This is a genomic window from Pedobacter sp. N23S346 (assembly GCF_048515415.1).
Lineage (GTDB): Bacteria > Bacteroidota > Bacteroidia > Sphingobacteriales > Sphingobacteriaceae > Pedobacter.
Genome location: NZ_JBLYEE010000001.1, coordinates 1 through 57671, shown reverse-complemented (window position 1 = coordinate 57671; position 57671 = coordinate 1). Strand labels below are relative to the sequence as shown.

Genomic DNA, 57671 nt, shown 5'->3' with positions numbered 1-57671 from the left:
CAGATCGCAATACTTATTATGCCTTGAACCTGGTGGCGACCTTGCTTGCGGCGGCCACCAACATGTATTCAGTTAGCAAGATGGTGAAAATCTCTTTTAAAAATCTGGAGTTAAGGCATCATCTCAAGCCCCTTTTTATTATTTTTTCAAACAGTATTATCACTACTATTTACCTGGTTTTTGATACCATTATTCTTGGCTTTTTAACGGCTGATGTTCATGTTGGTTACTATTCCGCAGCGATGCGCATCAGTAAAATTTCTTTGGCTGTGATTGGCGTTTTATCGGCCGTATTGTTGCCCAGGCTTACGGTTGCGTTTAAAGAAGAAAACTGGGCAGAAGCCAAAACGTTATTGCACAAATCGATCAACTTTGTGGTATTCCTCAGTATCCCTATCGCTATAGGAACCTATTGTTTATCAGAAGAAATTATCAGACTATTTGCCGGAGACAAATACCTGCCAGCTGTAAGTGCTTTACAAATTCTAAGTTTCATCGTTATCTTTGTGGGTATGGCCCAGGTTTTTGCACATCAGATCCTATTGCCATTACACCAGGAAAGGAAAATTCTTTATGCTTCACTTTTTGGCGTATTGGTTAGCCTTGGTTTGAACTTTCTTTTAATCCCGGTATATAAGCAAAATGGTGCCGCCATCAGTTCCCTCGCTACTGAGTTTAGTGTTACGCTTTTGTTATTCTATTTCTCGTTTAAGCTGTTCCAGGTGAAATTTCCCTTTGTAGAAACGCTGCAAGCCTTGCTTACCTCCGCTTTATTTTTTCTGATTAAAATAATGGTTTTAAAGATCAGTACGTTGCCAATTGTGGTGGTGGTGGTGACAGTTCCCCTATCCGGTTTACTTTATCTTTCTATGCAGGTGTTTGTTTGGAAGAATAAAAATGTATTGGAGATTTTGTCTGGCTTTGGTCCTTTAAAATTCCTTCAAAAAATATAGTTATGAAAGCTTGCATCGTAATTCCTATATATGCCGATCAGATTCGTCCATTTGAACAGATTTCTATGGACCAATGTTTCCGGATATTGGGTAAGCACGACATCTGTTTCATTTTACCCAAAAGATTGGAGGCATTTATCAAAAACAACCAATATGTGCTTACCAACCAGGCACAGTATGAAACTTTTGATGACCATTTTTTTGCCGATATCCCTGCCTATAACCGTCTAATGAAATTTGATGGATTGTATAAACGTTTTCTTCCATACGAATTTATGCTTATTCATCAATTGGATGCCTTCGTTTTTAAAGACGAATTGATCGACTGGTGCAAGAAAGGTTATGATAATATTGGCGCCCCATTGTTTGAAGGATATGATCTGGCTAAAACCGATAGTAAGTTGGTAAGTTTAGGAAATGGTGGATTCTGCCTCAGAAACGTTCGGAAATGTTATGATGTAGTACGTCAGTTTAAAAAACTTCAATTCATCCGGACATTTGATGATGAAAACAGGCCGTTCTACATCAACTTCTACCGTTACGTGAAGCATCAGATGGTTTATATCTATTCAGGTTACCCCTTTCAGCCCATTATTAACGAGGATTTATTCTGGGCAGAGGTTATACCTCAGAATTTTTCTGATTTCAATATGCCTGAGATAACAGAAGCCATGAAGTTTAGCTTCGAAGTTAACCCAGAGGTACTTTTTGAAATGAATAACCACGAACTGCCCTTTGGTTGCCATGCCTGGTGGAAATACAATCTTGGCTTTTGGCAAAAATATATTAACCAATTTGGCTATGATATTAAGGTTGACTAAAGTTTATAAAAATTTGCACATTTGTAATCTATGGGAATAAAACTGCGCCTGTTACAATCCAATGATGATGAATACTTTCTTGATTGTATCGATGAGTTATACCGTACAATAGAGAAAGCGCCGTCAACTTTTGACACCCAGCGGATACTGGTTAAGCATTCCCGGTTTAAGTCTTTCCTAGTTCGGAAACTGGCCTTATGTCCATTCTTATTTAAGTTAAGGCCTCGCTTTGGGCATGAAGAAGCTATAAATTTCGTTTCGATGATTAGCGGCGATTTCAGGTTGCTGATTCCCTACGCCTTTACGACCAAGCTGAATTTTATTTATATGTATGATGTTTGGCCAAGATTTCACCCGTGGATTTTTCCACTGCTTGATTTTTTTAACGTCCGGTATGTTTTCTTTTCTTCGAAGCAGGTTTTAGAAAACTTCAATCAAAATTATAGTCACGTAAAATGTAAAGCCATCTGGCTCCCTGAGGCATTATCTGTAAAAGATTATCAATTCAAAGCTGTTGAAGAAAGAAATATTGATGTACTTGAATTTGGCAGAATGTACTATGAATACCATGATCGGATTGCTCCAATTCTGGCTGCGCAAGGCAAGCATCACATTTACCGAAAACCCGATATGACCTTGCTTTTTCCTGATAAAAAAAGCTTTACAAACGCTTTGGCATCGACAAAGGTGGTGATCTGTGTACCATCCAATATCACCAATCCTGAGCGGGCAGAATATATCTCTTCTATGACGTTGAGGTATCTTCAGGCCATGGCGGCAAAGTGTTTGATCGTGGGAAATCTGCCGTCAGATATGGAAGAGCTTTTCGGATATAATCCCATTGTTGAAATCGATATGGCAGATGCCGGAAATCAGTTGCTTGAAGTACTGGCCCATTATGAGGATTACCAATCACTGATCGAAAAAAATTATGAACACGTGATCCGCCACCATCAATGGGAAAATCGTTGGGAGATTATTAAAGATAAAATACAGGAAGCTTTATGATGGAACCCTTGGTAAGTATCATCATACCCTCTTTCAATTACGCACACCTGATTATTGAAACGCTGGAAAGCATTGTTTGCCAATGTTATAAAAGTTGGGAATGTATTGTTGTTGATGACGGCTCTACTGACCAAACTACTGCAGTTGTAAGGGCGTTTATGGCCGAGCACCCAGGCTACGACATTATTTTCCACCCTGTAAAAAATGGTGGTACTTCTGCGGCAAAGAATATTGGAATTAAATTGGCAAAAGGCAAATACCTGCAGTTTTTAGATGCCGATGATTTGCTAAGTGAAGATAAATTAAGGATCCAGGTAGCGTTGGCAGAAGCAGCTCATGCGGGTTTGGTATTTTCGAAAGCCGTCTTTTTTATAGATGATGCTTCCGGGCGCCAAGTGCTTCAAAAATATCCGGATGGTTTTCTGGCTACTGAAAGTTTGCGTGATGCTGCACTGCTGAAGCGGCTGGTGATCAACAACGTATTCACCATTAATAGTCCACTGGTAACAAAAGACCTTATTGTAGCAGCAGGCCTATTTGATCCGGAATTGAAGAATAACGAAGACTGGATGTTGTGGTTCAAAGTTGCACTACTCCATCCTCATTTTATTTTTGATGGAGATGATCGCTCTGTTGCCTGGATCCGATTACACGGAAGTAGTGCCATTAATAATAAGAAAAATATGTTTTTGGGTGAGGTTGTGGTTAGAACTAATATAGATGTGGCGCTTTCTGCATTAAATATCAGCCCTGAAAACACTTATTTAAAAAGGTTAAACCTGGATTTACTGGCCCTTCATGAGGTTAGGTCTCTTGAAATTTCGAAAGGTCTCCGTTATATTTTCAGTAGTTTTGCCAGAGACCCGTGGCATGGCGGCGTATTGTTAACGAAAGGAATGTTAAGATTGGGAATCAGGTTATATAGAAATATCAGATAAATGGTTATTAAACCCTACATATTAATCCTAATTATTGCTGCATTTCTTTTTGTAGACATTTACCTTTTGGTGAGATACGCTTCCTGGGACTGTGCGATTGAAGAACTGGTTCCTTTTGCCCTATTTTTAGTTATTGCCGAGGGATTATCTATTTTCTCCATTGTTCGTTTCGGCCAAATTATCAATCCCTTTACGATTTACAGCATTTTCGTTTACATTGCTGGTTTTTCATTTCTCATCGTTTCTGATCGACAGGTAGATTATGAGTTACAATTTGCCTTAATCATGATTTTCAGTGTGGTATTCTTCATTATCGGTGGATTAGTGGCGATGAAAACCTATTCTTTTAGCCTCCGAAACTATATTCCGCCATTGAGTAGCCGGGTAAGTTTAGCCTTTTTGTTGCTTGTATTCGTTGCTGGTATTGGGGTATTTATACTAGAGGTGGGCCAGTTGGGCTATTTGCCCGTATTGAATTTAGGTAATGCAGCCGTATACCAGGATATCAATGAAAATGAAGTTACGCCCTTGCACAACTTTATCGTATTAAATTCGGTATTGCCGGCCATGTTTTACATTCTTTTTAAAAAGAAAACACTTCGTTTCTGGCAATTTATTGCACTGAGCCTAGTCTGTGGTTTTATTATCCTTAATTTCTTTAGCAGGCAGATTATTGTGCTCTTTTTCTTCTCTATGCTTATTGCCTACAGTTATTATAAAACCATTCCGCTACTTAAATTATTTTCTATCGGTGCGGCCTGTATTGTGTTGTTCATCGTTTTAGGTCAATTGCGGGGCAGTTCATCAGATGAAGGGAACGAAATGTCTGTGAATGAATTTTTAAGAGATTATGGTGATATCACCAAGCCTACCAATATTATCGAAACTTATCTTTCCTTATATGGCGCAGTAAACTTCTCTGCCGGGAACGAAATTGTAAGTACCGCCTTGCGGGATGATTATGTGAGTTATGGCGCTTACTCGGCCAGACCAATCATTACCGTTTTGCCCATTGATAAAAATGCTATCTATCCTCCGCTATATAGTTCTTATACTAAAATCGGAACGTACGTTGTAGATCCTTTTCTCGATTTCAGGTGGTTTGGTGTAGTGGCACTGAATTTCCTTTACGGTTTCCTGTCGATGAACTCCTTTAAAAATTACATCGCTAAAAATGGTGAATACTATATTGTAGAATGGTCTTTGTTTATCTTCTGCATCTTTATGAGTTCTTTCACCAATTTTTACCACATGTTTTTTGTTGCTTTCTTTTTTATTGTTAACCGGATTGCCATAAAATAGGATGGAACAGCCTGTTTTAACCATACTCATGGCCACCTATAACGGTGCCGAATACCTGGAAAGGCAACTGAATAGTATTTTAAATCAATATTATCGCAGTTGGGAATTGGTTATTCGTGATGATCAATCTACTGACAAAACCCTGCAGATTATTCAATCCTATGTGGAAAAAGACCACCGAATTAAATTGATTACTTGCGGCACGGCACATGGATCGGCTTGCCGTAACTTCTCCGAACTTTTTGGTTGGGCATACGACCAAAATAAATCTTATATTTTATTTGCCGATCAGGATGATATCTGGTTGCCGCAGAAACTGGAGCGCTCTTTGGCCGGGATGTTGCAGCATGAAAAACGGTATCCTGCTGATTATCCCTTATTGTGTTATTCCAACCTCCGTTTTATTGATGGGCAAGATCAGCATATTGAGGCCAGATTGCCTTTACCTTCTGAATTGAAGCTGGAAGTGCTGATGAATGAAAATTATGCATGGGGTTGTACGATGATTTTAAACCGGGCCGCGATTCAAAAAATAAAACATATTCCGGTTGATGCGGTTAACCACGATTATTATGTAGCCCTTGTGGTCTCTGCCTTTGGCAAAAATATTCTAATTAATGAAGAGCTGATTCTTTACCGGCAGCATCAAAAAAATGTAAGCGGCAATGTAGATAAGATGACTTTCAGGAGTCGCTTTAACCGGTATTTTAAAGATACGGAATATATGTTGAAGCCCCTGATTGATAATTACCGTTTGGTTCAGTCGTTTTTTGACCGCTATCAGGGCGAGCTCCATGATCAGCAGAAAACAATGATCAGTGATTTTTTGCAGCAGTACCAAAAAAGCTTTCCAGCTTTGTTTCTGGCGATGTGGAAACATCATATTTTCAAAATAGGATTGGGTAAAAATGTGGTGTACTTTTACACTTTATATCTCCTTAGGAAAAAAGTGATGGCACATGTTAACGTGGGAAGTACCTCATGAAAATACATTTCGATAATATTATATACAGCCTGCAAAGGGCAGGTGGAATTTCTACCTACTGGTCTGAACTTATCTCGAGGTTACTGCGGGATCAGCATGAGGTTTCTTTTACAGAGTTGCCCCACCAGAATATTTCCCGGTTGGCTTTAGACATTCCTGAACAATATTTATCGCAAACCAGGGGTAAGCGTGTTTTGCTCAATCGCTTCAAAGTTTTGCCTTTGGCTAAAGAAAAAGATCCATTTATTTTCCACTCCAGTTATAACCGCATTACCCGAAACCCGAATGCCCGACAGGTAATTACCATTCACGATTTTGTGCATGAGCAATTTTATCGCGGCCTGCGTAGATATCTGCATCTTCATCAAAAAAACAGAGCGATCCTTGCCGCTGAAAAAATAATTGTTATTTCTGAGCATACCAAGCAAGATTTACTGCATTTTCACCCTTATTTAAAAGCGGAGCAAATCTCCGTGATTTATAATGGGGTTTCGGATGATTTTTATCCATTGGAGACCGTATCGGATACCTCTTCTAAGCCCTACCTTTTATTTATTGGTTCGAGGGCGTACTATAAAAACTTCCATTTTGCTATTGAACTTCTGTACAGGCTTAGCGATTTTGATTTTTATATTGTAGGCTCTGCGCTTACTGATCAGGAAATCCGGTTGTTGAATCAAAAAATTCCTGGTCGGTGGAAATTGTTTACCCATATAGACAACCCGCAGCTGAATCAGGTTTATAATGAAGCCTATGCTTTAATTTATCCATCTTCATATGAGGGTTTTGGCATTCCATTGCTCGAAGTAATGAAAACCGGAACTCCTTTTGTAGCTTTAAATAAATCTTCCATTCCAGAGGTTGCCGGAAATGCCGGCATTTTGGTAGATGAGCTTGATCTTGATGCTTTTGAAGAGGCGATACTGCGTATTCGGGGGAACGAAGCGTCGCTTCGGGCATTGGGGCAACAACAGGCTGGTCAATTTTCCTGGGAGAAATGTTTCCAGGAGACCTTACAGGTATATCATGAATTAGGACAATGAAGATTTCAATTATAACTGTCGTTTACAATAACCATAAAACTATTGAAACGGCTATTCAGTCTGTTTTAGGACAACGTTATCCGAACGTGGAATATATTATTATTGACGGAAAATCGACAGACGGAACTATCGATTTGATTCACCGTTATGGTCGTTCAATCAGCAAAGTGATTTCCGAACCCGATCAGGGCATTTACGATGCCATGAATAAGGGTATACAACAATGCACCGGTGAGGTGATTGGTATCTTAAATTCGGATGATGTTTATGCAGATGAAAATGTTTTAAGTGCGGTAATGAATGCCTTTGCTGAAGACCAGCATTTAGATCTGCTCTATGGTGATCTCGTTTATGTTAAAAATAACGATCTTAATCATGTGGTGCGAAAATGGACTTCTAAATCTTTTTACCCTAAATTTTTTGAAGACGGGCATGTACCGCCTCACCCTTCGTTGTTTATCAAAAGGGCCGTTTATGATCAGGTCGGTTTGTTTAACCTGGAGATGCGTTTGGCTGCCGATTATGAATTTATGCTGCGGCTGTTCAAGCTTCATGCATATAAAAGCAAATATTTAAACCGCCTATTTGTGAAAATGCGTTTGGGTGGCGCAACAAATGCGAGTATAAAAAATATCATTAATGGTAACCTGGAAATTTTAAGGGCATGGAAAATCAATCATTTGAAAGCGCCCTTTCTGCTTATGCCCAGGAGAATTGCCAAAAGATTAATTCAATTTGCGAAATGAAGATCATTTTAACAGGCGCGAATGGCTTTCTTGGGAAAGCGATTTATCATCATTTTTCGGCAGAGACCGTATTCCGGTTAAGCAGAACTGAAGGTGAACTGATTGGTAATCTGGAACATGATCTCCCTGAGCTTCCTCTTGTTGAGTTAGTAATTCATGCCGCTGGCAAAGCACACTCCGTGCCGCGAACAGCGCAGGAAAAGGAAGCTTTTAAAAATGTAAATGTAGCAGGGACCAGGCGTTTGCTCACCGCTTTGAGCAAATTAACTACTTTGCCAAAATATTTTGTTTTTATCAGCTCTATCGCCGTTTATGGGTTAGAAAAGGGGGAGCTCATAGATGAGGATCAACCTTTAGCGGCCACAGATCCCTATGGGAAAAGTAAAATTGATGCGGAGGCCTTAGTTGCCAGCTGGTGCAAGGAACATCATGTGGTTTGTAGTATTTTGCGCTTGCCGCTGCTGGCCGGTAAAAATCCACCGGGCAACCTTCAATCTATGATTAATGCCATCAAAAAAGGCTATTACTTTGATATCAATGTGGCTAATGTTCAAAAGAGTATGGTGCTGATTGATGATGTGGCTATGTTTATTGAAAAGGTTTATCAAATTGGTGGCATATTTCACCTCACCGATGGTTATCACCCTACCTTCAGGGAGATTTCAAACCTGATTTCTAAACAGCTCCATCAAAAAAATGCAGTGGTGATGCCTTATGCTTTAATGAAAGCCGTTGCATTTGTGGGCAATTTTTTAGGACCCAAATTCCCTTTAAACCGCAAAAAACTTGATAAGATGACGAATACTTTAACTTTTTCAGATCAAAAAGCAAGAACAATTGTAGGCTGGCAACCTCAGCCAGTGCTTGCAAACTTTACTATATGATTGATTTTACACTCCTAATTTTTACCATTTTTTTGTTCGGGGTTATGTTATTATACCTCCGCATTGCAGATCGAAATGGTATTATAGACCGGCCCAATGCCCGAAGTTCTCATTCCATCCATACCATCAGGGGTGGGGGAATTATTTTTCCACTGGCTATGGCTTTTGAATATGCCTTTTCTGGCTTTCATTATGGATGGTTTATATTGGGTTTGGTCCTGATCAGTGCCATCAGTTTCCTCGACGACCTTAAACCACAGGATGCTAAATTGCGGTTCAGTGTACATCTCATTGCTGTGGCCTTGCTGTTTTATCAGCTTAACCTTTTTAATTTCCCCTGGTACCTGATTGTTGTGGCTTTAATTTTTGTTATCGGGAGTATTAATGCGGTGAATTTTATGGATGGGATCAATGGAATTACCGGCGGCTATGCTTTACTTACCTTGCTTACCCTGTTGTATATTAACTTCAACGAAACACCGTTTGTTGATCAAATGACGCTGACGGTTGCGATGCTTGCGGTGCTGGTATTTAACTTTTTTAATTTCCGGAAAAATGCCAGGTGCTTTGCAGGAGATGTAGGAAGCGTAAGCATTGCCTTTATTGTGCTTTTTTTTATTTTGAAGCTTATGATTGCGACCCATGACCTAACTTATATTTTACTGCTACTGGTATATGGATGGGATGTGGTGAGCACGATCTTTTTCAGGTTGATCAGAAAAGAAAATATTAGTGAAGCGCACCGAACACATTTTTATCAATTCCTGGCCAATGAGAAAAAAATTCCCCATTTAAACGTTGCCATTGGGTATTGTGTGGTTCAATTGGGGGTGAACATTTGGTTAATTTGCTGTTCAATAAACAATTTATCTTATCTTGCGCTGATTTTAATCATAACAGGTACGTTTATTGTGGTGTTGCGGTTGATCATTCAAGGCAAAGGCCAGTTGATCTATCGTAACCATGCAGCTAATAGTTAAGAAAACCCGGTGTTTAGCAAAGTTAATATAGTACCCCGCTGGCTAATTTTCATCATAGATTTGATGATTTGCCTTATCTCCCTCGGAGTTGCCTATTTTATTAGGTATAATTTTGACATCACCGACCTGGATGTGATCTACTTTAGCCGCAGTGCTTTGGTCACCATCGCTATCAACATTATTGTTTTTCTATCTGTAAAATCCTATAGCGGGATTATCCGTTATACCAGCGCCCAGGATACCTTTCGCATTTTGTTTGCGGTGGTACTGAGTAGCGCCGTTTTGTTTATATTAAATGTAAGTATTCTTGCCTTTACTACTAAGATGCTGATCTCTAATATTATTGTGGTGGTGTATGGTCTGGTTAGTTTTGTAATGCTCATTACCTATAGAATCCTGATCAAGTACTTTTTTACCTATGTTAAGAATCTGAACCTGGATAAAATGCGGGTGGTGATTTATGGTGCCGGTGAAGCGGGTGTAGCCACTAAAAGAACATTCGACCATGATAACCGGGTAAATAAGAATATTGTTGCTTTTGTAGATGACGATGTGCGGAAAGTTGGAAAGACCATTGATGGCGTTAAGATTTTAGATGCAAAAGAATTAAAATTATTAATCTCGAACAGGGAGATAGATGAACTTATTTTTGCCTCCTTCAGTATCCCGATCGATGTCAAAAATGAAATTGTTGATGCTTGTTTAGCTTACGATGTAGTGGTGTTAAATATCCCGCCATCGAACGTTTGGATAGATGGTAAGCTACAGTCTTCGCAAATTCAAAATTTAAATATAGAGGATTTACTCAACCGGAAAACCATTGAAATTGATGTTGAGGGCATCCGCAGTCAGATTAAAAACAAAAGGATTTTAATTACAGGAGCTGCCGGATCTATCGGCAGCGAAATTGTAAGGCAGTTGCTGAAGTTTGAACCCAGTTTGATTATCTTAAATGATCAGTCTGAAACGGCATTACATGATCTTTACCTGGAGCTGGAAGAGTCTAATCAAAATTCTAATTATCACGCCGCCGTAGGCGACGTAAGAGATATCAAAAGAATGGAGCATTTGTTTCAAACCTATAAGCCACATTTCGTTTATCATGCAGCAGCCTATAAACATGTGCCTTTGATGGAAGATAATCCTTGCGAAGCCATTAAAACCAATGTAATGGGCACCAAAATTGTGGCCGACCTGTCTGTAAAATATGGGGTGCGCAAGTTCGTGATGATCTCTACCGATAAGGCGGTTAACCCCACCAACATTATGGGTGCCTCCAAAAGAATTGCAGAGATTTACGTGCAATCTTTAAACAACACATTAATTAATCAAAATCATATTTTCAGTAACGGATTAAGTTATATTAACGAACTGAATGTTCATCCAATCACCAAATTTATAACCACCAGATTTGGCAATGTACTGGGCTCAAACGGCTCCGTTATTCCCAGGTTTAAACATCAGATTGAAAAGGGAGGTCCGGTTACGGTTACCCATCCGGAAATTACCCGTTATTTTATGACCATACCAGAGGCCTGCCGTTTGGTTTTGGAGGCTGGAAATATGGGTGTTGGGGGTGAGATTTTCATCTTCGATATGGGTAAATCTGTTAAAATTGTGGAGTTGGCGAAAAAAATGATCCGGTTAGCCGGACTTATACCCAACCAGGACATTAAGATTCAGTACACTGGTCTTCGGCCGGGGGAAAAATTGTTTGAAGAACTGTTGAATGATAATGAAAATACCATGCCGACTCACCACCATAAAATTATGATTGGGAAGGTGAGGGAATATATATTTAATGATGTAGAACAACACATCTACAAATTAATCAACTGTGCCAAATTGAACGATAACAGACAAGTAGTGGTGATGATGAAACAATTGGTGCAGGAATACAAAAGCAATAATTCCATTTACGAAGAACTAGACCATACGGATGAAAAAAACTAATGCGCCACTTATAATTTTATTGTTTGCTATCCTTACCTTATTCGCCTTGAATAATGTTGCACTTGCACAAACACCAAACCAAAATATTCCCTATTCTTATCAATTCTATCAGAAGTTAAATCCTTCTGTTTATGATATCAATTCTAGTTTCCACAGTTCCATCAGGGGGTTTTATGCTGATGACAGTGTTTTGGTTGGCCAATATCAATCCTTAATGAAACTTGGTGTAGATAGCCTGAATAAAAGGAGCTGGATCAGAAGAAAGCTTACGGATGAACATCTGGTGAATTTTAATGGCGATGATTACAATGTTTATATTGATTTCCTGCCCGATTTTCAAATTGGAAGGGAGTTTAAAGAAAGTAAAACTACCTGGTTAAATACAAGGGGTTTCCAGATTGGTGGCGATATTGGAAAGCAATTTTCTTTCTATGCCAGTGCTTATGAAAATCAGGGTGTTTTCGCCAATTACGTAACCGATTTCATCAACACGAACCAGGTTGTACCAAGTGAGATGACAGGTAAACTGGATGGAAAAACAAAAGACTGGTCGTACGCTACCGCTTTACTTTCCTTCACTGCTAATAAACATTTAAATATTGCCCTGGGTTATGATAAAAACTTTATTGGAGATGGTTACCGTTCGATGTTGCTTTCTGATGTGGCCGCCAACTACTCTTTTTTAAGGTTGAGGGCTACTTTAGGTAATGTGCAGTATCAAACGATATTTGCTTATATGCTAGACCCAGGCGCGGAAAGATTTACAGAAGACCGGAGGTTAGGTGATCGTGGAAAGTGGATGGCTGCTCATTACCTTGACTGGAACATTACTAAACGTTTCTCTGCAGGATTTTTCCAGGCGGTAACCTGGGCTGATGCTGAGAAAGAAGGGAAAAGGGGTTTCGATTTTAATTACGCACATCCATTTATTTTCCTGCGTTCTGTGGAAAGTGCTAATACCACTTCTCCGGATAAAATGCGTTTAGGCGTTAATTTAAAATATGAGATTTTGGATAAAACTACTGTTTACGGTCAGTTTATGTTTGATGAGTTTACAGCTAAAGAAATTTTTTCGAGCAATGGTTACTGGGCCAATAAACATGCTATTCAGGTTGGTTTCAGGGGCTCCGATTTATTTAAAGTCCCCCGCTTAAATTATCTGGCCGAATTTAATACCGCGAAGCCTTATACCTATGCGCACTTTGATCGGGTATCTAACTATGCCGCTATGAACCAGCCACTGGCGCATCCATTTGGTGCTAATTTCAGGGAATTTTTGGGCTTGTTGAATTATAGCTACAAACGATTTGATTTTCAAGGCCAAATGATTTATGCCAATTATGGTGCAGATCCGGCAGGCCTGAATTATGGTAAAAACATCTTTTTAAGTTATGAAACCCGTGTACAGGATTATGGGGTGAATACCGGTCAGGGAATAAAAACAAACCTATTCTTTACTGAAGCTAAGGTTTCTTACCTGATTAATCCAAAGTATAATCTTCGTGCAGAGATAGGTGGGATTATCAGAAGGGAATCTTCGGCACTTACTGCTCAAAATACAGGATTGGTTACTTTTGGTTTAAGAAGCACGTTCAGGAATTTATATAGGGATTTTTAACCCCTATCCGCCTATCGGCACCTTTCCCCTGAAGGGGTAAGGGCGTGTAATAAGGATTTTTTGAGGCGAGGTGGTTAACACCTATTTGACTGTCGGCACCTTTTCTTGAAGGAGAAAGAGTGCGTAATAATATTGATTATTTAAAATGATATTTCTTTGTCTTAGCCAGACGGGCGTCTTTCTTTTTCTTGATAAAAAGAAACAAAAATCAAGGCTTGCATCCTTTCTTGAATAGCAGCATCGAAATCCTTAGAGCGGCAATATGAGGCTTAGTCTTTGCTGCAGTCCAGCCCTCGCTGCATATTTCCTTGGTTATTGGGGATTTGAAATTTTGTGCAAGAATTTCAATGTGCTTTTCTGCGAAATCCTGCCAGGCCGGATGGCGTAATGGGTGAGGATAGTGGTGGGTTAATGTTTGTTTAGCAGGGCGGTGAGGCCCCTATTTACCTGTCGGCACCTTTTTTTGAAGGAGAAAGTGCTAATGATAACATTCACTAACTGCGGATGGGGCACCAATGGGCATAGAACTAAAAGTAACTTACCATTCGGTAAAAAAGTTGAGCATGCCTAAGAAACGGTCTAAATTTCATAAACGAAGATCAACTTGCGAAGTTTTGGTGGCCTTTTTTGGGGAGATACTTCGAAAGTTTGTGGTATTATCATCAAAACTGACGAAATTCTTCAGCGCACAGGCTTTGGAAATTTCGTAAGTTAATGAATTATAATTTTTAGACAGCTTCTAAGAGACTGTCTAAATTTCATAAATGAAGATCAACTTGTGAAGTTTTGGTGGCCTTTTTTGGGGAGATACTTCGAAAGTTTGTGGTATTATCATCAAAACTGACGAAATTCTTCAGCGCACAGGCTGTGGAAATTTCGTAAGTTGATGAATTATAATTTTTAGACAGCTTCTAAGAGACTGTCTTAATTTCATAAACGAAGATCAACTTGCGAAGTTTTGGTGGCCTTTTTTGGGGAGATACTTCGAAAGTTTGTGGTATTATCATCAAAACTGACGAAATTCTTCAGCGCACAGGCTTTGGAAATTTCGTAAGTTGATGAATTATAATTTTAGACAGCGCCTAAGTGAAGCAAATGCTGAAAAAAAATCAGCGGAGTTTGACGTTTTAGGATAAGAAACAAAACCCGGGGATGTGGGGCGGGTTTTGTTTTTTAACAGCAGGTTGCGGCCATGGCGAGTGGGGCAATGAGGCAAATTTTTCTTATCAATTCGAGATCGATGCCCGAATAATTTGCATACTCCTCGAAGGTAATGTACTGGTCTTTGCGTTTATTTAACAAAAACCGTAAATTTCTGAGCACTCTTTGTGCCTGGGCCAGGCTCTTGCCAGTTAAAATACTAACATCTTTCGGATAAATACATACTCTTTTCATGTGTTGTTGAGTTAAACCGCAACAGTATGGAGGTGCCCTACTTATCGGCATAAGCGCGAAAGTATCCTTCCTAAGCAGTAATAAAAGAATGACGACTAATGCGGCCTAATATCTATAAAAATTTTATTTTTTCCAACTCACAAATACTGTTTAAAAATGCAATTCTGTATTAAAAGTTATATAAACTGCAAAAGCTTCATTTTGAAACCCAGGGTTTTTGCTTTTGCCGCAATTTTGTAAGCAGATGTAAGACTATATATTATGGCACGTCAGGAAGGAATTATTAAATTAAATGGAAGAATCGGGGATTTGACCTTTTACAAAACAAGAGATGGTTATTTAGCAAGAGAAAAAGGTGGCATCAGTGCCAGCCGTATTGCAGGTGACCCTAAGTTTGAACGAACCAGGGAGAACATGGCTGAATTTGGCCGCGCAACCAAAGCCGGAAAGTTTATGCGGATTGCTTTTAAAACCTTGACCAGCCAGCTGGCTGATTCGAGAATTAGCAACAGGCTGATGAAGGAGATGCTGAAAGTAATCCAGGCCGACTCGGTAAATGAGCGTGGGTTAAGAATGGTTTTAGATGCAGAAACCGAATTGTTAACAGGCTTTGAGTTTAACATTAAAGCACCAATTGGTACCACCATTAATGTACCGTACGAGGCTTTAATTGACCGGGCCACCGGGGTATTAAGCATTACTTTGCCAGCTTACAGTGCCAGAGACCTGATTAATTCGCCACAGGGTTCTACCCATTTCAAATTAAGCGCTGCTTCTGCTGCAATTAATTTTGAAGAGGAGCGTTTTCAGCTTGATGTAGTGGAAAGTGAAATGATGAGTGTAAAGGACATTGCTGTGGCCGCTTCGAGATTAGATTGTCAATTGACAGCTGGTAGCACAAGCCCCTTGTTTTTACTGTTAGGGATTAGCTTCTATCAAAGGGTTAATCAAGTTGATTATCCATTGAGCAATGGGGCGTTTAACGGTTTAACGCTCGCCAGAATCCAAGGTGTTTAATGGAGTTGTTATTAAACCGAACCTATGGGGAAGGTGGTACCAATGGCAAAATCAGCTACCAGGGTAAACTGATCTGCGAGAGCATTGAATTGCCGTGGCGAAACAACAAGCGTAACATTAGCTGTATTCCGGAGGGTAGGTATTTACTGGTTAAACGGCAACATAGCCAGCATGGTTTGCAACTTGCGCTGAGTATTGTACCTAACCGCGAGGCGATCCTGATCCACCCGGCAAACTTTGCGCTGCGCGAATTGCAAGGTTGTATTGCTCCTGTAAGCAAAATTACGGGCGAAGGTCAGGGAACTTACAGCAGGATTGCACTGGAAAGGTTGCAGGGATTGGTTTATCCCGCACTGGATGCAGGAGAAAAGGTGTTTTTGGTTATCACCTCTATAAAATAACCTTACTGACGCGGGGGCGGTGCCCGCCCCGCATTAGTTTTATTTGCTGTATTGGCTCAAACGTGCAGCTGTAACTAAAATTGAAAAGTAACATTCAAAATGGTGTGATCAAGCCTTCGGGGAAAGGCTGGTTACCAATGGTTAAAAAATCTATCCAGCTCGCTGGTAGCGCTGCAACGGTATTGCTGGCCTCGCCGCTGAAGTTACCTGGTAAAATTTTTATCCTTGCGCAGTATATCGCCGTTATTGCCGGCATTGTTAAAGTAACAGGAAAAGATGAATAGTGCGGAAACGAAAATGGGCGTGTTGGGTGGTGTCTCTTTTAGTTTAATGGGGCAAATTCAAAGCACCGTGATGCAAACCATTCTGCTGGCCGCACTGGGTGCAACAGTTAGTTTTTTCATCAGCCGATTTTTACAATGGCTTATTAAGATTAAAGACCGCAAATAGTAACTGTAATTATTTAGTGAAGGAACGGGTATGCAGAGGTGCATACCCGTGTTTTTTTTAGCGCCCCACCCCAGCCCTCCCCGGAGGAGAGGGAGCGGCCCCTATCTGCCTCTCGGCACTTTTCCCCGGGAGGGAAAGGGCGTGTAATAAGGATATTTCGCAGCCAGCGACTGAAAAAAAATTAGTAGTACATAATGAAAAGGTATTGAGTTAAGTTCAGGAAGACGAGTGTTTTAACATCATGGCCATGTGATCGAAAAGGCCCCTATCTGCCTCTCGGCACCTTTCCCCGGGAGGGAAAGGGCGTGTAATAAGGATATTTCGCAGCTAGCGACTGAAAAAAATTAGTAGTAAATAATGAAAAGGTCTTGAATTGAGTTCAGGAAGACGAGTGTTTTAGCAACATGGCCATGCGATGGGAAAAGCCCCTATCCGCCTCTCGGCACCTTTCCCCTGAAGGGGTAAGGGCGTGTAATAAGAATATTTCGCAGCTAGCGACTGAAAAAATTAGTAGTAAATAATGAAAAGGACCTGAATTAGGTTCAGGAAGACGACTGTTTTAACAACATCGCCATGCGATAGGAAAGGCCCCTATCCGCCTCTCGGCACCTTTCCCCGGGAGGGAAAGGGCGTGTAATAAGGATATTTCGTAGCTAGCGACTGAAAAAAAAATAGTAGTAAATAGTGAAAAGGTCCTGAATTAAGTTCAGGAAGACGACTGTTTTAACAACATCGCCATGCGATAGGAAAGGCCCCTATCCGCCTCTCGGCACCTTTCCCCGGGAGGGAAAGGGCGTGTAATAATGATATTTCGCAGCTAGCGACTGAAAAAAAATAGTAGTAAATAGTGAAAAGGTCCTGAATTAAGTTCAGGAAGACGACTGTTTTAACAACATCGCCAGGCGACGGGAAAGGCCTCTATCTGCCAATTGGTACTTTTTCGGCTAGGTGGCTGTATAATAAGATTTTTTATGTGATCTAGAAGTTATGTTAATGAATTATTAGCATAAGCAAATTTAGCTTTTATTTGCTTTTCAGGTTTTTCTTCAAAAGCAGAATCGGATCATAAATTAATCGCATCAGGCGATATCTCTTCCCTAATTTCATGTCAATAATCTTTTGATCATCGGATTCATTAATGGCGAACCGGCGAAGCGCATATTTACTTTCGAAAGGGGTATAAATGGCCAAACCGAAGTGATAACCTGCTTTTGTTAACATTTGTTGGTGTTTAGCGGGGATTTTGCCGTAAGGGTAGGCAAAGGAATAAACTTTATGGTTCAGTAAATCTTCGAGTGTTTTTTTTGAGTTGGCGATATCCAGATATGCAGCGGCTTCGTCTACTTTATTTAATTTAATGTGTTTTTCGCCATGACTGCCTATTTCCATGCCTAAACTTAATAAATGCTTAAGCTGGCCGATGTCCATCAACTTGACGCTGGCCATGGCATATTCTTCAATGTCCCAAATATTTTGTCCATCAATGTGGTTAGATGGCATATAGAAAACCGCTTTCATCTTCCGTTTCAATAATTCCGGAATTGCAAACTCAAAAAGCTCAGCAGCGCAATCGTCGAAAGTGATTATAATTTTGTGCTGTAAATCTTTGGAAGATAATTTTAGGGTGATCATTTCTTCGAAGGTGGTGGTCTGTAATCCCTTTTCTTCGATTCTGTTCAGAAATTCTAAAAATTTATGATGACTGATAGACCATCGCTGCAAACTCGGGTGAGGCTGCTCGGCTACATGGTGCAGCATGGCAATTGGAATATTCAATTTGTTAAGCTTAAGCGTAATTTTATACTACCTCAAATAAACGCATTAAAATCAATTAAAACAGCAAATTGTTCTAAATAATTAAACCCCGGTTTTTTTGAAAACACCTGCGTTAGTTTTTTAATCCGAAACCAAACAATTTATTCCCAGGCCAGATCTAGAGATTTTAAAGGCTTGATTTATATGTTTTTGAAAAAAAGTTTATTGTATTAGCTATAAATAGATAATACAAGCAAATAAATAGCTAATGAAGCCTGTTCGAAATTAAAAAAGTTTCACTTCAGGAGAAACTTTGCATACCTTTGCAAGCATTTTAGCGTTCATACCACAAAACATATCATAAACTATGAGAATTTTCTATCTCTCCCTAATGCTGTTCTTTGTAAATGCAGTGGCTTTCGCCCAGACTTTACCAGTTGGTTTATTGGAAAATGTTGAAGACGCTTACAGAAGGCAGCAACTATTGGGCAAGGATACTTCAAACAGTTCGTATATGATCCGACCGATGTTTATGTCGGACAGAAATGACCTGGCTTTAGATCCGGATACCAATTATTCTTTAAACCATTTCAGGAAGTTATTGTATAGCAATCCTAAACTCAAGACACAAATCTACGCCTTACCAGTCTCCTGGCAACAACAATTTAATTCTCACCATCCTTATGGCATGAATGATGGTTCGATGGTACAGGCAAAGGGCTATCAGACACAAATTTCGGGAGGAATCTATGCCAAGATTGGTCCGTTAAGCATTCAATTGAGGCCAGAGTTTGTTTTTGCTGAAAATAGCCAATTCCAGCGCCTGGCAGATGCACCAAACGGGGTATTTTGGAATACGCCAATAACTTATTATTATAATAGAATTGATCTTCCAGATCGTATGGGAAACAAACAATATTCAAAGTTAAGTTTAGGCCAAAGCAGCATCCGCTTGAATGTTGGGCCTGTTTCTGCCGGATTCTCGAATGAAAATTTATGGTGGGGGCCGGGGGTTCGAAACTCTTTGTTGATGACAAACAATGCTTCTGGGTTTAGACACCTAACTTTGAATACTACCCGCCCTGTAAAAACCTATATTGGTTCCTTTGAAGCGCAAATCGTAGGTGGAAGATTGGAGCAATCAGGCTTCACTTTAAACCGTGATCCTACTGTTCCTCAAGCCATTAGAAATGAGTTGGCTCAAAAACCTTATGAATGGCGTTACTTTTCCGGCATGGTCTTGACCTATCAGCCCAAATGGGTACCAGGTTTATACCTGGGTTTTGACCGGACCTTTATTGTAAACCGATCAAAAATGGGTAAGAGTTTTGGGGACTATTTCCCTATTTTTTCTCAGGTAGAAAAAGTAGGCTATGTTACGCCAGAAGGTACTTATAGTGAAGATGCAGCTGAAAGAGATCAGTATATTTCATTCTTTACTAAATATGTATTTACGGAAAGTAAGGCAGAAATTTATTTTCAATTTGGGAGAAATGACCATTCATTCGATTTGCGTGATGCAGTGGCAGAACCAGAGCATACCCGGGCGTACGTAGTTGGGGTGAGAAAGTTAATCCCACTAAAAAGAAGTGATGAATTTATTCAGGTTGGTGTAGAACTAACGCAGTTAGAAAGAAGTGCAACTACGCAGTTAAGAGATTACCCTACCTGGTACGTTCATGGACAAGTCTTGGATGGATATACTAATCAAGGGCAGGTACTTGGCGCTGGTATTGGCCCTGGAAGTAATTTACAGACCTTAGATGTAAGTTGGGTAAAGGGATTGAAAAGAATAGGTTTTCAATTGGAACGAAAAGTTAATAATAATGATCTCTTTTATGAATTTGCATTTGCTTCACCGGATCGAAGACAATATATCAACAGGCATTGGGTTGATTTAGCCATCGGGAGTACTTTCTCTTGGAATTTTAAGCGGTTCGTTGCAAACGCACAACTTACTTATATTAAATCTTTAAATTATCAATATCAATGGCAGGACAGTAATCCTCCTGGTGATTACTGGAATTGGAATAAACAGGATGTTAATAATTTACATGCTAAGATTGGGCTTGTTTATCTATTTCAATAAGACAAATTAACTTTAAATAGTTAAGACCTAAATATGTTTAGGCTATATGAGTTAGCATTTACCCTCTTTGTTTTTACATTTAAATGATTAAGTTTGCAATTGGCACGGTATGTATTTGAGAAGTTAAGATAAGGATCAGATGCTTTGAATAATCTTAATATTGTTTACCTCAATTGCCTACCCATTAAACACCTATGAACAAATACAACTTCAACAAAAACAAGTATAGCTATATTATATTACTTGTTGCTTTTTGCTTTACCACTTCTTGTGTAAGCAATAAAAAAATCGCCTATTTTCAGGATATTCAAACCGTCAATCAAGCGCAACTCGAAAATGCGACAAAATTCACGGAACCCATCATACAGCCAGATGATATTTTAAGTATTAATGTTTTTACATTGAATCCGCAAAACGGGGTGGTTGTTAATCAAGCGGCATCCAATAATATTTTAGGTGGATCTGCAAATACCTCTGCAACGGCGCAGCAAGTTTCTGGCTTTTTAGTAGACAAGAATGGAGATGTTGAACTTTCTTTAATTGGTAAAGTTAAAGTTGCCGGATTGACGACTTATGAAGCACGAGAATTAATTCGAGAGAAGGCTGCCGTGGTTTATAAAGAACCTAATGTGCAATTGCGTTTTGCAAATTTTAAGGTAAGCGTTTTAGGTGAAGTAAATGCTCCTTCGGCCTATACATTACCGAATGAGAAAGTTACCATTCTAGATGCACTAAGTCTCGCCGGAGATTTGACGATCTATGGCCGCCGGGAGAATGTATTGATTGTAAGGGATAATAATGGAAAAAAAGAATTTGCCCGCTTAGATTTAAATTCATCAGAGATTTTTAACAGCCCTTATTATTATTTAAGACAAAATGACGTAGTTTACGTGGAGCCTAACAAACGAAAGGTGTCGGCATCTAATTCTGCACAAATTCAAACCGTAAGTGTATTGGCATCGGTGCTTTCTGTAATCATTATTGCTATCACTAGTTTCAGATAAAAATAATTTATAAATGAACTCAATTCCAGAACAAAATTTAGATTTTCGTGCAGAAGATGAAGACGGAACAATTGATATTAGGAAAATAATATTAAAACTTTTAGATAACTGGTATTTATATCTTGGCGCAGTCCTCATTTCCTTGATAATTGCTTATTTCTATTCGAAGTATACCCCTCCTATCTATCAGATCAGCTCAAAAGTATTAGTCAATAGTAGCGATAAAGGTGGATCACCTGGAGCACAAAGTTCTGCTTTAATGGATCTTGGTGGGATTATGGGTGGGAAAAGTTCTGTAGATAATGAAGTTGAAATTTTAAGGACAAGATTTTTGATGGAACAGGTAGTTCGTCAGATGGAACTTAATATTGTTTATCAGGAGCAGGTAGGTTTCAAGAAAAGGGAAATATACCAAACGCCAATCAAATTATCCATTACAAAAGCATTAGATACCATTTCTCAAACGTTGGTCACGGTAGATGTGACTGGCTCTAATACACTTAAAGTTTCCGCCAACGACTTTGAAAAGGAAATAAGGTTTAATCAAGAGTTTAGCTTGAAAGGAGTAGGCGTAGTAAAATTAATGCCAACTGGCCTTGCAAAGCTTGGAAAGGGTAAATTTTTAATTCACGTTTCCTCAATAGATGATCGTGTTGCAGAATTACAAGGTAAAATGACAGTCGGTGTAACGAACAAACAGGTGACTATAATGGATTTAGGACTTTCATATCCGCACCCTAGAAAAGGTGAAGATATTTTAAGGGCCGTAATAAATCGATATATCTCATCAAGCCTTGAAGAAAAGAATATTATCGCAGATAGTACGACTACATTTATCCAAAAAAGACTAAGCATCATTTCTGGAGAATTAGGTGATGTTGAGGATAAGCAAGAGAGGTTTAAGCAGAATAATAAATTGACTGACATGTCTGAACAAAGCAAGTTGCTTGTTCAGAGCACCTCTGAATTTAGGAATGAGTTAGCGAAGGCGGAAACTCAAATCACTGTATTAAGTGAACTGGAGGGCTATTTAAAAGATGAAAACAAAAATAAGAGGGTTTTTCCAGCTTCTCTACTTTCATCAGATATGGTATTTTCTGGTATAATGAGTCAGTATAATTCTTTACTAATAGAGAGAGATAAACGCCTGTTGAGCGATACGGAGGAAAGCCCTTTTATAAAGAACATCGATGAACAAATCTCTGGGTTAAGAGCTGGATTATTGAGTAATATACAAAGTTCGAAAAATAGTTATATTATTACCCGAGATAAGCTTCGTTCTCAACTCAATCAGGTTGAGGGGCGGGGTGAGCAAGTACCTCAAATTGAAAAAGATTATTTAAAGCTTGCCAGAAATCAGCAAATCAAACAAGAGTTGTATATATTTTTAATGCAAAAAGCTGAAGAAACTGCTATTTCCAAAACATCAAATTTAGCAATAGCAAAGACAATAGATCCTCCAAAATCTGCCATTGCTCCAATCAGCCCAAAGCAAAATACGATTTATCTGATTGCTATAGTAATAGGGCTTATTATTCCCACAGTATTTATAATATTAATTAACTTATTAAATACCACGGTTTCTACTAAAGAAGATATTACCTCTGCAACGATCACACCAATTATTGGTGAAATTAACCACAATAGTAGTACAGACAATTTAATTGTGGCACATCAGGGAAGATCAGCTATTTCTGAACAGTTTAGAGCATTGCGGACGAATCTTTCCTTTTATCTGAAAAACCCAAATCAGAAAGTCATACTACTAACATCAAGTGCATCTGGAGAGGGTAAATCATTTACTGCAATTAATTTAGGTAACATTTTAGCACTCGCTGGCAAAAAAGTCCTATTAATGGAGCTTGACTTGCGCAAGCCCGGTCTTTCAGCGAAATTGGGCGTTGCCAATATTACCGGCTTTAGTAACTACACGATAGATCCATCTGTGAAGATTCAGCATATCACTAAACCATTGGCGATTAATCCAAATATGTTCATCATTTCTTCCGGCCCTTTACCTCCAAATCCGGCAGAAACCATTATGTCTGAGCATACTGATAATCTTATTGCCCAATTGAAAGAGCAGTTTGATTATATTATCATGGATGCTCCTCCTGTTGGTATCATCACAGATGCCCAGCTTCTAGCAAAGTATGCTGATGTAACTTTGTATATCGTTAGGCAAAAAGTTACCCAAAAGAATCAACTATCTATCGTTGATCAATTATACAGGACCAACAGAATGAATAATTTGGGGATAGTTGTCAATGACATCGTTCCAAAAGATTACGGTTATGGCTATGGCTACGGATCTTATGGAGAAAATGAAACAAAGAGTACATTCATGTCTCTTCTTAAAAAATTTAAGGGATAAGATCTATGAACTACACACTAAAGGTTGCTGAGATTAGAAAGGAAACTGAAGACACTATTACCTTATGCTTCAAACAACCCGGTTTAAAGAAAATTAAATATCTTGCTGGTCAGTATCTCACGTTAATTTTTAGAATTAATGGCAGACGTTATATCCGTCCTTATTCCTTCTCATCTTGTCCCGGCGTAGATTCCTATCTGGAAGTTACTGTAAAGCGGGTTCAAAATGGATTAGTTTCTAACCATATCAATGATATGGTGAATGTTGGGGATTCCATTGAAGTGATGTCTCCAATGGGCGATTTTATTTTTGAAGCAAATGATGATCTGACTGATGTTTATTTCTGGGGCGTTGGCAGCGGCATTACGCCACTAATATCTATCATTAAGCATATTCTTAGCTCAACTTCGCGTATAAATGTTCATTTAAATTATGGGAATAAAAACCATGAAACGACTATCTTTAAAGATCAGATTGAAGCCTTAAAAACTCAGTACGCTGAGCGGTTAACCATTAGACATTTTCATACTAAACTTGTACTTGATGAGGGTAATCCCTATCTGATTCAAGGGAGAATTGATCAGGATAAAGCTTTATCTATTTTAGACGCTGAACTCGACCCAAATTGCTGTGCGCATTACATCTGCGGACCCACGGGTTTGAAAGAGTCAGTTAAAAGTGCCATCCAAACTAAATTTGGGCGCTTAATTAATGTTTATTCAGAAGACTTTGAATTGGTTAAAGATCCAAAGGACTTTATAGATATCCATACTCAGGAAATTTCCCTCAGTTTTGAAGGAAAAGTTCATCAATTAGAGATCGCTAAAGGCAAAACTATTTTAGAGGCAGCTTTAGATGCAGATATAGAGTTGCCTTATTCCTGTCAGACCGGTAATTGTAGTACCTGTAAAGGCAAAGTATTGAGTGGGACGCTTAAAATGATTGGCCTTACCAAGGAAAGAAGTGATTTAGAAGAACATGAGTATTTATTGTGTTGCTCACATCCATTAACAGAAAACGTACAAATAGAAATTCAAAATTAAACATATGAAAGTTGTAATTCTTGCTGGTGGTTTAGGTACCAGGCTTATGGAAGAAACGGAAGCCAGGCCGAAACCAATGGTCGAAATCGGTGGTAAGCCTATTTTATGGCATATTATGAAAATCTATGAGGTCTATGGCTACAATGATTTTGTATTGTGCCTGGGCTATAAAGCGCAAAGCATTAAGGAGTACTTTTTAAACTACTATCTTTATAACTCTGATGTAAGCATTGACATTGAACAAAATAAAGTTGATGTTCATTTCTCCAATTCTGAGTCCTTCAAAGTAACTTTAGTTGATACGGGTTTAACTACCAATACAGCAGGTAGGATCAAAAAAATCCAAAAATATGTGCAGGATGAAACTTTCATGCTGACCTATGGTGATGGCGTAGCGGATATTAATATCACTAATCTTGTTGACTTTCACAAAAGCCATGGTAAGTTGGCCACCTTAACCAGCATTCAAACTCCCGGGCGTTTTGGGAACATCGAAATGGATGAGGATGGTTCTGTAAATCACTTTGTAGAAAAACCTCAAGGCGATGGGATGTGGATTAATGGCGGTTTCTTCGTTTTAGAACCCGGTATTTTCAAATATCTTGAAGGAGACATGGATGAGATACAATGGGAGAATGTTCCATTGAAACAAATTGCAAACGACAGACAGTTAGCAGCCTATAAACACAGCGGCTTTTGGAAACCGATGGACGCTTTAAGGGATCGGATTGAATTGGAACAGCTTTGGTCTACTGGTCAAGCAAAATGGAAAATCTGGTAGTATGTTAGATCAACTAAAGCAAACTTATTCCGGTAAGAAAGTTTTCCTTACCGGTCATACAGGATTCAAAGGATCCTGGATGCTTAAGACCCTGAAGCTATTGGGAGCTGAAGTAAAAGGCTACGCCTTAGCGCCTCAAACCGAAAATGATTTATATCATTTAATCGATGGTGATCGGATATGTGAATCAGTTATCGCCGATTTGAGGGATCGTGAAGTACTAAAAAAATCTATCCTTGATTTTCAGCCAGACTATATTTTTCATTTAGCCGCGCAACCTCTGGTCAGGTTATCTTATGATATTCCTTCTGAGACTTTTGAAGTCAATGCCATTGGTACGGCAAACCTGTTGGATGCCGTTCGCTTGCTGGAAAAAAAGTGTTCTGTTGTATTAATTACTACAGACAAGGTTTATCACAATAACGAATGGGATTATCCATACCGAGAAAATGATCGTTTAGGCGGTTATGATCCTTATAGTGCCAGTAAAGCCTGTACGGAACTGGTTATCGATTCTTATAAAAATTCATTTTTTAATAAGGCTAAGATTAACGAACACCATAAAGGCATTGCGATTGGCAGGGCCGGGAACGTTATTGGCGGAGGCGACTGGTCTAAAGATCGTTTAATCCCGGATATTGCTAAAGCATTATCAAATGATGAAGAAATAGTTGTTAGAAACCCTAAATCTGTACGTCCGTGGCAACATGTTCTGGAGCCGGTTATCGCCTATTTGATATTGGGTATGAATTTAGAAGCTGATCCTGTTAAATTTGGAGTGGCTTATAATTTCGGGCCTTATGCGACGGATGCCTTACCAGTGAGCGAAATGTTAAAGCTTGCGATTGATTGCTGGGGGACTGGAAACTACAAAGTTGAACAGTTGCCAAACCAACCCCATGAAGCAGGCTTACTCAAATTAGACATCAGTAAAGCTATTGCTGATCTTCACTGGCAACCAAAATTGAATGCGGCTAAGGCCGTTGAAACTACCATAAGCTGGTATAAGTCATTCGTAGCTGATAAGCAAAATATAGATGCCGTCACCGCACATCAAATTTTAGCATACCTAAATGCGTAAAGTATTATTAACTGGTATTACAGGTTTTTTAGGATCGCATATTGCAGAAATATTAAACCAAAATAATATTGAGGTTATTGGACTAAAAAGAAGTACATCTAATTTATCCAGGTGTACTTCTTTTGCTGATGATATCAAATGGATAGACCTTGACAATGGCAGTGACTGGAAAGCGCAGGTAATTGCTCAGTCGCCTACTGAAATTATCCATTGTGCATGGATCGGTGTTGAAGCTAACGATCGAAATCAATGGTCTCTACAGGCAAAAAATATAGCGCTTTTGATTGACCTTCTAGAGGTTACCCAAGGACTGGATTTAAAGAAATTTATCTTTCTTGGCTCTCAGGCAGAATATGGCAATATTAGCCACAAAGTTTCAGAAGATGATTTGGTGCAGCCTATGAGTGCTTATGCAAGTGTTAAGTTAAGCTGTTTACAAATTTTAAAGACTTATTCTGAACTCAATCATATCAATTGGCTTTGGTTAAGGGTATTTTCTGTATTTGGTGAGCGGGAAAGTGACAGCTGGTTGATCCCGTCTGTTATCAACACCATGAAAACCGGAATGGAAATGGATTTCACTGGTGGTGCACAACAATACGCTTATTTATACGCAGGTGATTTTGCGAAAATTTTGTTATTGATTGTAAAATCTGAAATTAAATCCGGGATTTATAATGTTTCAGGAAATCATACGTTAACATTGAAGTCGCTGCTTAGTCAAATCAGAGATGCAATAAATCCATCTTTTCAGCTCAATTTTGGGGCTATCCCGTATCGTCAGAACCAGTCGATGCATATTGAGGGTGATATTACGAAGCTCACTAATGAAATTGGAGTGATTGATTTTACTGATTTTAACGTAGCTTTGTCCAAAACCTTAAATTATTACCTATCTAAATAAAATTTCCATGAAGGCATCTGATTTTATTGCCAGCTTTTTGAGCAAAAAAGGAATTGAAAGTGTATTTGAACTTTCGGGAGGGATGATTACTCATATCTTAGATTCTTTAAACCAAACAACCAAAATAAAAATTGTTACGATGCACCATGAGCAGGCTGCAGCATTTGCAGCAGAAGGTTATGCACGCATTACTGGTTTACCTGGAATAGCACTCGCAACAAGTGGTCCAGGGGCGACGAACTTGCTTACCGGAATTGGAAGTTGTTATTTTGATTCCACTCCTGCTGTATTCATTACCGGGCAGGTAAATACACATGAGCAAAAAGGTGATCGCGATATCCGCCAGTTGGGATTTCAGGAGACCGATATTGTTGCTATGGCTAAACCGATCACTAAAGCTTGTTATCTCGTTAATGATCCCAATGAACTGGAGGAGGTTTTTGAAAAGGCATTTGCTTTGGCACTTTCTGGAAGACCAGGGCCAGTGCTGATCGATATCCCAATGAATGTGCAAAGGGCACAGATAGAGGTGTCAGATAACTATGTGAAGAAAGATGTAGCTGCGAACATCTCTGTAAATACGCTAAACGACTTAATCGCTGACATTAAATTAGCTAAGAAACCATTAATTCTTTCCGGCCGTGGCATAAAGGCAGCATCCAGTCAAATCGCTTTTGATCATTTTGTTGAAAAAACGCAAGTGCCTGTGGTTACCACTTTATTGGGGCTTGATACGATAGCTTATCAAGATGATTTGAGGGTTGGGTTTATTGGAAGTTATGGAAACCGGTGGGCCAACATTTCCTTTGGGGAGTGCGACCTGCTTATTGTATTGGGCAGCCGGTTAGACATTAGGCAAACTGGTGCAGATACTAAGTTTATTGAGAATAGAAAAATATATCATATCGATTGTGAATCCGGAGAGATCAATAACCGGGTCTTAGGCTGTATTCCAATCATCGCTGATCTAGGTAAGTTTTTTGAGGCGTTTGAAAAAGCTGCTCAAGATTCGGTATTCGTGGCACCTCAACAATGGCTTACACGGATTAACGAATTGAGAACAGAATGGCCTGACACGAGTGAGCTTACTCCAGAAGGTATTAATCCAAATAAGTTTATGCATGCACTTTCTCAAGCAGGAAGTGAAAATAAAGTGTATTTAGCTGATGTAGGAAGCCACCAAATGTGGTCTGCTCAGTCTTTAGAACTGTCAAAGGGGCAGCACTTTATGACCTCTGGCGGGATGGGGGCTATGGGCTTTTCCTTACCTGCAGGCATAGGCGCATGCGTGGCCCTGAATAATCAACCCGTAGTGGTATTAATCGGTGATGGCTGTATGCAAATTAACATTCAGGAATTGCAGACAATTGTACGAAATAACCTTAAAGTAAAGATCGTAGTGTTGAATAATAAAACACTTGGCATGATCCGACAATTTCAGGATAGTTATTTTGAATCCAGATATCAATCTACCTATTGGGGATATAGCGCTCCGGATTTTACAAAAGTTGCCATTGCCTATGGAATTGAAGCAATCACTATTGAGCATCCTGATGAAATTCAATCTGGCGTAGATTGGCTTTGGAGCGCAGAAAATAAAGACAAACCACAGCTTTTACAAGTGATGGTTGACCCCCATACCAATACCTATCCTAAGATAGCATTTGGAAAGCCTATTACTGAAATGGAACCTTTCGCCACGCCTATAGAAATGGAAGGCACTTAATACTTATAATTAGATAAATACAGAACAATACAAAACATATGTTAAAGAATATCACTGATTCAAATCTAGAAACTGCATTGCGTGCAATTGCAAAGCAGAACACAACTCAAACCATTATTCCTGGTCAAAACTATATTCCTGTAACAGGAAAAGTTCTAGACGAGGAGGATATTATGTTAGGTGTTGATGCAACATTAGATGGATGGTTGACTGCTGGTCGTTTTGCGAGTCAATTTGAACATGAATTTGCTCAATATTTTGGGGCAACTAAAGCACTTTTAGTGAACTCAGGTTCTTCCGCAAATTTAGTTGCATTTTATGCTTTAACTTCTCCAAAGTTGGGAGACCGTGCCATTAAACCTGGCGATGAGGTGATTACTGTTGCAGCCGGATTTCCAACCACCGTTAATCCAATTGTACAATTTGGAGCCATCCCTGTTTTTATAGATGTTGATGTTGCTTCGCATAACGTTAAAGCAGATCTAATTGAGGCTGCTGTATCTCCGAAAACTAAAGCGATTATGATTGCGCACTCATTAGGCAATCCATTCGATTTGGACGAGGTAATGCGTGTTGCTAAAAAATATAATTTATGGGTAGTAGAAGATGATTGTGATTCTTTAGGCGCTACTTATAAAGGAAAGAAAACCGGAACTTTCGGTGATATTTCAACATTTTCTTTCTATCCAGCACACCATATGACTATGGGTGAAGGTGGAGCTGTAATTGTAAACAATCCCGATCTTGCAAAATCAGCCGAAAGTTTCAGAGACTGGGGAAGGGATTGTTATTGCCTGCCTGGTAAAGATGATACCTGTGGATGTCGTTTTGGACAGCAATTAGGATCGTTACCTTATGGCTATGATCACAAGTATACCTATTCTCATATTGGTTTTAACTTAAAGGTTACTGATATGCAGGCTGCATTTGGCGTGTCTCAATTTAAAAAACTAGATTTCTTTATCCAACGTCGTCGCGAAAATTTTGCAGCTTTATATTCCAGGATGAAAGAATTCGAAGATGTTTTTATACTACCTGAAGCTACACCTAATTCTGAGCCATCGTGGTTTGGCTTTTTGTTAACGTTAAGAGAAGGTGATTCAAACGATCGCCATATGTTGGTTCAGCATTTAGAAGAGAAAAAAATTGGAACAAGATTGTTATTTGCAGGTAACCTGTTAAGACAGCCTGCTTATGCAAATGTAGCGCACAGGGTTGTTGGTGATTTAACTAATACCGACATCATTATGAATCAATCATTTTGGTTAGGTGTTTGGCCTGGATTAAATGAAACTCACTATGATTATATTGCTGATGTGATTAGAGACTATATTTCTGCATAATATTTAAATTCTTTTAGGACTTTCATAATTGAAAAAATCGGTAATATTAGAGGTTGGAATTGTTCGAATCTTAGTAGTTATTTTACAGTTGTTTTTTTTAAAAGCGTATAGTAGCCATACGACTTTATTCGAACTGGGATTATACTATTTCCTTTTTACGTTATCTTATTCTTTGAATGCCTTTATTTTAGTTCCACTGGATTATTTCCAACAATCACAGATTTATAGATTGAAGGATAGTTCTAGTTCGCTAAAATCTTTTCTGGGAATAAATATCTGGGTCTTGAAATTAACAGGCATCATCCTTTTTGTAGCAATATTAGGCTCTTATATTATAAATAAAACCTATGTAGAGATTGTTATTATTATAACAATTTTATCAGTTAGTACCTACTTTGTTAACCTGTTAAGGGGCTTTATTAATAATTTAGAGAAACGTAGGGTAGCGATTTATTCTTTGTTATTTGAAGGGAGTATGAAATTGGCTATTTATTTCATTTCAATTCATTTTTTTGTGTCCTCCTCAAAAGTAATTTTATTATCAATACTTAGTGCATCAATAATGAGTCTCTTACTGCTTTTTTTATTGGTAAGCAGGACAGAAGAATATAAAAACTCAAAGATTCAGATTTTTAAATCTTTTGAAATCATCAAATTTTCATATCCTATATCTTTAGGTGCCGTAATAAATTGGATACAGCTCCAAGGATATAGGATGATTTTAGTGCCATTGGGTTTAGTTGAAGTTGTCGGCGTTTATGCGACAGTATCTAATGTTGGTACAAATGGGATGAACGCATATTCAACAATTTATTCTCAGCTCTTTATACCTAATCTCTACAAAACTCATGGGAGTTATATTAAGACTTATATAACTTACGCACTTTTATCTATTGCAGGTATACTTTTAGTGAGTTACTTCCTTGCAGACTATATTGTCTTGTTACTTACTAAGGAGGCATTTGTAAAATATTCAACTTTAATTTTATATGGGGTAGTTTCAGAAGCTGGGAATTTTCTAATTGGAGCTTTAACTGTTTACTTAACAATCCATAATTTAACTAGTACAACAATTAAGGCGAGCTTGACAGGTTTAACAATTTTTATTATCACTTTTTTCTGTCTTTATTATACGAGGAATTTAAGTGTCTATACAGTAGGAGTTCCTATAGTCATTACACAGATGGTAATAGCTGCTTACCTGGCTTACATTGTTTTTAATACAAGAAAAAATCTTAAGAAAATACTATGATAACATTCGTGATTTTTACCTACAATGAGGAGCATAGGATAGAGCGGGTAATAAAGAATTATGAGCAATATGGAGCGGTGCTTCTGGCTGATGGAGGTAGTACAGACAAGACCCATGAAATCGCCTCTAATAATGGGTGTGAAGTATTTGTAAGACCCCAAACAGATCATGCATTTGTTGAGAATGAGATCGTAATGGATGCTCTTTTTAAAATAGTCAAAACTGATTGGATTTTCTTGGGGTATGCAGATGAACATATGAGTAAAGATACTTTAGAAAGAGTTTCTGAAGTTGTAGCCTCGAACAAGTTTGATGCAATTAAAATTTATCGTAAAAACTATTTTTATGGTGATTTTTGCAATGATTCCTTTAAATCTGCGAATAATAGATTTTTTAAAAAAGGAGCCTACGATTTTAAGGATAATTTTATTCACGGAATGGGAAAGGCGATGATATCTGAATCTAGAATTTTTAATCTTCCTCATCAATATTTCGTACATCATTTCATAGACAATACACTCGACTCACATTTATCAAAGCTCAACAAATATACTGATAGTGAATTAGATACAAATGGGCATTCACAAGCCAAGACATCCGTTTTTTATTCAATATATGTAATCTTGAAAAATTTATTAAAAAACTATTTTTATGAAAAAGGTTATAAAACGGGTTTTGCAGCATTGACTTTAGCTGAGATGAACATATTTTATGACTTGATAAAAAATATCAAAATTTACGAGGCCCAAAATCATATAACTAATGAAACAATAGATAAAAAAAACAATTTGCATCGTACTGAAATCCTTAAAGATTTCGTTTAGTTCCTTTATATTATACACGAAATGTTTGACAATATTCAAATGCAAAGTATTAAGCTATCCATATGTATTCCAACTTATAATAGGGCAGTATATTTGAGAGATACTATCCAATCTATAGTATGTCAAAAAGTATTTATTGATTCTGATCAAGTCGAAATAATTATTTCTGATAACTGTTCGGATGATAATACAAAACAAGTAGCAAACGAGTTTACGTCAATTTATGGAGAAAAGATTTTATATTATAGAAATGACATAAATATAGTTGACAAAAACTTTGAACTGGCGATGAGAAGGGGTAATGGACTTTTTCTGAAACTAAATAATGATACATTAAAACATAAAGATGGATCCTTACAGAAAATGCTTAGCACGATAGACTCTAACTTGACTGAAAAAAAAATCTTGTTTTTTTCTAATGGTGAATCGACTGCTAGTTCTTTAGAATGTAAAAATCTTGATGAGTTCGTTTCGAAAGTGTCATATAATTCTAATTGGATCGGTGCATTTGGGTTATGGAAAAGTGATTTCGACGAAATAAACGATTTTAATAGATATTCGCATTTGCTTTTAACTCAGACAGACGTCTTATTTAGATTAATTAGTACAGGTAAAAAAGTTCAAATCTATAACGAAAAAATCTTTGAAGTATTGGAAGTTCAAAAAAAAGGAGGATATGATTTAATTACAGTTTTTGTAGACAATTATACTTTCATTCTAGACGAGTTTATCAATAAGGGCCAAATAAGCCCGAAAACGTATGAAGATGAGGTTCGGAAACTAGTTTTAAAATTTCTTGCCGCATGGATTGCGAGAATTAAGGTCTATCCTGAAACATATCATTTTAAAATTGATAATTGGAAAGAAAGGGTTAAGTCCTTTTGTAAAAACAGGAATTTTCTTTTCACCGAATTTTTAGTGAAATATACTTTTTCTAGATCCAAACTCTATGTTAAGAAGCAATTAAAACATTATGTGTTGCATTAATCATAAGAACAAGGTATTTAAAATAATTTAATGCTTAATTAATTCACCAGATACTTAACGCAATTACTCAGCCTCTAAGGTTACCTCAAGGATTATTATGGAAAAGGTTAAAAGCATTTTATACTACTTAACAAGTTATTGGTATTATAAACTTGTGTTTGGTAAACTGGGACGGCGATCGCGTTTATTTGGTTTTATTACTTTAGAAAAACCCAATAACATGTACTTGGGTGACTATGTTCGAATTGGAAAGTATGCATGGTTAGCCGCGAATCCTCTAACAAATGAGACCTCTTTTTTGACCATTGGTAACGGGACTTACATCGGAAATTTCAGTCATATTTACTGCACCTCTAAAATAACAATAGAGGCAAATGTTTTGATTGCTGACAAAGTTTATATTTCAGATAACCTTCATGGATATGATAATATAAACATCCCGATTATGAGTCAACCAATTAAACAACTTAACTCCATGAAATTAGGTGAGGGCTGTTGGATTGGCGAAAACGTTTGCATTATAGGAGCAAATGTGGGAAAAAATAGTGTAGTTGGAGCGAATTCGGTTGTTACTAAAGATATTCCAGACTATTGCATTGCGGTAGGAAGCCCTGCAAAGGTTATCAAGAGATTTAATATGGAGACAAAAGTTTGGGAAAAAGTTATTAAAAATAAATAAATGGCAAAGCTTGGATTAGTTACAGTGTTATATAATAGCGATGAAGTTCTATTTGATTTCTTCGAAAGTCTTTCGATTCAAAGCTATCAGAACTATCATCTTTATATAATTGATAATTCACCATCAGACACTACGGATAAAATTATAGCCGAACTTGGGGCGAAATTTGGCGTAGAACATGTGATTACTCATATAAAAAATAAAAACAATGATGGTGTCGCACGAGGCAATAATCAGGGTATAACGCTAGCAATTCATTCTGGATGTGAATTTGTACTTCTTCTGAATAATGATATAAAAATATCTCAGCCGCATCTATTAGAAAAATTGATTAATTGTGCTATTAATGAAAATCAGTCGTTGATTGTTCCGAAAATATTATATCACGATACTAGAATAATATGGATGGCTGGAGGAGATATTTTAAAGTATCGTGGATATACCTCTCACCGTGGTGAAAATGATGAAGACTCCGAAAAATATAATTTAGATGGGTACTATAATTATTCGCCAACATGCTTTATGCTAATTAATAAGTCTGTATTTGAGACGGTAGGTTTAATGGATGAGAGTTACTTCGTTTATTATGATGATACTGATTTTATTGCTCGTTGCCTTAAATATAAATATAAAATTTTTTTAAAAGCGGAATTAGAGGTATATCATAAGGTTGCCATAAGTACGGGCGGAGGAAGTTCGAACTTTTCTATTTACTATCAGAACAGAAATAGAATCTATTTCATTAAGAAAAATTATAACATTGCTGTTCAGTCCATAGCGCTTACTTACACTATTGTAACTAGATTAATTAGATATTTTATGTACGACAAGTCGCAGAAAGAAGTTTTAAAAAAGGCTATGATTGACGGTTTTAAAATGTAATTTCATCGAAAATTTATAGAATGACAGAAAAAATATTGGTAGGCCTTTCGTTAAGTACTTACCTAATCGGTACGTATTTAATTTGGTTTAATAAAAAGAATATTTTTAATCACATGAGTATAGGCTTGTGCGTAGTGGCATATGTCATACCAATCTTCGTCTTAAATTTTGAAAATTACTCAAATGCTGAAATTTGGGCATTGTACGCTAAAATTAATATTATAGGCTGTATATCTTTTATAGGCGGATTGATTTTGGGTTACAAGTGGAAGAATCTTACCGTTGTTGATAACGTAATAAAATTTCAGTTTCTAAAGACACTCTATTTTGATGATGAACGGATTAATAAAATTATCAGAATATCGAATAGAATTTTTTTAATTGGCATTATTGGAGTGATAATTAGCTATATGGCTATGGGTTTTATACCTTTATTTTCCGAAAATCCTTACATGGCAAAGTTTTTTAAGGGACAGTATCAGGCTCCTTATCAGAGAGTTGCATTTATATATAGAACGGCTAGACAATTGATAGAGTTTTTGATGCCTTTGAAAATATTAGAAATTTTTTTAAACAAGAAATTAAAGGATATTATTTTAGTATTGGTAGCAATTATCCTGATAGTGTTAAGTTTGAATAGGGGAGCGGTAGCTTTAGGAGTTTTAACGGCAATTTCAATCATCGTGGCGTTAAAAAAGAGTAATCTTCCTTTTTGGACATTCCTTGTTTTAGTATTTATAACATTCAGTGTTGGAAGTGGGATCGTCTACATAATCGGATATTTTTTTCCTAATTTAAGCGGATTGGAAGGAATTGCCACAGGAGATAATTTTTTCGAGGCTATTGCTCTAGGGGCGCCAGATATCCCCGATCAACTTGGTTTTCTTTCAGCGTTCCTTAATTCCGGGGCACATTATACTTATGGTTTGACTTTTATCGGGGGATTAATTCCATTTAATTTTGAATGGAATCCTGGTATCTACACACTTAGGATATTAAATGAAACGAAAGATGTTTCTGAAATATCATCAGGTGGCCTTCGATTAAGCCCTGCCCTTTGGGGATATGTAAGTTTTGGGTGGTTTGGTGTGGTTTTTTTGCCCTTTTTTACTGCATTTTTCTCCGGATATATAATTAGGAAAATGAAAATCATTTTGAATAATTTAGCCGCAAACAGGAATGGATACGTGGTATTTTTTATGGTTTACTTTATGTTTTCCAGTACTGCACAGCTTTTCACAACTTTCTATAGTATTAGTATTTATTGGTTGCCTTCCTTTTTTATATTTTATCTATTGCTTAGGGTAAAAAGAAAAAAAATATTAACAAGTACGTAATTATTTAATATAATGGGGAAATTCGATTCAGAGAAGTTATTAAAATTGAAGAAAATAGACAATTTTTTTAAACTACTATATTTTTCACCTAAGAATAGAATAGTACAGCCAAAAGTTGTAAAGGAAGATGTTGCAAACATAATAATCATAGGCATGATGATGATTGGCGATACTATCATGATGCTACCTGCCTTAACCGTTTTAAGACGAAATTTTCCTAACGCCAAAATTTCTATCGTTTGTGGGAATCATGTTAAAGTCATTTTAGAAAATCAGAACTTGGTTGATAATTTTTTTATTACTGAAAGCCCTTGGCAAGCGAAGAAAAAGTCTTTTAATTTAATTTTCAATTTTATATCTGGAATATTCAATCTTAACAAGATACACTATGATTTAGCCATTGACTTTAGAGGTGATTGGAGAAATATCTTTTTCATGAACTTTATAAAATCTAAAAGAAAAGTTAGTTTTAATTATTCTGGAGGAGAATATATGCTAACAGATATAATTGAGCCTAATCCCGAAATTGAAAGTTATAGTGATGAATGGTTATATTTTCTAAATCAGTTAGGATGTGATATTTATGATTACGAAAAAAAACCTGTACTACATTTAAACCAAAAGGACTTAGCATATCGGGATGATTTCAGTAAGGCTAATGATCTAAAAGACTACGTAATCATTGGTCTTCATCCTGGAGCAAGTCAACGAATCAAAGAGTGGGATGTTAAAAAATATGCTGAATTAATTCTAAGAGTTTCTTCTACTGCAGGAAAATTCAAGTTCTTAATTTTCGAAGGACCTGGCGAGAGAAACACGGTTATGCAGCTAGAAGAAATTTTAGGTAACAATGAGGTGAATTATTTAGTTATTAATAAAAAATTAAATGAATATGTTCTTTTGATAAGTATTTGTTCAATAGTTATTTGTAACGATAGTAGTGCCGCTCATATCGCTGGGGCCTTTTCGGTTCCTACCGTTGAGATTTTTGGAAATGTTGATCCTAGGTTCGTTACTCCAAAGGGAGCTCGAATACTGCGGATTGTATCACATAATCTGGAATGTAAACCATGTCACAAAAGCTTTTGTAAGCTAGGAACTAGTGCTTGTATCAAAGAGATAGAAGTTCAAGAAGTTTATCAACCTGTTTTAGAAATATTAAGTGAAATTAATAATGTGACCTATGTTGTTTAAATACTACTGGTTTATAAAAACTGTTTTTTTGAGATTGTTGATTCCAAAGATTGCTCCAATTTCATACCTAGGAGGAGTAATTTATGTATATGGAGGTTGGAGGGTGACAATTCGAAACAGAGTTAGAATATTTCCAGGTTTGCGGATTGAAACACACTATGGAGGAAGCATCTTGATCGACAATAATGTCTCTATTCAGCAAAATTTCCATATCACTAGTGCTAAAGAGCTGTTAAAAATTGGAAAAAATACAACGATTTTAGGTAATGTATTTGTAACTAATATTGATCATAATTATAGGGAATTATCCAAACATATTCTCGATCAAGAGTACTTAGTTAAGAAGACGGATATCGGTGAAAATTGTTTCATAGGCTATGGGGCCTCGATTCAGGCAGGAACAATTCTTGGTAAACAATGTATTGTTGGAGCCGGATCTGTTGTTCGAGGAGAGTTCCCTGATTTCTGTGTAATAGTAGGAGCACCTGCTAAAATAATTAAGCGATATAATGCGGAAACTAAAACGTGGCAGAAAACCGATAAAAATGGTTTATTTTTGTAAAGATTAAAGAAATATATAAGAACTAATGAAAAATATACTAATAACAGGCGGTGCTGGCTTTATAGGCTCTAACTTAGCACTTAAATTAATTGATAAAGGCTATAATGTAACTGTATTGGATAACTTATCTAAACAGATACATGGCGATGATCCAATTCACACCAGTCCGCTATATCAAAGCATAATCGGAAAAGTTAAATTTATCGAAGGCACGGTTACCTCTCGGACTGATGTTGAGGCGGCAATTGTTGATCAGGATGTTATTGTTCATTATGCTGCTGAAACAGGTACGGGCCAGTCTATGTATCAGATTGAACAATACGCTAATGTGAATATTGGGGGTACGGCGATATTATTAGATTTACTCGCAAACAAAGACAATAATGTTAAAAAGATTGTAATCGCTTCATCGAGATCAATATATGGCGAAGGAAAATATTATTCAGAAGAATTTGGTGATGTTTATCCTAAACATCGTGAAGATTCAGATATGAAGAGCGGTGATTTCGAAGTTAAATACCCAGATGTTTTGCAACCTTTGCAGCTTGTAGCTACAGATGAAGATTCGAAAATACATCCATCATCCGTTTACGGTATTACTAAACAAAATCAAGAACAGATGATTATGACTGTTTGTCCCACTATCGGAATTGCTCCAGTAGCGTTTAGATACCAAAATGTTTATGGTCCTGGCCAGTCGTTATCTAATCCATATACTGGTATTTTATCTATATTTTCTACACTAATAAAAAATGATAAGGCCATTAATGTTTTTGAGGATGGTAAAGAAACCCGTGATTTTGTATATATCGATGATGTAGTTGATGCAACTATTCTAGGAATAGAAAATGATGCTGCAAATGGCCATGTTTTTAATGTTGGGACCGGTATTCCGACAGAAGTGAATACTGTTGTCTCTGAGTTATTAGCAAACTACGGAAAAGAAGTACCAGTTAAAATTTCTGGAAATTATCGTCTTGGTGATATACGACATAATTTTGCAGATTTAACTAAAATAAAAAATACTTTAGGTTTTGAGCCGAAGGTATCTTTTAAGGATGGCATAAAGAACTTTGCAATGTGGGTAAACACACAGGAGGTAAATGCTGATAAGTATGAGAACTCGATTACAGAAATGAAAGAAAAAGGACTATTCAAATAATATGTTTAAAGGTTCTGTTTTATTTATTTGTCCAGCATTTTTTGGATATGAAATTGCAATTACTAAAGCTTTAGAGTTTAATGGCTATTCGGTGGATTATATTGATGAACGACCATCTAATAATTCATTTTCGAAAGCTATTTTCCGAATAAAGAAAGATCTTTTAAATAAGCAGATCAGTAGTTATTATAAATCAGTGGAAGAGAAGTTAGCTCATAAAAAGCATGACTATCTTTTCATCATAAAGGGTGAGGTTGTGCCTATTAGTTTTATCGAAAATTTTAAGGAGAAAAACCCAAATGCGAAACTAATTTATTATACCTACGACTCCATTAATAATAATAATAAAAACTCGATTTTTATACTTCAACATTTTGATAAGTGCTTTAGTTTTGATTTTGAAGATGTGAAGAAGTTTCCTATTCTGAAACAGAAGCACCTTTTTTTTACTGATGAATTTTTGTTCGAAGGAGAAATTCCACAAAAGAAACATGATATCTCCTTTGTAGGTACCTTGCATTCAAACAGGTTTTCTGTAATGAAAAAGCTTTTCAGTTATTTCAAACATACTTTCGTATTTTATTATATGCCGGCCAGGTGGTTTTTCTATTTTGAAAAACTTACTAAGAAAGAATTTAAGCCTATATCAATATCAGATGTAAGTTTCAAGAAGATTAGCAGGGCTGAGGTGGCAACGATTTTCAAAGCCTCAAGAAGTGTTTTGGATATACAACGTTTTGGTCAAACCGGATTAACGATGCGTACTTTCGAAGTGCTTGCGTCAGGTGCTGTTTTGATAACAACGAACCCTTATATTGAACAAGCCGACTTCTACAATGCTTATAACATTCTTATTCTACAAGATTTAACAGATGAAAAATCTATTACTGAAATTTCAGAAAAAGCGGTACAAGATGTTGAATCGATAAGAGGTAAATCTGCAGCTTTTGAAAAGTATTACATTAATAATTGGGTAAATGAGTTCTTTGAATAAAAAAATGGAAATTAATAATAAAAAAGTTTTAGTGATTGGTGATTTAATGATCGACCATTATATTTACGGAGATTGCAATAGAATCTCTCCTGAAGCACCAGTGCCAGTGGTTGAAGTGCAAAGGGAAGAACAGACATTAGGTGGTGCGGGAAACGTATTACAGAATTTGCAGGCTATGGGCTGTTATGCAGATATAATTTCCATTGTTGGCGATGACCAGGAAGCTGATTTTATTCAAAGTGAACTGGTTAATAATGGTTTATTAGGAAATGGCCTAGTAAGGAGTAAAGCAAGGTGTACAACAATAAAATCGAGAGTACTAGCTGCTAAGCATCAGTTAATTCGGCTAGATAAAGAAAACACTGAACTGATATCATCTGCCGAAGTTGAAAAATTTCTTCCGCTTTTGGATAGTAAAATTCCGCTTTTTGATATCATCTTAATATCCGATTACAATAAAGGATTGTTGACAAAGGAATTGTTAACTCAGATTTTTGAAAAGTGCAAAAAACACGGTAAGGTTACTATATTAGACCCAAAAGGATTAGATTTTTCCAAATATAGAGGGGTAGGCATCATAAAGCCAAATAAGAAAGAGGCGATCATGGCTACTGGCATCAATATAAAAGATCAAGAAAGCTTAAAACTTGCATGTCAAAAATTACAGGAAATTACCGACTGTGATCACGTGATTATTACGCTTTCAGAGGATGGAATTGCTTATTTTTCACATGATGTTCTCAACATAATCCCAACTGTTGCCATCGATGTTGTGGATGTTACAGGAGCCGGCGATACAGTATTAGCATCTTTAGGTATTGCATTAGCAAACAATAATTCGTTGCACGACGCCTGTGCATTTGCAAATCATGCAGCGGCTGTTGTTGTAAATAAAGTTGGTAGCGCAACGGCCACTTTGGAAGAAATTATGAACAAAGAAACTACCTTAAAATCATAAAAATGACGAAAGACAATACAATTATACTTACAGGAGCAGCAGGTTTCATTGGTTCTTGTATGGCACAACATCTGAATGACAATGGATATACAAATCTTATCCTGGTCGATGATTTTGGGCATGAAAGTAAGCGTAAAAATTGGGAAAATAAAGAAAGGGTAGCTTGCATTGAGCGTAAAGAACTCAAAGATTTTCTAGCAGAGACAACATTGAGTGTAGACTTAATTATCCATTTAGGTGCAAGAACAGACACTACTGAGTTTGACTACAGTATTCATCAGGAATTAAATGTCGATTATTCGCAGTTTATCTGGAATTTTTGTACTGAAAAACAGATCCCTTTAATTTATGCATCTTCAGCGGCCACATACGGCGATGGTGAACTTGGGTACAATGACGATCATCAAGTGGTAGAAGAGTTAAAGCCGCTTAATCCATACGGAATTAGTAAAAATGAATTTGATAAGTGGGCACTAAAGCAGCCTTCGAGCCCAACCTTTTGGACAGGTTTAAAGTTTTTTAATATATATGGGCCTAACGAGTATCATAAAGGAAGAATGGCAAGTGTTATCTGGCATTCTTTTAATCAGATAAATGATTCCGGGCTTGTTAAACTATTCAAAAGTCATAAAGAAGGATATGCAGATGGAGAACAGCTTAGAGATTTCGTTTATGTTAAAGATTTGCTCAAAGTTATTCTATGGATGACCAACGAAATGTTAGCTGAAAATTGGTCTGTTGACAATAACGGACTTTATAATTTAGGAACTGGTAAAGCCAGATCATTTGAAGATTTGGTTAAAGCTACTTTCAAAGGTTTAGGAATCGAGCCGAAAATTGAATTTATAGACATGCCAATTGATATCAGGGATAAATACCAGTATTTTACAGAAGCAAACATGAAAAAACTGCATTCTGTTGGTTATAACGAAGAATTTTATACACTTGAAAGTGGTGTGTATGATTACGTTAAAAATTATTTAATTGATAATATATATTACTAATGGAAGAAGTTATTAAATCCATATTTGCGGAACACAAAGAAGTTATTGATCGTTCAGAAATGCAACTTACCCAAAAAATACACCGGGCGAGTGAATTGATCATTAGTCAACTTAAAAAAGGAAAAAAAATTCTGCTTTTTGGAAATGGTGGAAGCGCGGGTGACGCTCAACATATTGCTGCCGAATTCACAGGGAGGTTTTTGAAAGAACGCCGGTCATTGCCTGCAATCGCACTCACCACAGACACTTCGGCTCTTACGGCTATTGGAAACGACTATGGCTATGATAGGGTTTTTGAGCGTCAGGTAGAGGGATTGGCTAGTGAAGGTGATGTACTAATTGGTATCTCAACCAGCGGAAATAGTACTAATGTTTTAAAGGCGTTCGAAAGAGGTAAAGAACAGGGTTGCTACATCATTGGATTATCGGGCAGAGACGGAGGCGCAATGAATGAGCTATCGGATCTAAATATTGTTGTTCCATCGGATGTTACAGCCAGAATTCAAGAAGTTCATATTCTGATTGGCCATATGATTTGTACGGCTGTTGACAATAATTTTGATTAACAAATGATAGACACACTGGAATTATTAGCAAAAGAAAAGATATTTTCACCTGATGAAATTGCATTAAAATCAGCATTGTGGAAATCAGAAGGGCAGAAAATTGTATTCACCAATGGTGTTTTTGACTTATTGCATATTGGCCACTTGAGCTATCTAATGAAAGCGGCTTCGTTAGGTACAAAACTGATAATCGGAGTTAATTCGGATATATCGGTTAAGAGGCTAAAGGGTGAAAATAGGCCTATAAATGCCGAATATAGCCGCCTATTAATGCTAGCTTCCTTGTTTTATGTAAGCGGAGTGATAGTCTTTAACGAGGATACGCCGTTGGCATTAATAATGCAAGTAAAGCCTGACGTCCTTGTGAAAGGAGCCGATTACTCCATTGATACAATTGTCGGCGCTAAGGAAGTTTTGGCAGATGGCGGTGAGGTACAAACGATTGAATTTATTGATGGTTACAGTTCAACGAAATTAATTGCAAAAATAAACACAAAGAATGAATAAGGCACTTTTTCTAGATAGAGATGGGGTTATTAATATTGATCATGGCTATGTGTATAAGATTGAAAACTTTTTTTTTACAGATGAAATTTTTAAAATTGCGAAGCATTACCAGGATCAGGGTTTTTTAATTATTGTAGTTACGAATCAGTCTGGTATTGCACGTGGTTATTACACGGAAGGTGATTTTTATAGCCTAACAGCGTGGATGGTTCAAAAGTTTCTGGACCAACATATTGAGATCGCAAAGGTTTACCATTGTCCTCACCACCCAGATTTCGATGGCCCTTGTAGTTGCCGAAAACCAATGCCAGGGATGATTTTGAGTGCAAAAGCTGAATTTGATTTAGATCTTCCTAACTCTGTCCTGATTGGAGATAATAAAACGGATATAGAAGCAGGGAAAAAAGCTGGGGTAGGAGAAAATTATTTAGTTTATGAATTAAATAATAGTGAAACATAGCTATGGAGGTAATTACCCTTTTGAAAATTTATCTTGATAGATATATTACGGAAAGCTAAGTATCTCAGGATTATTTCCATTCATTTACAGCAAAGACCTTGCTAAAGCTAAATACATTTAAAATAAATATACTAGTTAGAATTTTTAATGGATAGTATATTAAAGTAGGGATGTAGCGGATCCTTTGAGTTTTAAATAATCTTGATAGTATCGTAAACAACTTTCGAATAATAAATAATATTAAAATGGCTTCCATCGTTAATAGAGAACAAAGAGTACATTTTTTAGATTATGCTAAGTTTATTGGTATCTATCTGATGGTATTAGGACATTTAGAATTACCGCAAGACATTAAAAATTCGATATATGCGTTCCATATGCCCCTTTTTTTTGCAATCTCTGGTTACTTATTCTCTTTTAAAAAGGATATGTCGGTAATAGATTTCATCATCAAGCGGGGTAAGCAACTCATAATTCCTTACCTGATATTCAATGTCATTACCTACATATTCTGGCTATTTGTAGGCCGGAAGTTTGGTCTTGATTCTACGCAAGACATAAAACTTTATAAACCTATAATAGGTATTTTTTATGGTAATGGTAACAACAAATTTTTAATTCATGACGCTGTATTATGGTTTTTGCCATGCCTTTTTATGGTAGAGACTCTTTATTTTATTTTTTTCAGGAATAAGACCAAAATAGTATCTGTGTTATTGCTTTGTTGCTTCCTTGCGGTCGGTTTTCTGGATTATAAATTTATAAAAATTAATTTGCCATGGGGTGTAGATACTGCTTTTACAGCAATTGTTTTTTATGGATTAGCGAATTTATTTAAGCCAGGTATAGATAGATTACTAAGGAGTCCTAAACTTACCTTGGGCATCTTAACGATATTCTTGCTTTTAGTATTTATATACCTGTCTACTTTAAATGGTAGAGTAGATATGCTGGCATTAGCATACAATAATTATCCATTATTTATATTCAATGCTCTACTAGGGGTGATACTTTGTTTACTAGTATCTTATTTAATAAGTGAAGGATTGGGGAAACTCTTTGTTATAGAATACATCGCTAAGAATACCATTATTATACTTGCGTTTCATGCTTTTGGATTTACTATTATTAAGGCTGTTACATACTACATGCTTAAGTATCCAATGTCGATTTATGAAACAAACTTATACTTTAATATTTTTGTTGCTGCCATTACAATATTAATCTTAGTGCCAGTAATGATACTCTGGAATAGGTATTTTCCAGCTATTATTGGACTAAAAACTAAAGCAAAATAATCAGGCTTTGATATTTTAAAAAAAACTCATCGAAACAGCCTGACATTTTTCTTTATATTTATGCATATTTAAAGGTGTGGAATACATCGGAATAAAGTAAAATAAAAAAATGAATCACATCATATTTGGAGGATCCGGATTTATCGGCACACACCTCAAACGTTACGTTATTGAAACCCTGGCTTTGGCTGATGAAGTTTATAGTTTTGATATCAGAAAGAAAGTGAGTGATGGTTTTACGGAACTTGATATTAGAAAAACTATTGATCTAAATTTACCGGATGTGGCTAACAGCGTTATCTACAACCTGGCCGCTGTACATACCACACCCGGGCATCCTGATCATGAATATTTTGAAGCCAATATCTATGGTGCACAAAATGTTTGTGATTTTGCGAGGAAGAATAACATTCAAACCATTGTATTTACAAGTTCCATTGCCCCTTATGGTGCATCAGAAGACTACAAAACCGAAGATACCTTGCCTATGCCCAATACCCCATATGGCATTTCGAAATTAACTGCAGAATATATCCATAAGTTATGGCAAGCGGAAGATCCGTTAAACCGTAAACTGGTGATCGTTCGGCCAGGGGTAGTATTCGGTAAACAGGAAGGCGGAAATTTCACCAGATTATACGAATCCATGAAAAAGGGATTCTTTTTTTATCCTGGAAGAAAAGACACCATTAAGGCCTCTGTATATGTTAAAGATGTAGTCAGAATTTTATTTGAAACTGCTCAGCAGGAAAAGCCTGGTGTGGTTACTTTCAATTTAACCTATTTCCCTGCCCCTACTATCGAACGTATTTGTGAAACCATGGCAGAAGCGACTGGCGTTAAAGTGCCCAAGGTTTTGGTGCCAGGATGGGCATTAAAGTCTGCTGCCAGAAGTGCTTATACTGGTGGAAGATTATTAGGCAAGAAAATAGCAGGTATTCATCCAGATCGGGTGAAGAAACTCATGATTTCTACGAATATTTCTGGAGAAAAACTAAGTAAATCGCCTTATGTTCTTCAATTTAGTTTAAAAGAAGCACTTCTGGATTGGTTTGAAGACTGTCAGAAAAGTGGGCTTTACTAATTAGGATAAATAATTATAAACAATTAAGTTGTACCTCCATTATATGATCTTTTGGCTATTATTTTAGTTAGAGAACTGGAATAGATTGATTCTACGATTTTCAAAAAAACAAATAATATTTGTACCATTCCTTTAGATATTGGTTGGTCTGATTTAGGTACCTGGGCATCCTTACATGCTATTGCAGAAAAAGATGAAAGCCAGAATGTATACAATTCGGTACACATTCACTTGAATGATACCCGTAATTGCATTATTAATTTGCTAAAAGGTAAACAGCGGCGGTGATTGAGATTAAAGAATTTTATTGTGGTAGATGATGAAAAGGTTTTGCTGATTTACCCAAAATCGGAAGAGCAAGAGATTATAGGCGTCTCTAAAGAAATGGTTGCCAGGTTTGGAGATCAATATTCATAAATTATAAAGGCTTATCATAACAGATAAGCCTTTTTTTGATCTACTGGATTTGGGTATTGTTCTACTAATATGGTAAAGAACGGATCTTCCTATTTCATGTCAGATGAAAAAGCGTAACTTTATTGTGAGTTAAATGTGTGCAATTAGTATACATAATAACCAAAGTTAACAGCAACCTGGTATAAGAGGCATTATTTTTGTTAATTTTGCAAAACATTTATCAAACTTAGTTGTTGGCGCTCAAAAATTTTTATGCAAACACGTTACCTATACATCCTAAAATATATTCTGCCGATAACAGACCTTTTAATGGTCCTGGCAGTTTACTTTTTCTCCTATCAGTTTACCAGCTACTTAGGTAAGAGCGTTGATGCCGAATTGCAGTGGCATTATGTGGTGGTTTGTAGTCTGCTCTGGATTGTTTCTACTACTTCTTTCGGGTTGTATACAGAATATGGCTCCAGGAGAATTGAACGGATTTACAGAGGGACCTGGCGGAGTGTGCTTTTACATGCGATTTTGTTTTCTGTTTATCTATTTTTCTCAAAACAAAATGAATTTTCCAGGTCGTTTCTGGTGGTGTTTTATGGTGCCCTAGGAATTCTTTTTCTAGTAAACCGTTTTATTGGTACTTCTTTTCAGTTTTTGTTATTTAATCATTTGCGTGGTGTAAAATCTGTTGCGATTATGGGCAACAATGCTACCGGTACGCAATTGGCAAGTTATTTTGAAAAACAGAAATATATTGAATTTCATGGCTTTATCCCTGATGTGCCTGATCATTACCTGGAACGTGACGGGCGGTTGAGCAGTGCAGTAGGGAAACAGTTCGAATTGGCGGTTGAAAAAGGCATTAAGGATATTTATGTAACTATTGCGCCGGAGCGGATGAGTGATATGCTAATTCTGACTGAGGAAGCAGAGCGCCAATGTGTACGCCTAAAATTTATTCCAGACATTAGCGGGGCCTTATTGTCTCCTTACACGGTGAGTTATCTGGGTAATGAATTTCCAGTAATTTCCCTCCGGACAGAGCCTTTAGAAAAAATTCATAATCGTTTTAAAAAGCGCCTGATTGACGTGGTATTTAGTGGTTTGATCATTTTATTTGTATTGAGCTGGTTGTATCCGATAATTGCCTTGTTGATTAAATTGCAAAGTAAAGGCCCGGTATTGTTTAAACAATTGAGAAGCGGTCGCGATGATGAACCTTTCTATTGTTTTAAATTTCGCAGTATGCGGATGAATGCCGATAGTGACAAGAGACAAGCAAGTAAGGATGATGACCGTATCACACCGATTGGTAAGTTCTTAAGAAAATCTAGCTTAGATGAATTGCCACAATTTTTTAATGTATTTATGGGGCATATGAGTGTGGTTGGGCCAAGACCACATATGTTAAGCCATACCGAACAATATAAAGGTATTGTGGATCAGTTTATGGTACGCCATTTCCTTAAACCTGGAATAACGGGTTGGGCACAGGTAAACGGTTACCGTGGAGAGACCAAGGAAGATTATAAAATGGTGAAAAGGGTTGAACATGATATCTGGTACCTGGAAAACTGGACCGCCGCATTGGATGTTAAAATTATCTTTATGACGGCCATTAATATGGCCAAAGGTGAAGAGAATGCTTTTTAAATAGAATATATTTTAATAAAAAAGCTCGATCTGTTTTTCAGCTCGAGCTTTTTTTATTGTATACTTTCGATTATTTATTAGCATGAAATCGATTAATAATATGCGTTAAAATGTTATTTAAGCGGTTATTTTTTTATTTACCATCCTCTTTGGGTACCCCTCCAGAGGACTATCGTGTTAACACAATTATAATTGTTAAAATATTTTCCCGCTCTGTGCCGCGGAAGCATGGTAATTTTTCACAGTTAATATTGTTTTTAGCGGTGTTCAAGAATGCTGCGCATTTTGGAGCGCCAATTACCCAACGCTTTTATTTATCGGTAGGTGTACCGATAGAAGTTAAATTTTTTGAAGATAGAATCTTGTCGATTTGTGTCGGACCATATAGGCATAGAGAACATATAGCTTGGAAAAGTAGTGTGCCAATCTGTGGTAATGAATTAAGTTAGCGCTTTTGTGTCGGACCATATAGGCATAGAGAACATATAGCTTGGAAATGTAGTGTACCAATCTGTGGTAATGAATTAAGTTAGCGCTTTTGTGTCGGACCATATAGGCATAGAGAACATATAGCTTGGAAAAGGGAAATAAATGTAGTGTACCAATCTGTGGTAATGAATTAAGTTAGCGCTTTTGTGTCGGACCATATAGGTATAGAGAACACATAGCTTGGAAAAGTAGTGTACCAATCTGTGGTAATGAATTAAATTAGCGCTTTAATTTACTTTTACTAAATGCTAACAAATCAGTATATAAAAGGCAGTAAATATCTATCTGATTCAGGTTTTTAAAATTTAAAACTCAATAAAATTTAATACTAATTTTATCCCACCATGGTGTTGGTTGTTCGCTTCACTCCTACTTTTTTTACGGTCCGAACGATTGCGTCTTTATCATAACCGCATTCTGCCCATAGTTCTGGTTGTTCACCATGATCTATAAACTGATCTGGGATGCCCAGACGAATGACGTTTGAATTATATTGATGATCGGCCATAAATTCTAAAATTGCAGAACCTACACCGCCCGGCAATGATCCATCTTCGACAGTTATTATATGTTTGTATTTAGAGAAAACCTCATGAAGCATTTGCTCATCCAATGGTTTTACAAAGCGTAAATCGTAATGAGCAGGATAGATGCCTTCGCTACTTAATTCTGAACGTGCCTCTACAGCGAAATTACCTACGTGGCCAATGGTTAATAGGGCTACTTCATCCCCATCGCAGATTTTCCGGCCTTTGCCAATTTCCAATGCTTTGAAAGGTCTTTTCCAATCGGGCATTACCCCATTTCCACGTGGGTAACGAATTACGAAAGGACCTACATTATCTTGCTGAGCGGTAAACATCAGGTTCCTTAATTCTTCTTCATTCATTGGCGAAGAAATAATCAGGTTTGGAATGCAACGCATATAGGCAATATCGTATGCGCCATGGTGGGTTGCGCCATCTGCGCCAGCTAAACCTGCTCTATCTAAACAGAAAACAACATTAAGCTTTTGGATGGCCACATCGTGAATTACCTGATCATAAGCCCTTTGCATAAAACTTGAGTAGATATTACAAAAAGGAACCAATCCTTGTGTAGCCAAGCCCGCAGAGAATGTTACTGCATGTTGCTCAGCGATGCCTACATCGAAAGCACGCGTTGGCATGGCCTTCATCATGATGTTTAATGAGGAACCAGATGGCATGGCTGGGGTGATCCCCACAATTTTATCATTCGCGACAGCCAATTCTACCATGGTATGTCCAAATACATCCTGGTATTTTGGTGGCTGAGGTTTATCTGGAACACTTTTTTTAATCTCCCCGGTAATTTTATCAAAGAGACCTGGTGCATGCCAGATGGTCTGGTCTTTTTCTGCCAGTGCAAAGCCCTTACCTTTTACGGTAATGCAATGCAGTAATTTTGGTCCTGGAATAGCAGATAAATCTTTAATGGTTTGCGCTAAACGGGTTACATCGTGCCCATCTACTGGACCAAAATACCGGAAGTTAAGTGCCTCGAATAAATTACTTTGTTTAAGCAGTGTTCCTTTGATACTTTTCTCGATTTTCTTTACATACTTATGTGCATTGGGTCCTAATTTGGATAGGCCAACGAGCACATTAGAAATGTCGTCACGAAAGCGGTTATAAGATTTTGATATGGTAATGCTGGTTAAATATTCTTTTAATGCGCCAACGTTGGGATCAATCGACATGCAGTTGTCGTTTAAGATCACAAGCACATTGCTGTTCTCTATTCCGGCGTGGTTTAAACCTTCGAATGCCAGACCGGCCGTCATCGCGCCATCGCCAATTACGGCCACATGTTGTCTGTTCGTTTCGCCTTTTAACTGCGAAGCTACAGCCATGCCCAGTGCGGCAGAAATAGAGGTGGATGAATGGCCTACGCCAAAGGTATCGTATTCACTTTCTGAAATTTTTGGAAAGCCACTAATACCTTTGTAAATCCGGTTGGTGTGAAATAATTCTCTACGGCCGGTAAGGATTTTATGTCCGTAAGCCTGGTGTCCAACATCCCAAACCAGCTTGTCGTATGGGGTATTTAATGCATAATGCAAAGCAACGGTTAATTCAACAACACCTAAACTGGAGCCAAAGTGACCACCGTTTACACTCACTACGTCTATAATATACTGACGTAACTCCTGGCTTATTTGTTCTAAGTCAGACTCGCTATACTGCTTTAAATCAGCGGGATAGTTAATTTTAGATAATAGGGGGCCAGCTTTAACTTGCATTCAGATTTTTAGGTAAAAACAAGATACAAAGTAAGGTATTTTTGTTCTAATATTCATGTAAAAAAACAATCAATCCGCTGAATGTCAGTCGGGCTTGTTTTGGTAAACCTTTAAGGAATGCCTAAACCTTTAGTATAAAATTCGTTATGTTTGTTTTTAGAAATGCAATCAGAGATTTTTGAGATCAAACTTCCGGTGTTCGAAGGTCCATTCGATCTTCTATTATTTTTCATCGAACGTGATGAATTAAACATTCAGGATGTGGAAATTGCAAAAATTACCAACGACTTTCTGGCTTATATTCACCAGCTTCTTTCTGTGAATGTTGAAGTAGCAAGTGAATTTATTTTAGTGGCCGCTACGCTAATGCGCATTAAATCAAAAATGCTGCTGCCAAGAATAGAAGTTGATGAATCTGGAAATGAAATTAATCCTGAGCAAGACCTGATTGCACGATTGATTGCCTATAAACAGTTTAAGTCTGCTGCGGAAGAAATGAAAGTTTTTGAAGAAGCCCGGATGAAACAGGAACGTAGGGGGAATATTGAATACGATCTTACGTTAGCGGCAGAAAGTTCTACCCATCAGGATGAGCTTTTATCATTAGACTTATATAAATTGTTAATGGTTTATCAACGCACGATGCAGAAATATGAGCTGCGAAGTGAAGAGGTGAAACATACGGTAGTTCAGTATCCTTATACCATTGAGCAGCAAAAACATTTTATCGCGAATTTATTAAACATAAATAAGGAAATTGATTTTGCGCTGGTGTTGAAAAATTCTGATAATAAGGTTCATTTCGTTTATAATTTCCTGGCGATTCTAGAAATGCTGCAGCAACAGGTTGTAGAGATTACGATTGGAAGTGGATACAATAATTTTAGTATCAGGTAGTGAGTATTAGGTATCAAGATTGGGTGGGGAAGGGTTTTAGTTAGAGTAGTAAGTATTTAGTATCAAGTATCAAGACTGGGTTCGAGAACGGGGAGTTTTAGAGTAGGAAGTATTTAGTATCAAGTATCAAGACAGGGAGGTGAAATTTATATAAAAATCCTTAGAAGAAAAATAGGCTTCACTGCAAACCCTGCGTTCTTTTTGCTTTCTCTGTGTTCTTTGTGGTTAAATTTTTTCTTTCTAGTATTAAGTAGTTAGTATCAAGTATCAAGATTGGGCGCAGACATACATGATTGTGTTAAGTTACCTCAATTTGTAGTTTTGCCTCAGGGCGTAGCGTTTGCAAGTAGAGCAAATATTTGTTTTACTGCAAACTCTGTTTCTTTGTGCCTTTCTCTATGTTCTTTGGGGTTAAATTTTTTTCTTTATAGTATCAAGTATTTAGTATCAAGTATCAAGACTGGGTGCTGAGTACAGCGATTTCTTTAGGATTGCCTCAGTTTATGTTTTTACCACAGAACTAGCACAGGGTACAGATAGGCTTTACAGCAGAACTCTTGTCTTTTTATGATTAAACATTTATCCTGTAATTCACGCATATTCATCTCTGCTTTAAGGATTAATTGCTTACTTTTGCCAAAAAAATACAAACCTAAATAGGATGATACGCGATACCAAAATCTTTGAACTTATTGATAAGGAATTAAACCGCCAGGAACATGGTTTAGAACTTATTGCATCAGAAAACTTCGTAAGCAAGCAAGTGATGGAAGCTGCTGGTTCAGTTTTAACTAACAAATATGCTGAAGGCTTACCAGGGAAACGCTATTATGGCGGTTGCCAGGTGGTTGATGTGGTGGAGCAAATTGCCATCGATAGGGCAAAAGAATTATTTGGTGCAGCGTGGGTTAATGTTCAGCCGCATTCGGGTGCACAAGCAAATGCAGCAGTAATGCTTGCTGTGTTGCAGGCTGGAGATAAAATTTTAGGATTCGATCTTTCTCATGGTGGTCATTTAACACATGGTTCGCCGGTAAACTTTTCTGGTAAACTTTATCAGCCGTTATTTTATGGTGTAGAAAGAGAGACCGGATTAATCGATTATAAAAAACTAGAGGAAGTTGCTTTAGCAGAAAAACCAAAATTAATTATCTGTGGTGCTTCGGCTTATTCTCGTGAATGGGATTATGCTTTTATCCGTTCCGTAGCAGATAAAATTGGCGCTTTGGTTTTAGCTGATATTTCTCACCCTGCAGGTTTGATTGCAAAAGGTTTATTGGCAAATCCACTTCCGCATTGCCACATTGTAACCACTACTACACACAAAACTTTACGTGGTCCACGTGGTGGAATGATTATGATGGGTAAGGATTTCGAAAACCCTTGGGGATTAAAAACACCGAAAGGCGAAACGCGTATGATGAGCAATTTGTTGGACATGGCTGTTTTCCCTGGTACACAAGGCGGACCTTTAGAGCATATTATTGCGGCTAAAGCAATTGCTTTTGGTGAGGCCCTAACTGAAGAGTATGGTACCTATATTAAGCAGGTAGCAGCAAATGCGCAGGCAATGGCAAAAGCTTTTGTGGCTAAGGGTTATGGCATTATTTCCGGAGGTACTGATAATCACCTGATGTTAATCGACTTAAGAAATAAAAACATTACTGGAAAAGTTGCAGAGAATGCTTTGGAGAAAGCTGAAATTACAGTGAATAAAAATATGGTTCCTTTTGATGATAAATCTCCATTTGTTACTTCAGGAATTCGTGTAGGTACAGCGGCAATTACCACCCGTGGTTTAAAAGAAACGGAAATGGAAAAGATTGTTGATTTAATCGATCAGGTTTTAACCAACCCAGAGGATGAAGCCAATCTTAATGCGGTGAAAGAAGAAGTGATCAAATTGGTAAGTGCCTTTCCTTTATATAAATAGTACCAAACACCTTTAAGGATAAACAATACGGAGCTTTGCATTAATTTGTAAAGCTCTTTTTTTTATTGATTGAATTAGGGAGGGATTAAATTAGTGAAGGATTGAATTAGTGAATGATTTAATTTTGAATGATCGAATGCAGAATGATTCGATTTACTTATACCTGCTTATAAAGTAAAGGGCCGATATCCTAAAAAGAAATATCGACCCTTACCATCTAAATTAACGCTCTCGGTATAATAACATGATGAACGATTAATAGTTTTCATAAAGTTAAGAAAAGGTTAATTTTTTTCGTAACAGCCTAATGCAGAGGGGAAAGTTCTTTTTTTCTCTTTCATGTCTTTTTGTAGATAGCTGCTGAAGTTTGCATCAGTAGTTAAATTTATTCCTTTTTTTAGGGTAATACTATTATCTGCTAACTCAAAATTTTCTAACTCGTTAGAAATAAACCCCGGATCGACGTTAAGGATGTTATTATTAAGGTTAAAGGTATTTCCAGACGACTTTATCAAGTTATTCCACACACTTATTTGTGAAAGAGCAGTGGTTTTCTGTTGGATTTCCAGTTCGTTATTTAAGTTCCCCCAAATTATATTGTTTGTTAGATTTAAATTAAGGGGATTGTAATTGCCAGAGGATAAATAGTCTGAGAAGGTCAACGCTGCGGTTTTCCTTGGGAAATTATAATTATAACCTGCGAAGGTGTTTTGTTTTAAGTTATAATTTCCGCCGCCAATGGCATATATTATATAGTTTCCGCAATTATAGATTAAGTTGTTAAAGGCAGATAATTCTGAATGATAGCCAATGTAGGCCGCTACCTGCATATTTTTTATAATGGTATTGCTTAATAATAGCTTGGGTTTGCCGTTGAGTGATAACGAATCGGAAGTAATGCCCACAGATGCATTTTTAATAATGGCATTTTGAATTATAGCATTCCCGGTTCGCGAAAGGTATAAACCCTTCCACTGGCCAGGTTCATTGGTATATGCGTTTTCCAATCTATCGCTACAAAGTAATACGGGCTGATTAAGTGCGCCTGTGATATTTAGGTTTCCTTCAATGTTCAGGCTGGCATCTTTATGGAAGTAAACTTTCGTGCCAGGGAGAATATTCAGAGATGAACCATTTTTTACCGTTAATGAACCATTTATAATATAGGGCAGGTTACTATTCCAGGTAGTATTTTGAGTAATCGTTTGATTAATCATATAAATAGCATTTTGTCCGTAGGCTGATAATTGAATGACTTGCCTGTTGCCGTTGGTATTTAAGATAATTGAATCCTGAACCAGAAAGGGAAGGTTTTTTAAATTTGGGTTAATGGTTACTTTAACAAAAATATTAAGGGAGTCTTTGCCTCCAATCGGAACGTTAGTTGCGCTATTTGTGTTCACGCCATTGATGTTAATACGGTAAGGTGAATCGCCTGAGCCAGCTAGTTTAATTTCTGAAATGGTTACGGCATGGCGGTGATCATTTTTGATTTTTATGCGTTTCGTTATCGAACCCTGAGTCGTGAAAATGGTATCAAATAATACGCTGTCTTTGTCGAAAATCAGTTGAACGGTAGGGTCTGCTGTCACTTGTTCGTGCTTACTGCAAGCTGAAATTATAAAACATAGCAGGAAACCCCATCCAATACTTAGGCGCATGATGTAAATATGGGAAAATTATTCTGCGAAAGCGACAGCAGCGATACTAACTTTTAGGGCGCCATGATCTAATAAAACGTTCGCACAAGATTCTAAGGTAGCACCAGTGGTAATCACATCGTCCACCAATAAGATATGTTTGCCTATAATTTGATCATTTTTTACTATGCTGAAAACCGCTTTCATATTTTCATATCTGCTGAATCGCGTTTTTTTGGTCTGGCTTTCTGTGGAAACCGATCGAATCAAAATACTTTCATCAGATGGAAGACTCATCCTTGTTGCAATGCCATCTGCAATAAAGCTACTTTGATTATAGCCCCTCGATCGCAATTTCCGTTTGTGCAAGGGTACAGGGATGATGAAATCGATATCCGAATAATGCGGACTAACGCTTAACCGCTCTCCGATCATTGTTCCTAATAGGATGCCGACATCTGTTCTTCCATTATATTTTAAACTATGGATGAGTTTTTGAGCCTTTGCACCCTTTCTGAAGTAAAGCATAGCCATGGCGGCATTTAATGGCACTCTTCCCCATAGTTGTTTAATTACCCTGTTCTCCTGGTATAGATGATAATCTGTAAAAGGAAGATCAAATAAGCATTTCGTGCAAATTAGATTTTCGCTATGGAACAAACTTGTTCCGCAGGCATTACAAAGATTTGGAAATAATAGGCCTAATAAATCATTTCCCCAACGAGATATTCTTAGCATTTAACTAAGCTATTGATTATAGCAATAAGTTGTATGAGGTTGCAGGAAATTTTATTCTTGTCCTAGCGGGAGGGGCTTATCTTCTTTTGGCAACCAAAAGACCAGTGAAGCTAGCTTGAACACAAAATAACTAATAAACACATGTGAAAACCCAAAAGTGCCGGCTCGCAATTATTCATATAGTTTTTATATTTTTAATGGTATTCATGAGTGCTGCGCCGTTTTTCTGTTAAAGTCAGCTGTTAAGCTAGGACAGTGCCACCCCGAAAAATTGATCATGCAGGTCTAGGGGCGTAACGAAGAAACAGTGGTTTGGTCTTGTTAGGTTTTGCAGCGATCGCTATTCTTATTATTTATGCCCTATTTCCATCTTTGCAAGGCATGAAGCAATCTTAATGCGATCGCTATATGCATTAGATTTATCTCGTCCTAGCCGGACGGGCTCTCTTCTTTAGGCAACCAAAGAAGCAAAGTTGCCGGCTCGCAATTATTCATATAGTTTTATGTTTTTAATTGCATTCATGAGGGCTGCGCCGTTTTTCTGTCCAAGTCAGTAAGTGAGCTAGGTCAGTGCCATCCCGAAAAATTGACCATGCCGGTCTAGGCGCAGAACGAAGAAACAGTGGTTTGGCCTTGTTGGGTGTTTATAGCGATCGCTATAATATAGCTGCAAAATACTTCTATATATTACAGATTATTACCCTTTGCTGTCATCTCCAAGGTAAGCATTACAGGCTTTCGTTCTGCTTAATGCCGCACAGCCGGGGTCGCTGCTTAATTTAATTTTTATTCTCACCTATAAATAAGGTGTCAACTTATGCTCACCATCCTGCGAAAGCATGAATCATCCCAAGCTATAAATCTCTATTCTTCAACTTACCCATCAAAAATCAACCTTTCACTCCAAGCCCTATATGTTCTCTATGTCTATATGGTCCAAAAGCGGAAGGTGAATCGTGGATTTGCGTCTCCACATACTTTCTAACCCTATAACCTCCTAACCAACCTCCCGTAAACCCTCTTTTCCAAAAAAGTTTTAATAATTTTAACTTTTTCTATAATGATTCCCAGTGGCTTATGATTTCGCCTTCATTTTATCTGCCTTCCCATTTGCAGTGGTTGTAATTTTTGCTATCTTTGCATCCCGCTTCGGAAGGAATGGGAGCTGGTTGAAAGGCCGGCAAATTGAAAGGCAAAATAGGAAATACCAGCTAAAAAAATAAAACCAGATTTTATTTGGAAGTTGGGAAAAGATTTCTACCTTTGCACTCCCAACCGAAAGGAAGGGGAAAAAGATCAAGGTGGC

At 37.3% G+C, this 57671-nt stretch carries 52 protein-coding genes (1 of these 52 running past the window's edge); 46 read left to right on the top strand and 6 right to left on the bottom strand.

Features of this window, described 5'->3' with window-relative positions:
• The 12 genes from ACN1CD_RS00260 to ACN1CD_RS00205 form a co-directional block, all read left to right on the top strand.
• Positions 1-953 carry the 3' portion of a flippase gene (locus ACN1CD_RS00260; protein ID WP_419128238.1) on the top strand. It extends 496 nt beyond the left edge of the window, so only the last 953 of its 1449 coding nucleotides appear in the window; the start codon falls outside the window, past its left edge; its stop codon occupies positions 951-953.
• A gap of 2 nt (positions 954-955) precedes the next feature.
• A complete protein-coding gene (locus ACN1CD_RS00255; protein WP_419128237.1) occupies positions 956-1774 on the top strand; it encodes a DUF5672 family protein in 819 nt (272 codons plus the stop codon).
• 30 nt (positions 1775-1804) lie between these two features.
• On the top strand, positions 1805-2782 hold the full coding sequence (locus ACN1CD_RS00250) for a glycosyltransferase family protein (RefSeq protein ID WP_419128236.1): 978 nt from the start codon (positions 1805-1807) through the stop codon (positions 2780-2782).
• On the top strand, positions 2779-3720 hold the full coding sequence (locus tag ACN1CD_RS00245) for a glycosyltransferase family 2 protein (RefSeq protein ID WP_419128235.1): 942 nt from the start codon (positions 2779-2781) through the stop codon (positions 3718-3720). The genes ACN1CD_RS00250 and ACN1CD_RS00245 overlap by 4 nt, the downstream gene beginning before the upstream one ends.
• The gene (locus ACN1CD_RS00240) at positions 3721-5022 is read left to right on the top strand and encodes an O-antigen polymerase (RefSeq protein ID WP_419128234.1); all 1302 of its coding nucleotides are present in this window, start codon (positions 3721-3723) and stop codon (positions 5020-5022) included.
• 1 nt (position 5023) lies between these two features.
• The gene (locus ACN1CD_RS00235; protein WP_419128233.1) at positions 5024-6007 is read left to right on the top strand and encodes a glycosyltransferase family 2 protein; all 984 of its coding nucleotides are present in this window, start codon (positions 5024-5026) and stop codon (positions 6005-6007) included.
• Positions 6004-7050: a glycosyltransferase family 4 protein gene (locus tag ACN1CD_RS00230; RefSeq protein WP_419128232.1), complete on the top strand. Its 1047-nt coding sequence runs from the start codon at positions 6004-6006 to the stop codon at positions 7048-7050. Before ACN1CD_RS00235 ends, ACN1CD_RS00230 begins: the two co-directional genes overlap by 4 nt.
• Complete coding sequence (locus tag ACN1CD_RS00225; protein WP_419128231.1) at positions 7047-7796, top strand: glycosyltransferase family 2 protein; 750 nt, start codon at positions 7047-7049, stop codon at positions 7794-7796. The genes ACN1CD_RS00230 and ACN1CD_RS00225 overlap by 4 nt, the downstream gene beginning before the upstream one ends.
• Complete coding sequence (locus ACN1CD_RS00220) at positions 7793-8680, top strand: NAD-dependent epimerase/dehydratase family protein (RefSeq protein WP_419128230.1); 888 nt, start codon at positions 7793-7795, stop codon at positions 8678-8680. Before ACN1CD_RS00225 ends, ACN1CD_RS00220 begins: the two co-directional genes overlap by 4 nt.
• Before the next feature lie 44 nt (positions 8681-8724).
• The gene (locus tag ACN1CD_RS00215; RefSeq protein ID WP_419128229.1) at positions 8725-9660 is read left to right on the top strand and encodes an MraY family glycosyltransferase; all 936 of its coding nucleotides are present in this window, start codon (positions 8725-8727) and stop codon (positions 9658-9660) included.
• Between the two features lie 63 nt (positions 9661-9723).
• On the top strand, positions 9724-11613 hold the full coding sequence (locus tag ACN1CD_RS00210; RefSeq protein ID WP_419128228.1) for a polysaccharide biosynthesis protein: 1890 nt from the start codon (positions 9724-9726) through the stop codon (positions 11611-11613).
• A complete protein-coding gene (locus ACN1CD_RS00205) occupies positions 11600-13231 on the top strand; it encodes a gliding motility protein RemB (RefSeq protein ID WP_419128227.1) in 1632 nt (543 codons plus the stop codon). The genes ACN1CD_RS00210 and ACN1CD_RS00205 overlap by 14 nt, the downstream gene beginning before the upstream one ends.
• Positions 13232-14404: 1173 nt before the next feature.
• On the opposite strand, the gene ACN1CD_RS00200 is transcribed toward ACN1CD_RS00205, so the two are convergent.
• Entirely contained in the window at positions 14405-14626 is a 222-nt protein-coding gene (locus ACN1CD_RS00200; RefSeq protein WP_419128226.1) for a hypothetical protein, read from the bottom strand.
• A 261-nt stretch (positions 14627-14887) separates the two neighbouring features.
• Between ACN1CD_RS00200 and ACN1CD_RS00195 the strand changes: the two genes are divergently transcribed.
• From ACN1CD_RS00195 to ACN1CD_RS00180, 4 genes are all read left to right on the top strand, one after another.
• Positions 14888-15643, top strand: coding sequence for a hypothetical protein (locus ACN1CD_RS00195; RefSeq protein WP_419128225.1), 756 nt, complete (start codon positions 14888-14890; stop codon positions 15641-15643).
• Positions 15643-16044: a DUF5675 family protein gene (locus tag ACN1CD_RS00190; protein WP_419128224.1), complete on the top strand. Its 402-nt coding sequence runs from the start codon at positions 15643-15645 to the stop codon at positions 16042-16044. Before ACN1CD_RS00195 ends, ACN1CD_RS00190 begins: the two co-directional genes overlap by 1 nt.
• An 80-nt stretch (positions 16045-16124) precedes the next feature.
• Entirely contained in the window at positions 16125-16328 is a 204-nt protein-coding gene (locus ACN1CD_RS00185; RefSeq protein ID WP_419128223.1) for a hypothetical protein, read from the top strand.
• Positions 16321-16494, top strand: coding sequence for a hypothetical protein (locus ACN1CD_RS00180; protein ID WP_419128221.1), 174 nt, complete (start codon positions 16321-16323; stop codon positions 16492-16494). The genes ACN1CD_RS00185 and ACN1CD_RS00180 overlap by 8 nt, the downstream gene beginning before the upstream one ends.
• Positions 16495-17517: 1023 nt before the next feature.
• On the opposite strand, the gene ACN1CD_RS00175 is transcribed toward ACN1CD_RS00180, so the two are convergent.
• Positions 17518-18270: a polysaccharide deacetylase family protein gene (locus ACN1CD_RS00175; RefSeq protein WP_419128220.1), complete on the bottom strand. Its 753-nt coding sequence runs from the start codon at positions 18268-18270 to the stop codon at positions 17518-17520.
• 346 nt (positions 18271-18616) lie between these two features.
• On the opposite strand from ACN1CD_RS00175, the gene ACN1CD_RS00170 reads away from it, so the two are divergent.
• The 28 genes from ACN1CD_RS00170 (at position 18617) to ACN1CD_RS00035 (ending at position 48405) form a co-directional block, all read left to right on the top strand.
• Positions 18617-20338 carry a capsule assembly Wzi family protein gene (locus ACN1CD_RS00170; RefSeq protein ID WP_419128219.1) on the top strand — a complete coding sequence of 574 codons (1722 nt, stop codon included), beginning with the start codon at positions 18617-18619 and terminating at the stop codon, positions 20336-20338.
• A gap of 194 nt (positions 20339-20532) precedes the next feature.
• A complete protein-coding gene (locus tag ACN1CD_RS00165) occupies positions 20533-21342 on the top strand; it encodes a polysaccharide biosynthesis/export family protein (RefSeq protein ID WP_419128218.1) in 810 nt (269 codons plus the stop codon).
• Positions 21343-21355: 13 nt separating this feature from the next.
• Positions 21356-23716 (top strand): GumC family protein, encoded by a 2361-nt coding sequence (locus tag ACN1CD_RS00160; RefSeq protein WP_419128217.1) that lies wholly within the window; start codon positions 21356-21358, stop codon positions 23714-23716.
• A gap of 5 nt (positions 23717-23721) precedes the next feature.
• Entirely contained in the window at positions 23722-24759 is a 1038-nt protein-coding gene (locus ACN1CD_RS00155) for an FAD-binding oxidoreductase (RefSeq protein WP_419128216.1), read from the top strand.
• Between the two features lie 4 nt (positions 24760-24763).
• On the top strand, positions 24764-25540 hold the full coding sequence (rfbF, locus tag ACN1CD_RS00150) for a glucose-1-phosphate cytidylyltransferase (protein ID WP_419128215.1): 777 nt from the start codon (positions 24764-24766) through the stop codon (positions 25538-25540).
• A gap of 1 nt (position 25541) precedes the next feature.
• Complete coding sequence (gene rfbG, locus ACN1CD_RS00145) at positions 25542-26621, top strand: CDP-glucose 4,6-dehydratase (protein ID WP_419128214.1); 1080 nt, start codon at positions 25542-25544, stop codon at positions 26619-26621.
• Positions 26614-27525 (top strand): NAD-dependent epimerase/dehydratase family protein, encoded by a 912-nt coding sequence (locus tag ACN1CD_RS00140; RefSeq protein WP_419128212.1) that lies wholly within the window; start codon positions 26614-26616, stop codon positions 27523-27525. Before rfbG ends, ACN1CD_RS00140 begins: the two co-directional genes overlap by 8 nt.
• A 7-nt stretch (positions 27526-27532) precedes the next feature.
• The gene (locus ACN1CD_RS00135) at positions 27533-29251 is read left to right on the top strand and encodes a thiamine pyrophosphate-binding protein (RefSeq protein WP_419128211.1); all 1719 of its coding nucleotides are present in this window, start codon (positions 27533-27535) and stop codon (positions 29249-29251) included.
• Between the two features lie 38 nt (positions 29252-29289).
• The gene (rfbH, locus tag ACN1CD_RS00130; protein ID WP_419128210.1) at positions 29290-30594 is read left to right on the top strand and encodes a lipopolysaccharide biosynthesis protein RfbH; all 1305 of its coding nucleotides are present in this window, start codon (positions 29290-29292) and stop codon (positions 30592-30594) included.
• Positions 30595-30622: 28 nt separating this feature from the next.
• Positions 30623-31846 (top strand): hypothetical protein, encoded by a 1224-nt coding sequence (locus tag ACN1CD_RS00125; RefSeq protein WP_419128209.1) that lies wholly within the window; start codon positions 30623-30625, stop codon positions 31844-31846.
• Positions 31847-31854: 8 nt separating this feature from the next.
• Positions 31855-32670, top strand: coding sequence for a glycosyltransferase (locus tag ACN1CD_RS00120; RefSeq protein WP_419128208.1), 816 nt, complete (start codon positions 31855-31857; stop codon positions 32668-32670).
• A 21-nt stretch (positions 32671-32691) separates the two neighbouring features.
• Positions 32692-33657, top strand: coding sequence for a glycosyltransferase (locus tag ACN1CD_RS00115; protein WP_419128207.1), 966 nt, complete (start codon positions 32692-32694; stop codon positions 33655-33657).
• Positions 33658-33754: 97 nt separating this feature from the next.
• Positions 33755-34336, top strand: coding sequence for an acyltransferase (locus ACN1CD_RS00110; RefSeq protein WP_419128206.1), 582 nt, complete (start codon positions 33755-33757; stop codon positions 34334-34336).
• Positions 34337-35218 (top strand): glycosyltransferase family 2 protein, encoded by an 882-nt coding sequence (locus ACN1CD_RS00105; protein WP_419128205.1) that lies wholly within the window; start codon positions 34337-34339, stop codon positions 35216-35218.
• A 20-nt stretch (positions 35219-35238) separates the two neighbouring features.
• Entirely contained in the window at positions 35239-36555 is a 1317-nt protein-coding gene (locus ACN1CD_RS00100) for an O-antigen polymerase (protein WP_419128204.1), read from the top strand.
• A gap of 45 nt (positions 36556-36600) precedes the next feature.
• Positions 36601-37749 carry a glycosyltransferase family 9 protein gene (locus tag ACN1CD_RS00095; RefSeq protein WP_419128203.1) on the top strand — a complete coding sequence of 383 codons (1149 nt, stop codon included), beginning with the start codon at positions 36601-36603 and terminating at the stop codon, positions 37747-37749.
• The gene (locus ACN1CD_RS00090) at positions 37739-38311 is read left to right on the top strand and encodes an acyltransferase (RefSeq protein ID WP_419128202.1); all 573 of its coding nucleotides are present in this window, start codon (positions 37739-37741) and stop codon (positions 38309-38311) included. The genes ACN1CD_RS00095 and ACN1CD_RS00090 overlap by 11 nt, the downstream gene beginning before the upstream one ends.
• A gap of 25 nt (positions 38312-38336) precedes the next feature.
• Positions 38337-39473 (top strand): NAD-dependent epimerase/dehydratase family protein, encoded by a 1137-nt coding sequence (locus ACN1CD_RS00085; protein WP_419128201.1) that lies wholly within the window; start codon positions 38337-38339, stop codon positions 39471-39473.
• A 1-nt stretch (position 39474) separates the two neighbouring features.
• Complete coding sequence (locus ACN1CD_RS00080; RefSeq protein WP_419128200.1) at positions 39475-40467, top strand: glycosyltransferase family protein; 993 nt, start codon at positions 39475-39477, stop codon at positions 40465-40467.
• Between the two features lie 4 nt (positions 40468-40471).
• The gene (gene rfaE1 / locus ACN1CD_RS00075; RefSeq protein ID WP_419128199.1) at positions 40472-41425 is read left to right on the top strand and encodes a D-glycero-beta-D-manno-heptose-7-phosphate kinase; all 954 of its coding nucleotides are present in this window, start codon (positions 40472-40474) and stop codon (positions 41423-41425) included.
• Between the two features lie 2 nt (positions 41426-41427).
• Entirely contained in the window at positions 41428-42429 is a 1002-nt protein-coding gene (rfaD, locus tag ACN1CD_RS00070; RefSeq protein ID WP_419128197.1) for an ADP-glyceromanno-heptose 6-epimerase, read from the top strand.
• Entirely contained in the window at positions 42429-42995 is a 567-nt protein-coding gene (gene gmhA / locus ACN1CD_RS00065) for a D-sedoheptulose 7-phosphate isomerase (protein ID WP_419128196.1), read from the top strand. The genes rfaD and gmhA overlap by 1 nt, the downstream gene beginning before the upstream one ends.
• 3 nt (positions 42996-42998) lie before the next feature.
• The gene (gene rfaE2, locus ACN1CD_RS00060) at positions 42999-43502 is read left to right on the top strand and encodes a D-glycero-beta-D-manno-heptose 1-phosphate adenylyltransferase (RefSeq protein ID WP_419128195.1); all 504 of its coding nucleotides are present in this window, start codon (positions 42999-43001) and stop codon (positions 43500-43502) included.
• Positions 43495-43962 (top strand): D-glycero-alpha-D-manno-heptose-1,7-bisphosphate 7-phosphatase, encoded by a 468-nt coding sequence (locus ACN1CD_RS00055; RefSeq protein WP_419128194.1) that lies wholly within the window; start codon positions 43495-43497, stop codon positions 43960-43962. The genes rfaE2 and ACN1CD_RS00055 overlap by 8 nt, the downstream gene beginning before the upstream one ends.
• Before the next feature lie 245 nt (positions 43963-44207).
• Positions 44208-45260: an acyltransferase family protein gene (locus ACN1CD_RS00050; protein ID WP_419128193.1), complete on the top strand. Its 1053-nt coding sequence runs from the start codon at positions 44208-44210 to the stop codon at positions 45258-45260.
• A 109-nt stretch (positions 45261-45369) separates the two neighbouring features.
• Complete coding sequence (locus ACN1CD_RS00045; RefSeq protein ID WP_419128192.1) at positions 45370-46344, top strand: NAD-dependent epimerase/dehydratase family protein; 975 nt, start codon at positions 45370-45372, stop codon at positions 46342-46344.
• A 288-nt stretch (positions 46345-46632) separates the two neighbouring features.
• Positions 46633-46761, top strand: coding sequence for a hypothetical protein (locus ACN1CD_RS00040; RefSeq protein WP_419128191.1), 129 nt, complete (start codon positions 46633-46635; stop codon positions 46759-46761).
• Positions 46762-47013: 252 nt separating this feature from the next.
• Positions 47014-48405 (top strand): undecaprenyl-phosphate glucose phosphotransferase, encoded by a 1392-nt coding sequence (locus tag ACN1CD_RS00035; RefSeq protein ID WP_419128190.1) that lies wholly within the window; start codon positions 47014-47016, stop codon positions 48403-48405.
• 823 nt (positions 48406-49228) lie between these two features.
• On the opposite strand, the gene dxs is transcribed toward ACN1CD_RS00035, so the two are convergent.
• Positions 49229-51157: a 1-deoxy-D-xylulose-5-phosphate synthase gene (gene dxs / locus ACN1CD_RS00030; RefSeq protein ID WP_419128189.1), complete on the bottom strand. Its 1929-nt coding sequence runs from the start codon at positions 51155-51157 to the stop codon at positions 49229-49231.
• 162 nt (positions 51158-51319) lie between these two features.
• Between dxs and ACN1CD_RS00025 the strand changes: the two genes are divergently transcribed.
• Both ACN1CD_RS00025 and glyA read left to right on the top strand, forming a co-directional pair.
• On the top strand, positions 51320-52054 hold the full coding sequence (locus ACN1CD_RS00025; RefSeq protein WP_419128187.1) for a segregation and condensation protein A: 735 nt from the start codon (positions 51320-51322) through the stop codon (positions 52052-52054).
• A gap of 661 nt (positions 52055-52715) precedes the next feature.
• Positions 52716-53987 carry a serine hydroxymethyltransferase gene (glyA, locus tag ACN1CD_RS00020; RefSeq protein ID WP_419128186.1) on the top strand — a complete coding sequence of 424 codons (1272 nt, stop codon included), beginning with the start codon at positions 52716-52718 and terminating at the stop codon, positions 53985-53987.
• 284 nt (positions 53988-54271) lie between these two features.
• On the opposite strand, the gene ACN1CD_RS00015 is transcribed toward glyA, so the two are convergent.
• The 3 genes from ACN1CD_RS00015 to ACN1CD_RS00005 form a co-directional block, all read right to left on the bottom strand.
• Positions 54272-55648 carry a hypothetical protein gene (locus tag ACN1CD_RS00015; protein WP_419128185.1) on the bottom strand — a complete coding sequence of 459 codons (1377 nt, stop codon included), beginning with the start codon at positions 55646-55648 and terminating at the stop codon, positions 54272-54274.
• An 18-nt stretch (positions 55649-55666) separates the two neighbouring features.
• Positions 55667-56365, bottom strand: a complete 699-nt coding sequence (locus ACN1CD_RS00010) for a ComF family protein (RefSeq protein ID WP_419128184.1) — start codon at positions 56363-56365, stop codon at positions 55667-55669.
• A gap of 1075 nt (positions 56366-57440) precedes the next feature.
• Positions 57441-57671 (bottom strand): hypothetical protein (locus tag ACN1CD_RS00005; RefSeq protein ID WP_419128183.1); only part of this gene is annotated, 231 nt, incomplete at its 5' end.

What these genes read in the sequence shown, in the direction of transcription:
- ACN1CD_RS00255 (WP_419128237.1), top strand. Translation starts at nt 956, where the DNA reads ATGAAAGCTTGCATCGTAATTCCTATATATGCCGATCAGATTCGTCCA.
- ACN1CD_RS00250 (WP_419128236.1), top strand. Translation starts at nt 1,805, where the DNA reads ATGGGAATAAAACTGCGCCTGTTACAATCCAATGATGATGAATACTTT.
- ACN1CD_RS00245 (WP_419128235.1), top strand. Translation starts at nt 2,779, where the DNA reads ATGATGGAACCCTTGGTAAGTATCATCATACCCTCTTTCAATTACGCA.
- ACN1CD_RS00240 (WP_419128234.1), top strand. Translation starts at nt 3,721, where the DNA reads ATGGTTATTAAACCCTACATATTAATCCTAATTATTGCTGCATTTCTT.
- ACN1CD_RS00235 (WP_419128233.1), top strand. Translation starts at nt 5,024, where the DNA reads ATGGAACAGCCTGTTTTAACCATACTCATGGCCACCTATAACGGTGCC.
- ACN1CD_RS00230 (WP_419128232.1), top strand. Translation starts at nt 6,004, where the DNA reads ATGAAAATACATTTCGATAATATTATATACAGCCTGCAAAGGGCAGGT.
- ACN1CD_RS00225 (WP_419128231.1), top strand. Translation starts at nt 7,047, where the DNA reads ATGAAGATTTCAATTATAACTGTCGTTTACAATAACCATAAAACTATT.
- ACN1CD_RS00220 (WP_419128230.1), top strand. Translation starts at nt 7,793, where the DNA reads ATGAAGATCATTTTAACAGGCGCGAATGGCTTTCTTGGGAAAGCGATT.
- ACN1CD_RS00215 (WP_419128229.1), top strand. Translation starts at nt 8,725, where the DNA reads ATGTTATTATACCTCCGCATTGCAGATCGAAATGGTATTATAGACCGG.
- ACN1CD_RS00210 (WP_419128228.1), top strand. Translation starts at nt 9,724, where the DNA reads ATGATTTGCCTTATCTCCCTCGGAGTTGCCTATTTTATTAGGTATAAT.
- ACN1CD_RS00205 (WP_419128227.1), top strand. Translation starts at nt 11,600, where the DNA reads ATGAAAAAAACTAATGCGCCACTTATAATTTTATTGTTTGCTATCCTT.
- ACN1CD_RS00200 (WP_419128226.1), bottom strand. Translation starts at nt 14,626, where the DNA reads ATGAAAAGAGTATGTATTTATCCGAAAGATGTTAGTATTTTAACTGGC.
- ACN1CD_RS00195 (WP_419128225.1), top strand. Translation starts at nt 14,888, where the DNA reads ATGGCACGTCAGGAAGGAATTATTAAATTAAATGGAAGAATCGGGGAT.
- ACN1CD_RS00190 (WP_419128224.1), top strand. Translation starts at nt 15,643, where the DNA reads ATGGAGTTGTTATTAAACCGAACCTATGGGGAAGGTGGTACCAATGGC.
- ACN1CD_RS00180 (WP_419128221.1), top strand. Translation starts at nt 16,321, where the DNA reads ATGAATAGTGCGGAAACGAAAATGGGCGTGTTGGGTGGTGTCTCTTTT.
- ACN1CD_RS00170 (WP_419128219.1), top strand. Translation starts at nt 18,617, where the DNA reads ATGAGAATTTTCTATCTCTCCCTAATGCTGTTCTTTGTAAATGCAGTG.
- ACN1CD_RS00165 (WP_419128218.1), top strand. Translation starts at nt 20,533, where the DNA reads ATGAACAAATACAACTTCAACAAAAACAAGTATAGCTATATTATATTA.
- ACN1CD_RS00160 (WP_419128217.1), top strand. Translation starts at nt 21,356, where the DNA reads ATGAACTCAATTCCAGAACAAAATTTAGATTTTCGTGCAGAAGATGAA.
- ACN1CD_RS00155 (WP_419128216.1), top strand. Translation starts at nt 23,722, where the DNA reads ATGAACTACACACTAAAGGTTGCTGAGATTAGAAAGGAAACTGAAGAC.
- rfbF (WP_419128215.1), top strand. Translation starts at nt 24,764, where the DNA reads ATGAAAGTTGTAATTCTTGCTGGTGGTTTAGGTACCAGGCTTATGGAA.
- rfbG (WP_419128214.1), top strand. Translation starts at nt 25,542, where the DNA reads ATGTTAGATCAACTAAAGCAAACTTATTCCGGTAAGAAAGTTTTCCTT.
- ACN1CD_RS00140 (WP_419128212.1), top strand. Translation starts at nt 26,614, where the DNA reads ATGCGTAAAGTATTATTAACTGGTATTACAGGTTTTTTAGGATCGCAT.
- ACN1CD_RS00135 (WP_419128211.1), top strand. Translation starts at nt 27,533, where the DNA reads ATGAAGGCATCTGATTTTATTGCCAGCTTTTTGAGCAAAAAAGGAATT.
- rfbH (WP_419128210.1), top strand. Translation starts at nt 29,290, where the DNA reads ATGTTAAAGAATATCACTGATTCAAATCTAGAAACTGCATTGCGTGCA.
- ACN1CD_RS00115 (WP_419128207.1), top strand. Translation starts at nt 32,692, where the DNA reads ATGTTTGACAATATTCAAATGCAAAGTATTAAGCTATCCATATGTATT.
- ACN1CD_RS00110 (WP_419128206.1), top strand. Translation starts at nt 33,755, where the DNA reads ATGGAAAAGGTTAAAAGCATTTTATACTACTTAACAAGTTATTGGTAT.
- ACN1CD_RS00105 (WP_419128205.1), top strand. Translation starts at nt 34,337, where the DNA reads ATGGCAAAGCTTGGATTAGTTACAGTGTTATATAATAGCGATGAAGTT.
- ACN1CD_RS00100 (WP_419128204.1), top strand. Translation starts at nt 35,239, where the DNA reads ATGACAGAAAAAATATTGGTAGGCCTTTCGTTAAGTACTTACCTAATC.
- ACN1CD_RS00090 (WP_419128202.1), top strand. Translation starts at nt 37,739, where the DNA reads ATGTTGTTTAAATACTACTGGTTTATAAAAACTGTTTTTTTGAGATTG.
- ACN1CD_RS00085 (WP_419128201.1), top strand. Translation starts at nt 38,337, where the DNA reads ATGAAAAATATACTAATAACAGGCGGTGCTGGCTTTATAGGCTCTAAC.
- ACN1CD_RS00080 (WP_419128200.1), top strand. Translation starts at nt 39,475, where the DNA reads ATGTTTAAAGGTTCTGTTTTATTTATTTGTCCAGCATTTTTTGGATAT.
- rfaE1 (WP_419128199.1), top strand. Translation starts at nt 40,472, where the DNA reads ATGGAAATTAATAATAAAAAAGTTTTAGTGATTGGTGATTTAATGATC.
- rfaD (WP_419128197.1), top strand. Translation starts at nt 41,428, where the DNA reads ATGACGAAAGACAATACAATTATACTTACAGGAGCAGCAGGTTTCATT.
- gmhA (WP_419128196.1), top strand. Translation starts at nt 42,429, where the DNA reads ATGGAAGAAGTTATTAAATCCATATTTGCGGAACACAAAGAAGTTATT.
- rfaE2 (WP_419128195.1), top strand. Translation starts at nt 42,999, where the DNA reads ATGATAGACACACTGGAATTATTAGCAAAAGAAAAGATATTTTCACCT.
- ACN1CD_RS00055 (WP_419128194.1), top strand. Translation starts at nt 43,495, where the DNA reads ATGAATAAGGCACTTTTTCTAGATAGAGATGGGGTTATTAATATTGAT.
- ACN1CD_RS00050 (WP_419128193.1), top strand. Translation starts at nt 44,208, where the DNA reads ATGGCTTCCATCGTTAATAGAGAACAAAGAGTACATTTTTTAGATTAT.
- ACN1CD_RS00045 (WP_419128192.1), top strand. Translation starts at nt 45,370, where the DNA reads ATGAATCACATCATATTTGGAGGATCCGGATTTATCGGCACACACCTC.
- ACN1CD_RS00035 (WP_419128190.1), top strand. Translation starts at nt 47,014, where the DNA reads ATGCAAACACGTTACCTATACATCCTAAAATATATTCTGCCGATAACA.
- dxs (WP_419128189.1), bottom strand. Translation starts at nt 51,157, where the DNA reads ATGCAAGTTAAAGCTGGCCCCCTATTATCTAAAATTAACTATCCCGCT.
- ACN1CD_RS00025 (WP_419128187.1), top strand. Translation starts at nt 51,320, where the DNA reads ATGCAATCAGAGATTTTTGAGATCAAACTTCCGGTGTTCGAAGGTCCA.
- glyA (WP_419128186.1), top strand. Translation starts at nt 52,716, where the DNA reads ATGATACGCGATACCAAAATCTTTGAACTTATTGATAAGGAATTAAAC.
- ACN1CD_RS00015 (WP_419128185.1), bottom strand. Translation starts at nt 55,648, where the DNA reads ATGCGCCTAAGTATTGGATGGGGTTTCCTGCTATGTTTTATAATTTCA.
- ACN1CD_RS00010 (WP_419128184.1), bottom strand. Translation starts at nt 56,365, where the DNA reads ATGCTAAGAATATCTCGTTGGGGAAATGATTTATTAGGCCTATTATTT.